The organism is Moraxella sp. CTOTU47616, from assembly GCF_032017465.1.
GTDB lineage: Bacteria > Pseudomonadota > Gammaproteobacteria > Pseudomonadales > Moraxellaceae > Faucicola > Faucicola tetraodonis.
This window is the reverse complement of record NZ_DALZPU010000005.1, coordinates 1-57671: the sequence shown is the minus strand read 5'-3', so window position 1 is coordinate 57671 and position 57671 is coordinate 1. Positions and strand designations below refer to the sequence as shown.

General features: G+C 42.8%; 52 protein-coding genes, 1 other RNA gene and 1 pseudogene. 33 read left to right on the top strand and 21 right to left on the bottom strand.

What is annotated here, in order from left to right:
• Positions 1 to 27 precede the first annotated feature (27 nt).
• From hemB to RTS10_RS07170, 8 genes are all read left to right on the top strand, one after another.
• Entirely contained in the window at positions 28 to 1032 is a 1005-nt protein-coding gene (hemB, locus tag RTS10_RS07205; RefSeq protein WP_312539782.1) for a porphobilinogen synthase, read from the top strand.
• A 422-nt stretch (positions 1033 to 1454) separates the two neighbouring features.
• The gene (locus RTS10_RS07200) at positions 1455 to 1670 is read left to right on the top strand and encodes a hypothetical protein (RefSeq protein ID WP_312539781.1); all 216 of its coding nucleotides are present in this window, start codon (positions 1455 to 1457) and stop codon (positions 1668 to 1670) included.
• 206 nt (positions 1671 to 1876) lie between these two features.
• Positions 1877 to 3916 (top strand): UvrD-helicase domain-containing protein, encoded by a 2040-nt coding sequence (locus RTS10_RS07195; protein WP_312539780.1) that lies wholly within the window; start codon positions 1877 to 1879, stop codon positions 3914 to 3916.
• A 399-nt stretch (positions 3917 to 4315) separates the two neighbouring features.
• Positions 4316 to 4885, top strand: coding sequence for a porin family protein (locus RTS10_RS07190; RefSeq protein ID WP_312539779.1), 570 nt, complete (start codon positions 4316 to 4318; stop codon positions 4883 to 4885).
• 181 nt (positions 4886 to 5066) lie between these two features.
• Positions 5067 to 5531 (top strand): dUTP diphosphatase, encoded by a 465-nt coding sequence (dut, locus tag RTS10_RS07185; RefSeq protein WP_062334233.1) that lies wholly within the window; start codon positions 5067 to 5069, stop codon positions 5529 to 5531.
• A gap of 112 nt (positions 5532 to 5643) precedes the next feature.
• Entirely contained in the window at positions 5644 to 7212 is a 1569-nt protein-coding gene (locus RTS10_RS07180; protein ID WP_312539777.1) for a phosphomannomutase/phosphoglucomutase, read from the top strand.
• 61 nt (positions 7213 to 7273) lie between these two features.
• Positions 7274 to 8170, top strand: coding sequence for an acetylglutamate kinase (gene argB, locus RTS10_RS07175; RefSeq protein ID WP_312539775.1), 897 nt, complete (start codon positions 7274 to 7276; stop codon positions 8168 to 8170).
• Positions 8171 to 8502: 332 nt separating this feature from the next.
• Entirely contained in the window at positions 8503 to 9009 is a 507-nt protein-coding gene (locus RTS10_RS07170) for a BLUF domain-containing protein (RefSeq protein ID WP_312539774.1), read from the top strand.
• Positions 9010 to 9113: 104 nt separating this feature from the next.
• On the opposite strand, the gene RTS10_RS07165 is transcribed toward RTS10_RS07170, so the two are convergent.
• From RTS10_RS07165 to coaD, 5 genes are all read right to left on the bottom strand, one after another.
• Complete coding sequence (locus RTS10_RS07165; RefSeq protein ID WP_312539773.1) at positions 9114 to 9977, bottom strand: S1 family peptidase; 864 nt, start codon at positions 9975 to 9977, stop codon at positions 9114 to 9116.
• A 142-nt stretch (positions 9978 to 10119) separates the two neighbouring features.
• An RNA gene (rnpB, locus tag RTS10_RS07160) (RNase P RNA component class A) lies at positions 10120 to 10474 on the bottom strand.
• Between the two features lie 28 nt (positions 10475 to 10502).
• Positions 10503 to 10916, bottom strand: a complete 414-nt coding sequence (locus tag RTS10_RS07155) for a PaaI family thioesterase (RefSeq protein ID WP_007115445.1) — start codon at positions 10914 to 10916, stop codon at positions 10503 to 10505.
• A gap of 66 nt (positions 10917 to 10982) precedes the next feature.
• The gene (locus RTS10_RS07150) at positions 10983 to 11246 is read right to left on the bottom strand and encodes a YfhL family 4Fe-4S dicluster ferredoxin (RefSeq protein ID WP_096488615.1); all 264 of its coding nucleotides are present in this window, start codon (positions 11244 to 11246) and stop codon (positions 10983 to 10985) included.
• A gap of 43 nt (positions 11247 to 11289) precedes the next feature.
• On the bottom strand, positions 11290 to 11814 hold the full coding sequence (coaD, locus tag RTS10_RS07145) for a pantetheine-phosphate adenylyltransferase (RefSeq protein ID WP_282849149.1): 525 nt from the start codon (positions 11812 to 11814) through the stop codon (positions 11290 to 11292).
• Between the two features lie 435 nt (positions 11815 to 12249).
• Here coaD and smpB point away from each other — a divergent pair, with 435 nt between their 5' ends.
• Together smpB and RTS10_RS07135 are read left to right on the top strand one after the other, a co-directional pair.
• Complete coding sequence (gene smpB, locus RTS10_RS07140; protein WP_007115442.1) at positions 12250 to 12720, top strand: SsrA-binding protein SmpB; 471 nt, start codon at positions 12250 to 12252, stop codon at positions 12718 to 12720.
• A complete protein-coding gene (locus RTS10_RS07135; protein ID WP_312539772.1) occupies positions 12717 to 13508 on the top strand; it encodes a methyltransferase domain-containing protein in 792 nt (263 codons plus the stop codon). Before smpB ends, RTS10_RS07135 begins: the two co-directional genes overlap by 4 nt.
• On the opposite strand, the gene RTS10_RS07130 is transcribed toward RTS10_RS07135, so the two are convergent.
• Entirely contained in the window at positions 13505 to 14707 is a 1203-nt protein-coding gene (locus RTS10_RS07130) for an extracellular solute-binding protein (RefSeq protein WP_312539771.1), read from the bottom strand. The two genes, RTS10_RS07135 and RTS10_RS07130, sit on opposite strands and share 4 nt — an antisense overlap.
• A gap of 167 nt (positions 14708 to 14874) precedes the next feature.
• Positions 14875 to 15555 carry an alpha/beta fold hydrolase gene (locus RTS10_RS07125; protein ID WP_312385622.1) on the bottom strand — a complete coding sequence of 227 codons (681 nt, stop codon included), beginning with the start codon at positions 15553 to 15555 and terminating at the stop codon, positions 14875 to 14877.
• A 248-nt stretch (positions 15556 to 15803) separates the two neighbouring features.
• On the opposite strand from RTS10_RS07125, the gene RTS10_RS07120 reads away from it, so the two are divergent.
• Positions 15804 to 16676, top strand: coding sequence for a rhomboid family intramembrane serine protease (locus RTS10_RS07120; RefSeq protein WP_312522047.1), 873 nt, complete (start codon positions 15804 to 15806; stop codon positions 16674 to 16676).
• A 150-nt stretch (positions 16677 to 16826) separates the two neighbouring features.
• A complete protein-coding gene (locus RTS10_RS07115) occupies positions 16827 to 18365 on the top strand; it encodes a fumarate hydratase (RefSeq protein WP_050324050.1) in 1539 nt (512 codons plus the stop codon).
• A 223-nt stretch (positions 18366 to 18588) separates the two neighbouring features.
• Here RTS10_RS07115 and RTS10_RS07110 read toward each other — a convergent pair whose 3' ends face one another.
• Positions 18589 to 18810 (bottom strand): PspC domain-containing protein, encoded by a 222-nt coding sequence (locus tag RTS10_RS07110; RefSeq protein ID WP_096488610.1) that lies wholly within the window; start codon positions 18808 to 18810, stop codon positions 18589 to 18591.
• A 485-nt stretch (positions 18811 to 19295) separates the two neighbouring features.
• On the opposite strand from RTS10_RS07110, the gene nadR reads away from it, so the two are divergent.
• The 7 genes from nadR (at position 19296) to RTS10_RS07075 (ending at position 26334) form a co-directional block, all read left to right on the top strand.
• Complete coding sequence (gene nadR / locus RTS10_RS07105; protein WP_312539770.1) at positions 19296 to 20369, top strand: multifunctional transcriptional regulator/nicotinamide-nucleotide adenylyltransferase/ribosylnicotinamide kinase NadR; 1074 nt, start codon at positions 19296 to 19298, stop codon at positions 20367 to 20369.
• Between the two features lie 121 nt (positions 20370 to 20490).
• A complete protein-coding gene (gene pnuC / locus RTS10_RS07100; RefSeq protein WP_312539769.1) occupies positions 20491 to 21237 on the top strand; it encodes a nicotinamide riboside transporter PnuC in 747 nt (248 codons plus the stop codon).
• A 151-nt stretch (positions 21238 to 21388) separates the two neighbouring features.
• Positions 21389 to 21844 carry an Mpo1 family 2-hydroxy fatty acid dioxygenase gene (locus RTS10_RS07095; RefSeq protein WP_065252336.1) on the top strand — a complete coding sequence of 152 codons (456 nt, stop codon included), beginning with the start codon at positions 21389 to 21391 and terminating at the stop codon, positions 21842 to 21844.
• Positions 21845 to 21994: 150 nt separating this feature from the next.
• On the top strand, positions 21995 to 23185 hold the full coding sequence (locus RTS10_RS07090; protein WP_312539768.1) for a hypothetical protein: 1191 nt from the start codon (positions 21995 to 21997) through the stop codon (positions 23183 to 23185).
• A gap of 437 nt (positions 23186 to 23622) precedes the next feature.
• The gene (locus RTS10_RS07085) at positions 23623 to 23994 is read left to right on the top strand and encodes an HAD-IIIC family phosphatase (RefSeq protein WP_076774525.1); all 372 of its coding nucleotides are present in this window, start codon (positions 23623 to 23625) and stop codon (positions 23992 to 23994) included.
• Positions 23995 to 24037: 43 nt separating this feature from the next.
• On the top strand, positions 24038 to 25612 hold the full coding sequence (locus RTS10_RS07080) for an aminoglycoside phosphotransferase family protein (protein WP_312539767.1): 1575 nt from the start codon (positions 24038 to 24040) through the stop codon (positions 25610 to 25612).
• Positions 25603 to 26334 carry a glycosyltransferase family 2 protein gene (locus tag RTS10_RS07075; RefSeq protein ID WP_312539766.1) on the top strand — a complete coding sequence of 244 codons (732 nt, stop codon included), beginning with the start codon at positions 25603 to 25605 and terminating at the stop codon, positions 26332 to 26334. Before RTS10_RS07080 ends, RTS10_RS07075 begins: the two co-directional genes overlap by 10 nt.
• A 99-nt stretch (positions 26335 to 26433) precedes the next feature.
• Here RTS10_RS07075 and RTS10_RS07070 read toward each other — a convergent pair whose 3' ends face one another.
• The 6 genes from RTS10_RS07070 to RTS10_RS07045 all read right to left on the bottom strand — a co-directional run bounded on the left by RTS10_RS07070 (position 26434) and on the right by RTS10_RS07045 (position 33117).
• Entirely contained in the window at positions 26434 to 27510 is a 1077-nt protein-coding gene (locus RTS10_RS07070) for a WavE lipopolysaccharide synthesis family protein (RefSeq protein ID WP_312539765.1), read from the bottom strand.
• Between the two features lie 160 nt (positions 27511 to 27670).
• A complete protein-coding gene (locus RTS10_RS07065) occupies positions 27671 to 28630 on the bottom strand; it encodes an HpcH/HpaI aldolase/citrate lyase family protein (RefSeq protein WP_312539764.1) in 960 nt (319 codons plus the stop codon).
• A gap of 78 nt (positions 28631 to 28708) precedes the next feature.
• Positions 28709 to 29863 carry a cysteine protease StiP domain-containing protein gene (locus tag RTS10_RS07060; protein WP_312539763.1) on the bottom strand — a complete coding sequence of 385 codons (1155 nt, stop codon included), beginning with the start codon at positions 29861 to 29863 and terminating at the stop codon, positions 28709 to 28711.
• A gap of 2 nt (positions 29864 to 29865) precedes the next feature.
• Positions 29866 to 30696, bottom strand: a complete 831-nt coding sequence (locus RTS10_RS07055; RefSeq protein WP_312539762.1) for an HAD family hydrolase — start codon at positions 30694 to 30696, stop codon at positions 29866 to 29868.
• Between the two features lie 110 nt (positions 30697 to 30806).
• The gene (locus RTS10_RS07050) at positions 30807 to 32006 is read right to left on the bottom strand and encodes a phosphoribosyltransferase domain-containing protein (protein WP_312539760.1); all 1200 of its coding nucleotides are present in this window, start codon (positions 32004 to 32006) and stop codon (positions 30807 to 30809) included.
• 28 nt (positions 32007 to 32034) lie between these two features.
• On the bottom strand, positions 32035 to 33117 hold the full coding sequence (locus RTS10_RS07045; RefSeq protein ID WP_312539758.1) for an ATP-grasp domain-containing protein: 1083 nt from the start codon (positions 33115 to 33117) through the stop codon (positions 32035 to 32037).
• 452 nt (positions 33118 to 33569) lie between these two features.
• Here RTS10_RS07045 and RTS10_RS07040 point away from each other — a divergent pair, with 452 nt between their 5' ends.
• Complete coding sequence (locus RTS10_RS07040) at positions 33570 to 35621, top strand: OPT family oligopeptide transporter (RefSeq protein ID WP_312539757.1); 2052 nt, start codon at positions 33570 to 33572, stop codon at positions 35619 to 35621.
• 181 nt (positions 35622 to 35802) lie between these two features.
• Here RTS10_RS07040 and RTS10_RS07035 read toward each other — a convergent pair whose 3' ends face one another.
• Positions 35803 to 37317: an aminoacyl-histidine dipeptidase gene (locus tag RTS10_RS07035; protein WP_312539755.1), complete on the bottom strand. Its 1515-nt coding sequence runs from the start codon at positions 37315 to 37317 to the stop codon at positions 35803 to 35805.
• Between the two features lie 276 nt (positions 37318 to 37593).
• Here RTS10_RS07035 and tauA point away from each other — a divergent pair, with 276 nt between their 5' ends.
• The 10 genes from tauA to RTS10_RS06985 all read left to right on the top strand — a co-directional run bounded on the left by tauA (position 37594) and on the right by RTS10_RS06985 (position 50797).
• Positions 37594 to 38625: a taurine ABC transporter substrate-binding protein gene (gene tauA / locus RTS10_RS07030; RefSeq protein ID WP_409418176.1), complete on the top strand. Its 1032-nt coding sequence runs from the start codon at positions 37594 to 37596 to the stop codon at positions 38623 to 38625.
• Positions 38626 to 38654: 29 nt separating this feature from the next.
• On the top strand, positions 38655 to 39434 hold the full coding sequence (locus RTS10_RS07025; RefSeq protein WP_309593674.1) for a taurine ABC transporter ATP-binding protein: 780 nt from the start codon (positions 38655 to 38657) through the stop codon (positions 39432 to 39434).
• A gap of 154 nt (positions 39435 to 39588) precedes the next feature.
• A complete protein-coding gene (locus RTS10_RS07020) occupies positions 39589 to 40392 on the top strand; it encodes an ABC transporter permease subunit (protein ID WP_409418177.1) in 804 nt (267 codons plus the stop codon).
• A gap of 30 nt (positions 40393 to 40422) precedes the next feature.
• Positions 40423 to 41286 carry a taurine dioxygenase gene (gene tauD, locus RTS10_RS07015; protein WP_312539753.1) on the top strand — a complete coding sequence of 288 codons (864 nt, stop codon included), beginning with the start codon at positions 40423 to 40425 and terminating at the stop codon, positions 41284 to 41286.
• Between the two features lie 311 nt (positions 41287 to 41597).
• Positions 41598 to 42965, top strand: a complete 1368-nt coding sequence (locus tag RTS10_RS07010) for a tyrosine-type recombinase/integrase (protein ID WP_312539752.1) — start codon at positions 41598 to 41600, stop codon at positions 42963 to 42965.
• Between the two features lie 183 nt (positions 42966 to 43148).
• Positions 43149 to 43421, top strand: a complete 273-nt coding sequence (locus tag RTS10_RS07005; RefSeq protein ID WP_312539751.1) for a hypothetical protein — start codon at positions 43149 to 43151, stop codon at positions 43419 to 43421.
• Between the two features lie 467 nt (positions 43422 to 43888).
• Entirely contained in the window at positions 43889 to 45187 is a 1299-nt protein-coding gene (locus tag RTS10_RS07000) for an HlyD family secretion protein (RefSeq protein WP_312539750.1), read from the top strand.
• A gap of 20 nt (positions 45188 to 45207) precedes the next feature.
• Positions 45208 to 48051, top strand: coding sequence for a ribosome-associated ATPase/putative transporter RbbA (gene rbbA, locus RTS10_RS06995; RefSeq protein ID WP_312539748.1), 2844 nt, complete (start codon positions 45208 to 45210; stop codon positions 48049 to 48051).
• A gap of 3 nt (positions 48052 to 48054) precedes the next feature.
• The gene (locus tag RTS10_RS06990; RefSeq protein WP_312539746.1) at positions 48055 to 49218 is read left to right on the top strand and encodes an ABC transporter permease; all 1164 of its coding nucleotides are present in this window, start codon (positions 48055 to 48057) and stop codon (positions 49216 to 49218) included.
• A 97-nt stretch (positions 49219 to 49315) separates the two neighbouring features.
• The gene (locus RTS10_RS06985) at positions 49316 to 50797 is read left to right on the top strand and encodes a TolC family protein (protein WP_312539745.1); all 1482 of its coding nucleotides are present in this window, start codon (positions 49316 to 49318) and stop codon (positions 50795 to 50797) included.
• Positions 50798 to 50948: 151 nt separating this feature from the next.
• On the opposite strand, the pseudogene RTS10_RS06980 reads toward RTS10_RS06985, so the two are convergent.
• Together RTS10_RS06980 and RTS10_RS06975 are read right to left on the bottom strand one after the other, a co-directional pair.
• Positions 50949 to 51104: pseudogene (locus RTS10_RS06980) on the bottom strand (transposase-like zinc-binding domain-containing protein); the annotation flags it as partial.
• 268 nt (positions 51105 to 51372) lie between these two features.
• Positions 51373 to 51639, bottom strand: a complete 267-nt coding sequence (locus tag RTS10_RS06975) for an ArsR/SmtB family transcription factor (protein WP_007117092.1) — start codon at positions 51637 to 51639, stop codon at positions 51373 to 51375.
• A gap of 67 nt (positions 51640 to 51706) precedes the next feature.
• On the opposite strand from RTS10_RS06975, the gene RTS10_RS06970 reads away from it, so the two are divergent.
• Both RTS10_RS06970 and arsC read left to right on the top strand, forming a co-directional pair.
• Positions 51707 to 52999: an arsenic transporter gene (locus RTS10_RS06970; RefSeq protein ID WP_239743207.1), complete on the top strand. Its 1293-nt coding sequence runs from the start codon at positions 51707 to 51709 to the stop codon at positions 52997 to 52999.
• A 25-nt stretch (positions 53000 to 53024) separates the two neighbouring features.
• A complete protein-coding gene (gene arsC, locus RTS10_RS06965; RefSeq protein WP_312385592.1) occupies positions 53025 to 53435 on the top strand; it encodes an arsenate reductase (glutaredoxin) in 411 nt (136 codons plus the stop codon).
• Between the two features lie 109 nt (positions 53436 to 53544).
• Here the strand turns inward: arsC and RTS10_RS06960 are convergent, their stop codons facing one another.
• The 4 genes from RTS10_RS06960 to RTS10_RS06945 form a co-directional block, all read right to left on the bottom strand.
• Positions 53545 to 54246, bottom strand: coding sequence for an IS1 family transposase (locus RTS10_RS06960; protein ID WP_312385590.1), 702 nt, complete (start codon positions 54244 to 54246; stop codon positions 53545 to 53547).
• A gap of 516 nt (positions 54247 to 54762) precedes the next feature.
• Entirely contained in the window at positions 54763 to 55182 is a 420-nt protein-coding gene (umuD, locus tag RTS10_RS06955) for a translesion error-prone DNA polymerase V autoproteolytic subunit (RefSeq protein WP_312385589.1), read from the bottom strand.
• 11 nt (positions 55183 to 55193) lie between these two features.
• Positions 55194 to 56453 carry a translesion error-prone DNA polymerase V subunit UmuC gene (umuC, locus tag RTS10_RS06950; protein WP_312385588.1) on the bottom strand — a complete coding sequence of 420 codons (1260 nt, stop codon included), beginning with the start codon at positions 56451 to 56453 and terminating at the stop codon, positions 55194 to 55196.
• A 155-nt stretch (positions 56454 to 56608) separates the two neighbouring features.
• Positions 56609 to 57307, bottom strand: a complete 699-nt coding sequence (locus tag RTS10_RS06945) for a hypothetical protein (protein WP_312385587.1) — start codon at positions 57305 to 57307, stop codon at positions 56609 to 56611.
• 176 nt (positions 57308 to 57483) lie between these two features.
• Between RTS10_RS06945 and RTS10_RS06940 the strand changes: the two genes are divergently transcribed.
• Positions 57484 to 57624 carry a hypothetical protein gene (locus RTS10_RS06940; RefSeq protein ID WP_312385586.1) on the top strand — a complete coding sequence of 47 codons (141 nt, stop codon included), beginning with the start codon at positions 57484 to 57486 and terminating at the stop codon, positions 57622 to 57624.
• Positions 57625 to 57671 lie beyond the last annotated feature (47 nt).

Sequence of the window (57671 nt, the reverse complement as noted above, 5' to 3'; positions counted from 1 at the left end):
AGTGTCACTCGATAATAAGAGGTTTTTATGAGTTATATTTTTAATCGTTCATTCCCCAATACTCGCTTACGTCGCCTACGTTACAACGATAATGTCCGCGCCATGGTGCAAGAAACCAGCATTGAACCCAAGCATCTGATTGCGCCCGTGTTTGTCATTGAGGGTAAACAGCAGCGCCAAGCTGTGGCAAGCATGCCAGGCGTTGAGCGTTTGAGCGTAGACTTGCTAATTGAGTATGCTAAGCAACTACTCAGTCTAGGCGTCACCACCATTGATTTATTCCCTGTCATTAGCCCAAGCCTCAAATCGCTACAGGCTGAACACGCCTATGATGAGAACGGTCTTGCCTGCACTGCTATCAAAGCAATTAAAGACGCCCTACCTGAGATGGTAGTGATGACCGATGTGGCGCTCGACCCCTATACCACCCATGGTCAAGACGGTATTGTCGATGACAATGGCTACGTGCTCAATGACATCACCGTTGACATCCTCGCCAAACAAGCCCTGAGCCACGCCCGTGCAGGCGCAGACATCATCTCACCAAGCGATATGATGGATGGTCGTATTGCCGCGCTACGCCAAGCATTGGATGGAGAAAATTTTATTAATACCGCCATCATGGCGTATTCTGCCAAATACGCGTCTGCGTATTATGGACCGTTTCGTGATGCCGTCGGCAGCGCAGGCAACCTTAAAGGCGGACACAAAAAACAATACCAAATGGATTTTGGTAATCGCGCTGAAGCACTGCATGAAGTCGCCCTCGACATCCAAGAAGGCGCGGACATGGTAATGGTGAAGCCAGGTCAGCCCTACCTTGATTTGGTACGCGAAGTCAAAGACACGTTTGGCGTGCCGACTTATGCGTATCAAGTATCAGGTGAATATGCCATGCACATGGCGGCGATACAAAACGGCTGGTTAAGCAAGGACGTTATTTTAGAATCACTGTTAGGGTTTCGCCGTGCAGGTGCCGACGGCATCTTAACTTATTTTGCAATGACAGCTGCCCAAAAGCTCAATCAATAATATCTTAAAATTTGAGTAAAACTAAAGGTGACACTGGCTTATCAATCCGTGTCGCCTTTTTTGATGTTACATTTATTAACTTAAAAGCATCGAGCGCTATAACGAGCCCTATAAAAAATTACTTAATGTCATAGAGAATAACAAATCTGTTAACTTTAATTATTTTTTTACCCATTTATTTACTAAATAGAAACTTAGTTTATCCCTCAATCTCATGCACAATAAGCTAAAGCAAAAATACACACTCTTATTTACCCCTATTGACTAAGCTTACTAATTTTGGACGAGCCATTTTTAGCGTTTTGCAATAAATAATTGATTACTTTTTGGCATTATATTTTTGAAAAAAATAAGCAGATAATGCGGTTAATAACAAATAAAAGACGAGCGTGGTATCTGCTAGCTGATTAATCGAGGATAAGATGATGAGTAATGAACCAATTGCTAATAGTTCGATTGCTAATAGCCCAATCAAAAACGCCATGATGGCAGTGGCTATGATGTCATTTTTGGCACTCAGCTTTAAACTTTCCGCTGATTTGACAACGGATACTCAGCCAGCGATAAGTCCGACTGATGCGGTTGTCAGTACCTTAAATCAGCCGAGCCAACAGGTGGTATTGTCTACTCATAATTAATATATTGTTATTAGTTCAATCAATAGAAGATGCGATGCCGCATCTTTTTTTATGCCACTCATTGACAACCACTGGCTTAGCTATTTTTGCACGGATTATTTCTCAAAATTTTACCGCCAACTATGTCCTCATCTTTTGCGCTTTAGACTATAATAGTCGATTGTCCATTTTTTACTGAGCAACTTTTATTAACGGTGGAAGCGACTATGAGCCAATTAAACCCTCGCCAACAAGAAGCCATGCAATATGTCTCTGGACCCTTGCTGGTACTGGCAGGTGCAGGTTCGGGTAAGACATCGGTGATTACCCGTAAAATCGCTTATCTGATTGAAGAATGTCAAATGCCAGCCGGGCGTATCACCGCGGTCACCTTTACCAACAAAGCGGCTCGCGAGATGAAAGCCCGTGTGCAAAAATTATTACCGAGTGACAAAACCAAAGGCTTAACTGTCTCGACTTTTCACCAATTTGGCTTGCAGTTTTTACGTTACGAGTTATTGCATACGCCGCTTAAAGGCAATTTTTCCATCATGGATGCCGAAGATAGCAAGCGGCTGTTGATGGATTTGATGGTGCGAGACAACATGAGCGGTGCTGAGAGCCGCGAATTGGTTGGTAAAGCTATCAAAATGATATCCGATTGGAAAAACGATCTCATCCCCCCTGAAAAGGCAGCGGATACGTTGACTGACCCTGAAGATATGCTATTTGCAACGCTGTATCAACTCTACGAGCGTAACCTACGTGCCTACAATGCGGTGGATTTTGATGACTTAATTGTTATGCCGACACGGCTGTTGCAAGAAAATACCCAAGTACGTGACAAATGGCAAAATCGCATACGCTATCTATTAGTAGATGAATATCAAGACACCAATACCGCGCAATATGAATTGATTAAACTGCTCGTTGGCGTGCAGCCGCGTTTTACGGTGGTGGGTGATGATGACCAATCCATCTATGCGTGGCGTGGGGCAAAACCTGAAAACATGGCACTGCTGCAAGAGGATTTTCCCAAATTAAAAGTGGTTAAACTTGAGCAAAACTATCGCTCTACGTCGCGTATTTTGCACGCTGCCAACTCAGTGATTACCAATAATGAGCATTTATTTGAAAAAAAATTATGGTCAGATAAAGGGCATGGCGAGCTGATTCGCATCATTAATTGCCGTAACGATGATGATGAAGCAGAGCGCGTTGCCAAAGAAATCATCACCCACAAACTTCGCAACGCCAATGAATGGCAAGATTATGCGGTACTGTATCGTAGTAACTTTCAGGCGCGTATGTTGGAAGCTCAGCTACGTCAGCTGCAAATTCCTTATAAGTTATCAGGCGGCACGTCGTTCTTTGCCCGTAGTGAAATCAAAGACATCATGAGCTATTTGCGCTTGATTCTAAATCCTGAAGATGACAGTGCCTTTTTACGCATTATCAATACCCCAAAACGTGGGCTTGGACCTGCCAGCCTTGAAAAGCTCGGATTATTTGCCCAAGAACACCAAGTCTCGCTCTTGATGGCAAGTGGTCATAGTGGACTGACGCATGTATTACCCAAAAAAGCCAGTGGCGAGCTTAAAGAATTTGCTGATTTTATTGAGCGTTATACCCAAGAGCTATACCAGCATCCCGACCCTGTGCCGCTGGTCAAGCAAATGATTGATGAAACTGGCTATATCGATTTGGTACGAAGCGAAGCAAAAACCCCGCAGCAAGAAAAAATTCGTATTGATAATATCGAAACCCTATACGCCAGTATCCAAAACTTGATTAACCGCGCCGATGATGACAATGATCGCACCATTGACGCGGTGATTCGTAAGCTTGTATTACTTGATATGCTAGAGCAGCAGCAAGAAGAGGAAAATACCAATAAAGTCAATCTGATGACGCTACACGCCGCTAAAGGGCTTGAGTTTGATTATGTCTATATCATGGGACTTGAAGAAGAGTTATTACCGCATAAAAACTCCATTATTGCTGAATCCATCGAGGAAGAACGACGTTTGATGTACGTGGGGATTACCCGTGCCCGTAAAGAGCTGACCATGACGATGGCTGCACAGCGCCGTGCAGGCGGGCAAATGAAAACCACCACCCCTAGCCGATTTATCGACGAGTTGCCGACAGAACATATCGATGCCCCTGGCATGAAAAAATCAGCGGCAGCGCATCAACCCAAGAAAACCGCAGAGGATTATTTGGCCAATATTCAGGCGTTACTCAAAAGCAAAGCTGCCAAATAATTAATTGATAAAAAAAACGGCATAGCAGAAAAGGCGTAAAAAAAGGGCAAAAAAGGTAACTTTAAGCCCTTTTTTTATTGCAAAACAGCCTGTATGACAAATATTTAATCCAATCACCCAAGTAAATGTAACTAAATATTTCTTAGAAAACAGGTGTTTGATAGGAGATGTAACAAAAAATTTCAAATAGGTAGCTTAGTTACCTTTTTGGCAAATTTCATTTCATAACTTAACGTCCGACCTGTTAAACACAGACAGTAATCTAAATTTATTTTGCTATGATGGCTTTAACAAAACAAGCAGGGCAATATTTGAATTCCACAGATTCAAATTAACTTAACTAATAATTTTACATGGCTTGTTGTGATGATTTTCAAAAAACTTCTAAAGGAGAAGACGATGAAAACTTTAAATAAAACCCTTTTAGCCTTAATTGCAGGTACAGTTGTGACTGCAGGTGCAAACGCTGCCCTTTATCAAACCAATACTGTGGGTTACGCAGGTCAACCCTATGTCGGTGTAAAAGCGGGTCAATTTAATACTGATGCTGACCGTTTTGATGCTGACAACCAAACGGCTTATGGTGTGTATGCAGGTTATAATTTTACCCCTAACTTTGGTGCAGAAGTTGAATATGTAGACTCTTCAAAAGAAGATCTAAAATATCGCGGTACGAAAGTAGGTGAAATTAGCACTAACACGACGGGTTTATATGGTACTTATAAATATCAATTTCCAGCATCGAATGTTTATGCTAAAGGTAAACTAGGTATTGCGCAAACCCAAGTTGATTTTGGTGATGATAAATATGACAAGTCGGGTCTTGCAGGTGGTGTCGGTTTCGGTTATAACCTTTCGCCAAATGCATCTGTAGAAGCTGAATATACGCGTCTGCCTTCAGTTGACGTAACAAACAATGTTTCAGTTGACTCAGACTTAGTCACTGTCGGTGCTCACTATAAATTCTAATTGAATTCATAGATGAACACTTGATATCAATACAAAAGAGTAGCTTATGGCTGCTCTTTTTTTTGGTTTCTTTTTTTGGTCAAAAAAACTTACTTTGGTATTCGCTCAGTATCGTGTCATTTAGGTTTATAATATAGTAGTTTTTTACAATTTTTTATAAATTCAAGATAAGTTGGTAAGCATGAAGCAAGTACAAGTCAAGATTTTAAGCCCTAAAATTGGTAATGATGATAAATTTCCCCTACCTCATCGGGCGACAGACGGCTCGGCGGGTATAGATTTGCGCGCTTGTATCGATGAGCCTATCACCATAAAAGCTGGTGAAAGCCAGTTGATTGGTACAGGACTCGCCATCTACATCCAAGACCCGGATTATGTCGGTTTTATCATGCCGCGCTCAGGGCTGGGACATAAGCATGGCATTGTACTGGGTAATCTGACGGGTGTGATTGATGCGGATTACCAAGGCGAATTAATGGTCTCTATCTGGAACCGTAGTCAAACCGATTATGTGTTACAACCTAGCGAGAAAATGGCGCAGTACTTGGTCGTGCCGATTGCGCGTCCGACTTTTGAGATTGTAGCGGAGTTTTCTGATATCAGTGTACGCGGTGAAGGCGGCTTTGGCTCAACGGGAACCCATTAATTGTTACCGTTTTCTCATTTTTTTTTAACAATTTATAACAGAGTATTTAATTATTTTGCCAAATTTCAATGCTATGATTTTGGTAGTATAAAATCAGTTAGATGTTTTTTTTATGAATACTCTGTTTATTCATCCTTTTTTTCCGCAAAAATCCCTTTTTAAAGCTTACGATATTCGTGGTGATGTCACCTTATTTACTGATGATTTTGTCTGGTCATTGGCAAGGGCGTTTGCCGAGCTTTTTTTATATGCTCACCAAACCGCGGCAACAACGCCAACGTTAGCGGCGCCCAAACCGACGGTTATCATCGGTTATGATGCTCGCCACCAAAGCCAAGAAATTGCCAAATATATCGCCTATGCTTGCCAGCAAGCCGGTTTAGTGGTTCAGTGGTTGGGATTGACAACCACACCGATGATGGCGTTTATGGCTCAGCAATTTTCGGGTAATGGGCTGATGGTCACCGCCAGTCATTCGCAAAAACATATCAATGGCATTAAATGGCTTATCAATCATGAGTCGCCAAGCGGTGATGATGTGCAGCAGCTTTATGAGGCTTTAATTGGCTACAAAGCCATCGTGCCTGATGACAGGCTTATTGATGCCATCAGGCAAACTACTTATTCAACGCCCAAAGATTTTTTTGCAGCTTATATCCAAGCTATCCAGCAGGCTTTTACTCACATCAATCAAGCTAAGCGCACTCAAACTACCTATTTTCATGCCCCACAGCAAATTGTCATCGACTGTATGCATGGTGCGACCAGTGATTTTGCAGAGGCTCTATTTAGCCAGCTTGGCTATTGTTGCATCATGCTAAATGCTTCTCCTGATGGCAATTTCCCCCAAGGTAACCCAGACCCAACGCAGTCCAATCGCTTGACACAATTAGCTCACACAGTCAAAGCTACAGGCTCAGATATTGGCTTGGCTTTTGATGGCGATGGCGATCGGGTGATGGTAATTGATGCACAGGGTCAGATGATTAGCCCTGACAATTTGCTTTACCTACTCTCTCGCATTGCCATTGAAGAATTGCCCAGTACGTATACATCAACTGATAAAAAAGTCATTTTTGATGTCAAATGCTCGCATCACGTACCCAATCTCATCGCTTCGCATGGCGCCGCCCCGATAATGACCAAAACTGGCAGTAGCTTGATGCGAAAGTCGCTACAAAACAAATCAGACAACGCGATTTTTGCAGGTGAGTTATCAGGGCATTTTATTTTTAACGATGGCTATTTTGTGCTACATGACGACGCCATGTACGCGGCTGCCCGCTTGCTCAATTGGCTAAGCCATCAGCCTATCAGCCTTAACGATATCTTAGCGAGTTTGCCCACTTGCATTAGTACGGCGGATATGTACCTACCTATCGCGGATAACCATTATGGTCAAACCGTGATTGCTCGTATCACGGCACTGGGTAAAAAGCCGTTTAAACGGTTAAAATCTTCATTTGCGGTCAAAAATGTCAATACGATTGATGGGTTACGCTTGGATTTTGCGGAGGGATTTGGTATTTTACGCAAGTCAAATACGGGCAGTTTTTTGACCGTGCGTTTTTCTGCCAATGACGTCGCCGAGCTGCGGCATATTCAATCTATTTTTGTTGACTTATGTCGTACGATTGATGAAAACCTTGCCGAACAAGTCGCACAAATTCAGCCTGTATAAACACCGCTTGTAAAATCGCATTTTAAAAAACGTCTCTAGCAAAATTATATAAGGATTTGAAATGGCATTAGATCTTGAGCAAGCCATGCATACCGCTGACGTGTTGACCGAAGCACTACCCTACATCCAGCGTTTTGAAGGTAAAGTGATGGTAGTCAAATACGGCGGCAATGCAATGACTGATCCGATATTAGAGAGTTCTTTTGCCAGAGATATCGTCATGTTAAAAACCGTAGGCATTCATCCTGTGGTCGTCCATGGCGGCGGTCCACAAGTCGATAACTTGCTTAAAGAATTGGGGCGCAGCTCTGACCGCATTGATGGCATGCGAGTGACCGACAAAGCTACCATGGATGTGGTGGAAATGGTACTTGGTGGTAGCGTCAACAAATCTATCGTCAATCTCATCAACAAACACGGTGGCCGTGCTATTGGCTTAACCGGTAAAGATGCCAGTCTCATTCGCGCTAAAAAATTACCCATGAGCAAAACGGATGAACAAGGCAACCAACAACAAATTGATTTGGGATTTGTGGGTGATGTGGTCAGCATCAATCGTGATGTGATTGATTTGATGATTGCCTCTAACTTTATTCCTGTCATCGCACCGCTTGGCGTGGATGATGAAGGCAATACTTACAATATCAATGCCGATGTGGTGGCGGGGAAAGTCGCTGAGTTCATGCTCGCGGAAAAACTGATTTTGCTCACCAACATCAAAGGGGTGCTTGATAAAGAAGGCAATGTTGCCACTGGACTTACCCCTGCCAAAGTTGATGAGATGATTGCCGATGGCACTATCTCTGGCGGTATGATTCCAAAAATCAGCTATGCCCTAGAAGCAGTAAAAAACGGGGTAAAAAGTGCGGTGATTGTCGATGGTCGTGTCCCGCATGCGACATTGCTAGAGGTCTTTACCGATAAAGGCGTTGGCACCCTCATTAGCCGCCATCCTTGAAGTAGCTTTTGCGTCACTTATGTTTTTGGGTTGCTTTTGGTTTAATAAACCGCTGATTCAAGCGGTTTTTTTTCGCTCACGATATTGGTCAAATATTGTGCTTATTAGCAATATTACCTCTCTCAACAATAATCGCCCAGTTGCGCTAATCTTTATACCAACGATAGGATATATTTTAGTATTACAACACAAATGTAGTTGGTATTTTTTCTAATATTGACTATCATGACTATTTTAATTTGCAAATTTATATAATGTTGCAAGCGGCTGTAGTGGATAATAGCAATTATTTGAAGTTGATATTCACGTATCACTTACCAAGGACTATTGGGATGTCGCAAAAATACTTTATGGCTTATTGTAGTGAGATAACGCTAACTGCAGCGTTAAATCAACATACGTTTACCCACATTCTGAACCAGTCGATTAAAAATAATACCCGCTCTGGTATCACTGGTTTTTTGCTGTACGATGCCGGTAAGTTTTTTCAGTATTATGAAGGCGATGAGTTAGCGTGTGCAAACTTACTTCATGCTTTAAAACAAGATAATCGCCACACCCATATCAAAATCATTGGTCAAGGCTATATTTCAAACGCCGTATTTGACAACTGGTTTATGGGTTGTTTTGATTTATCCAAGCATTCCTATCTCTTTAAACACCATGCTTTTATCGAATCATTTGATGTCTATAGTTGGTGTATGCAAGAAGTCGTCAAGCTGATTGATATCATGTCAGAGCAAAGAATCACTTACATCACGCCGCAAAAACCTATCAAATCACTGTTTAGTAAACGCTTTATGCGTATTCGAAATTTCACCCTGCCGTTTCAAGGTTAGTGGCTAATGTCAAATCTACTAAATCGGGAAATTAAGTTAGCTATCACGCTTTATGATACTCATGGGTTTAAAAAGGCACGAGTGTCGACCATAAAAATAAATTTTTATAGATTGCTTTCAAAGTGAGCTGAATTCATTGCATTTTTTAATTGCTGTTCTAATTCAAAAATCCTTTGAGATTTAATTATTAATCCTAAATTATTAGGAATAGTTGACCTAGAAATTGGAACTTGTCTAGTAGGTATACTAACAACCTCAATTTCGCCAGTTACAGAATGCTGAGGTCCTGCATATAAAACTCCTAATAGGTATGCTCTAGTTCCAACAAACAGTTCACCTTTTCTATCTGAAAAGCTACCCTTATTATAAATTAAGACAGGTGAGCCACTTGAACCTGGAAATGCGGCAATATCAGCCATAAACTCCTTTTTACCACAATAATCTTTATTAGGGTGAGTTGCTGTGATACCTCTTCTTAAAATAGGTTTATTATTATACTCATCCCATAATCCATTTGGATAACCTATCATTATTAAATCTTCTAAAGCATCAAATTCTTTCATCTCTTCTAAATTTGGAATAAACTCAGGGGTAAATGGTTTAAAAAATACTTGCTTATTTTTAGAATTTAAAAAATTAAGTATCGGTGCTATTGGAAAACAGCACAAATCCACTTCGTCATCTTTATGTTTAATCCACTTCTTTTCAAAATCTTCAACTTCAAAATAAATTTTTTCAGCATCTATGGGATTACCATTTGAATCTGCGGCAGTAAAAAGAAATTTACCTTTTACACTATCCTCAATTACATGTTTGTTAGTTACTATTACAGGTATAATGCTTTGAGTAGATTCATCATGGCGAAAAGCAAAGAAAAACCCTGTGCCTGTTGAAACGCCTCCAGTTGAGTTAGCTGATTCAATTCTAATTGTAGTATAGAGCATCTGTTCAGAAGTGGTTAAATCCATTTTAAAAATCCATTATTTATGTTTTGTAATTGATGTTATTTATAATTATAAGTAAAAATTATTATTAGTTGGCTGCTAAAATGGATATTAAATACAAATTAAAGCTAATAAAATATAATATTTTCAATAATTTATAACGGATAAATATGGCAAACCGATAAGCCGGGTTCTGTCTAGGACGAACATTCATCTAGGCGTATCGTTACCAATACGCTCAAGCAACCTACCCGTGTCCAACGCGGGCAACGCCATACGGACACCTATTTGGTCTTGCTACGAGTGGAGTTTACCTTGCCATGAACTGTTACCAGTCATGCGGTGGGCTCTTACCCCACCCTTTCACCCTTACCTTATTGCTAAGGCGGTCTACTCTCTGCTGCACTTGTCGTAGGCTTACGCCCCCCAGCCGTTAGCTGGCACTCTGCCCTGTGTAGCCCGGACTTTCCTCCCCTTACCCACTGTAAACAGGGGTAAGCAGCGTTCGTCTGGTCTGCCAAGGCAAGCATTATAACAGGCTTTATCTATTTAGTCACGGTCAGCAGGCAGCGCATAGGTACCTACTGCATGCGCCACAGGTCTGTCATCACCTTCTGAGTAAATCAATACATCGCCTACTGCAAGCGTGCGCCCAACTTTGATAAGCTGGCATTTGGCGATAAGGTTGGCTTGTGCAGAGGGTTTTCGCAGAAAAGACACGTTAAGATTGGTAGTCACTGCCAATGGGACGATACCAATTTCGCCCAAAATAGCCACATATAGCGCAACATCAGCCACTTTCATCATCACAGGCCCTGATACCGTGCCACCCGGTCGTAACTCATCATCACCGATAGGATGGGATACAATGGCTTGACCGTTACCCACCGATTCGATGTGGCAGTTGGCTTGGGGGAAAGATTGCTTCAGAAAAGCACTCAGTTCTGCTTTATTGGCGGGCATAGACATTCCTTATCTACAATAGCTTTGTTAAAAATCGACGTGGTGAAAAATAGCGGTTATAAAAATTTATTGGCTGGTTTTAGTTTGGGTGATGCGCTCAAATTTAAGCATCAACTGCGCTGGCGTCTCCAAATAGTTGGGATCTTTGGGGATACAATCAGGTACGGGACAAAATAGCGAACACTGCGGCTCATCAAAATGACCGACACACTCGGTACACAGCGCAGGGTCAATTTCATAAATCAGCTCGCCCACATAAATTGCATCGTTGGGGCAAAGTGGCTCGCAGACATCGCAGTTGATACATTCATCAGTGATTATTAATGCCATAGCTTTTAAAACGTTTACTAAGAAACGTTTATTTTACCACGACTTACCAACCCTGTTGTTTTTTTCGTTCAAATGCCTCTTCGACACACGGCGGTACAAATTTACTCACATCACCCTCTAATTTGCCAATTTCGCGCACCAGCGTTGAGGAGATAAAAGAATATTGCTGCGATGGGGTCAAAAACACCGCTTCAAAGTTTGGGTCTAGTTCACGATTGAGATTGGCAAGCTGAAATTCATACTCAAAATCTGACATCGCCCGCAATCCACGCAGTACACCTGTGGCTTGTTGATTTTTTGCCAAATCCACCAATAACCCATCAAAGCCAATCACGGATATATTGCTCAAATCTTTATCATGACAGGCTTTTTCTACCAATCCAATCCGTTCCTCTAAAGTAAATAGCGGTTTTTTATGATGACCAATCGCCACCGCGACAATCACCTCATCAAACAGGCGGCAAGCGCGCTTAATCAAATCAAGGTGCCCTTTGGTAATCGGGTCAAATGTACCCGGATAGATAATTTTAGTATAAGGGGTTGCAATTGGCTGGCTGGCTGCTGACATGGCTGTCTCTTTATGATAAATAATGCGCTATTTGGCGCTAACAATATGATTAAAACAAAGATTGCTAGTTTGTTGCTAATCCTAGCAAAATTTGACGCCAATTAACAATTAAATCTCACTATCAATTTGTGTGTAGCGTGTTATCATGACAGCTTTGCAGCATTTTACCCAAAGCTTAATTAAAATTTAGGGTAAAGCGTAATAATGAAAAACCTAGCAATTAAAAACTTAGTAATCCAAAGCCCAATAATCAACAACTTAAACTTAGTAAGCAAAATCTATGAATTGATTTATTGGGATTTATCGCCATATTAAACGGCTTGTCATACTGATTTATGGCAACCCGATTGTTGTAATAAGATTATGGCAATAAGATGATTAACACACGCTGTGCAGCATTGGGTACGTCCGCGATGTTGCAGTAAGGAAACCTAAATGACTAAAAAACCAAAAATGCCTAGCCTGATTGCTAGCAACAAAAAAGCGCGTCACGAATATTTTATTGAAGAAAGCTTTGAAGCGGGGCTTGAGCTACTCGGCTGGGAAGTCAAATCCATCCGTGCGGGTAAAATGCGTATCACCGAAAGCTATGTGATTTTTAGAGATGGTGAAGCCTTTTTGTTTGGCGCGCACATTCAGCCGCTGTTATCGGCATCGACTCACATTGTCGCTGACCCCCTTCGCACCCGTAAGCTGCTACTACACCGCCGCGAAATTGATAAGCTCTTTGGCATGGTTAACCAAAAAGGTCATACTTGTGTAGCGCTCAAAGTGTACTGGAGTCATGGACGCGTCAAATGTGAAATTGCTTTGGCAAAAGGTAAAAAACTGCACGATAAACGTGCCACCTTAAAAGAGCGTGATTATCAACGCGAAAAACAACGCGGATTGAAAAATCTTGTATGATGAACCAAGACCGCAATTTTGATGACATCAGCGCGCATTTTGAAAAAAAAATATACGGCGGCTTAAAAGGTGAAATTCGCCTTGCCGTGCTGCGCCATGATATTTTTGGCTGGGTAAAGTCATGGCAACAGACACACACCCGACCCCTTCGCATGTTGGATGTTGGTGCAGGCTTGGCGCAAATCAGTATCGAGCTTGCCAAAGACGGTCATGATGTCACCATCAATGACATCTCTGCCAATATTCTTGAGATTGCCAAACAAAATGCAGGCGAGGCAGCACAAAATATCACTTGGCATACCTGCCCCTATCAGCAATTGGATGATAAATTAACGGGCAAATACGATTTGATTCTGTGCCATGCGGTGCTTGAGTGGTTGGCTGAGCCCAAACTGATTATGGATTTTTTCGATCGGTGGCTTGTCGATGATGGCGCTGAAAAAGGGGTACTATCGCTGTGTTTTTATAACCCTGCAAGCTTTGTGTATCGTAACTTGGTGATGGGCAATTTTAATCTACTAAATAACAAAGATTTTAAAGCCGATAATGGCAGTTTGACGCCCAATCACCCGGTGGCAAAAGATGAGGTGATTGCTTGGATTGGTGACCATCACTACCAAATCTTGCATACCTCAGGGTTACGGGTGTTTCATGATTACTCACCGCTCAAGCGTGGTGGGCATACCAATCCACAAGCGGTGATTGATATGGAAGTCGCCTATAGCGGACAAGACCCATATAAATGGCTAGGGCGTTATTTGCATTTTTTGGTGAGCAAAGCTAATTAGTAATAACCCGCTTGCTGCATTGAATCTACTGCCAGCGCTTGTCTTTCGCCATAAAATCTCACAGGTATCGGGCTGACTTCGATATCCCCCCAAGACTTGAGTAAGACCGAGGCTTCGGCATTGGGGTCAATTGGAAAGGTGTTACTTAAACTGGCATACAGTGATTGCTGATCTTTGGCAGCCAGCCATTCAATCAGCCCCAGCGCCAACTCGGTATGCTTGGCGGCATGGGGAATGGCAACCCCTGTGATGTTGGTACTGACGCCGCCGTAGCCCTTATTGATCCATTTGATTTTAATCGGGGTATCGGGGTGCGCTTGTAGATAGCGTCCGTAGTGGTTGCTGTTGACCAGACCGATTTGGCATTTGCCGCTTTCTATGGCCTTTAGCACTTCACTGTCATCCAGCAGCACAGGGACACTTATATTGGCAAGCCAGCCTTGCATCACTTCTTGGGTGCGTTTATCGCCCAGATTATTGATGAGATTGACCACCAGTGACTGATTAGGGATATATTTGCCTTGGCTTAGGCACAGTTTTTGTGACCATTTTAGTTTAGACAAATCGGCATAGCTTGAGATGTCATTGGTGTGGAGTACACGACTATCATACACTGCGGTACGCGCGTAGCTCGATAACGCAATCCAATTGCCATCAGGATCACGATAACGCTCTGGGACATGTGCCACTGCTTTTTCGGCATTAAAGGGTTGTAACAGCCCCTCTTCGACTGCAGTGCTAAAAATACCTGCATCTTCAGTCAAGATCACATCCGCAGGGCTATTGGCACCTTCTGCTTTTAACCGTGCCAAAATTGACATTGGCTCATCTTGCACGATATGAATCGGCACATTGATTTGCCTAGCATAGCTAGTTAATAACGGCTCAAGGGCCGCTTTGTCAATGGAGGTGTAAATCGTGAGTTGATTGGGCACTGCTGGAGTTGTACTCGCAATACTTGCATTTGGGGTCGCATTGGTATTACTGGCATCATTGCCATTAGCGCTCGAAGCGGTGGTCGAAGCCGATTGTGACGTTTGGGATGGCGGCGTCGATGACGGACTACAGGCAGTTAAGGTCGCACCCGATATACTGACCGAGGCAATTAACAAGGCGCTGATGGCTGATGATTGCGCATTGACATTGGTACGCACCTTATGACCCATCATACAACCCATCCCATCACTTGCTTTCAACACAGCTTAACCTTCTTCAACAGCTTTGCCTGACCATCGCTAAATGGATTATGGCTAAATACATCATCGCTCAATAGCGCGCCTAAAAAACTTTGGATGATTATAGCATTTTGCCCCAACGTAATTCTTAAAAAAACTTTGAATTGACGGGTTTTTAACCCTATTTTGTCTCAACAATTTTTTGTATGCAAAAAATGCCCTTGTTGCAAAAAGTGATGGATTTGTATCGCTACTTCATCATTTATCAGGAGTCCCGTATGGGACGCATTGATGATGATATGGTCTTTGGCAGCGGCAAGCTGGGTTTCGTGCACAAACACCGTGCCGTCATTGGGCTGCAGATGCGGCTCAAGCTTGGCAAGCTCACGGTTACGGGGTAATACCACTTTGCCAAGCCCCACCGACCGAACCCCCGCAATACTACCTAGCTGTACTCCATCGTTGAGTGCAGGTGCACTGCCATCTAGCCCCTGTAGATACGAGCGACCGATGAATTTGGGGAGGATTTTGAACATGTTATTGGCACTGATGCTACCATTATGCGGCGTTCCAAGTGTCACACAGCGCGTAATCTGCCACTGTGGATAGCGCTGCAAAAAGTCTCGAATGACCAGCCCACCAAGGCTATGCCCGACCAAATAAATAGGCGCATTCGGTTTTTCATGTTTGGTCAGCCAGCGGTGCAAACGGCGGCTATGGTTGGCAAGATTATGCGCGACGCTAAAATACCCAAACCTGTGACACTCATAGCCAAGTTTGGTGAGTTTTTTGGCAAGCGGTCGCATCGCCCAGGCATGCATGTGCAAACCATGAATGAGGATGACAAGCGGTTTGGGTTGGCGTTTTATCATAAAGCCTTTTGTATCTATAATTTTTATCTATGATGCTAAAAATTTGGCGAAAATGCCGCCCACTTAGCTTATCATTTTCTAGATTGAGCAGACGGATTTGCAAAACATTGTTACCATTTCATACTATAATTGGGATTTATGAATTGATGATAATGATTTTATACAGGCTTTTTTCTTTTGAAATTTTGGCTTAAATTGGCTTACACTTAAATTGGTTTACACTTAAATTGGTTTATATAAGGCGCGCTATGGCATTTGAATCCCCAATCCAACAAGCTTTACAACACTACCCTATCACGTTGGCGTTGGTGGTAATTTGTATTGGGGTGTTTGCATTACAGCTAGTGTTTGGCGTCAATCCGACCCATCCCACTAATCAATCGTTAATTGCTTGGGGTGCCAATTTTTTACCCTTTTCACTGGGTGATGCGCCGTGGCGATTGGTGACCAGCCTGTTTTTGCATATTGGTTTTATGCATTTGCTGTTTAATATGTTTGCTTTATATTATTTTGGACAAGTGGCAGAGCGGATGTTTGGCGCTGTCAATTTTTTAGCGTTGTTTTTGTTATCAGGTGTTGGCGGCAATTTGCTCAATAACTTTTTGGGCTTGCATAGCGTGATGACAGGTGAGCCGCCAATCATTAGTGCCGGTGCGTCAGGCGGTATCATGGGCATTGGGATGGCGCTATTGGTAACAGCGCTAACCAAAACATCATTCAATAATTTTGCGTTAAATTTTCGCTCGTTATTGATAGTCATGGTGATTAATTTGGGCTATGGTTTTTTGGTGGGCGGTATTGATAATGCCAGTCATGTGGGCGGTGCAATTATAGGTGGCTTGCTGGGTATGGTATATGTCATGCAGTATCGCGTTATCCGCCAGCAGCAGCTATTCGCCCATCAAACTAGTAGCACACCTTGGCAACCCAATCATTTTGGCGATGCACCAATCTCTGATAGCGCTGCCCCCTTCATCCCGCCTTCTTTAGTTGTATTAAAGGGTAAAATTATCACCGCAAGCTATATAGTGTTGATAGTGGGATTTATGGCGATTTATGGCTGGCTACATATCAGTTTTATGCAGTTACTCAATCTTGCATTGCCAAGTATTATCCATTAACTGTTAATAATTTTTTAATGGGATAAAAATTTTAGCGGTTGACCGTTTAAAACGCTTATTCCTGCGCCCTTTTGCCAATCTTGTTTGCCAATCTAGCAAATGACAATGCTATAATAGCGCCACTATTTAGCCAGTGAAAAGGACTAGCCAATGACCGTCATCAAGAAAGACGACTTTATCAATTCTATCGCCAACGCCTTTCAATACATCAGTTATTATCACCCAAAAGACTTCGTTGATGCTGTATATGGAGCATGGCAAAAAGAAACCAACCAATCTGCCAAAAACGCCATGGGGCAAATCCTCACCAACAGCCGTATGTCAGCGATGGGTCATCGTCCGATTTGCCAAGATACCGGTAGTGCGGTGGTGTTCCTTGATATCGGTATGAACGTGCAATGGGACTTGCAAGGCTCAGCGATGAGCGTTGAAGACATGGTTAATGAAGGGGTACGCCGTGCTTACAACAATCCAGATAACCCACTACGGGCATCCATCCTAGTAGACCCAATTAGTAAACGTCAAAACACCAAAGACAACACGCCAGCGGTGGTGCACATGAGCGTGGTACCGGGTGACAAAGTTGATGTGATTTGTGCCGCAAAAGGTGGCGGTTCAGAAAACAAAGCAAAATTTGCGATGCTAAACCCCTCAGATTCGATTGAAGAATGGGTGTTAAAAACCGTTCCTCAAATGGGGGCCGGTTGGTGCCCACCTGGTATTTTAGGTATCGGTGTCGGCGGCACGCCAGAAAAAGCCATGATGCTTGCCAAGCGCTCGCTCATGGAACACATCGATATCCATGATTTACAAGCCAAAGCCCAAAGCGGTGCCGAGCTTGATAGCGTTGAGCGCTTACGTCTTAATATGTACGACAAAGTGAACGAGCTTGGCGTTGGCGCTCAAGGTCTTGGCGGCTTGACTACGGTACTCGATGTGAAAGTACTAGATTTTCCTACCCATGCCGCAAGTAAAGCCGTTGCCATGATTCCAAACTGTGCGGCGACTCGTCATATTCACTTTACCCTAGACGGTCAAGGTGAAGCGGCCTTGCCTGTCCCTTCCCTATCAGATTGGCCAGAAGTGTCATTTGGCTCCGATGATGTGATTAAAGTCAATGTTAATGACTTAACCAAAGAAACCTTAGGTCAGTTTAACATCGGTGATACCTTACTACTTAGCGGTAAAATCTTAACGGGTCGTGATGCCGCCCATAAACGCATGGTGGATATGCTTGCCAAAGGCGAAGCACTACCCGTGGATTTACAAAATCGCTTTATTTATTATGTCGGTCCTGTTGATGCCGTGGGCGATGAAGTGGTCGGTCCTGCAGGTCCCACCACCTCAACGCGTATGGATAAATTCACCGACACAATCTTGGATCAAGGCTTGATTGGGATGATTGGTAAATCCGAGCGTAGCCCTGCGACCTGTGAAGTCATCGCCAAACATGGGGCAATTTATCTCATTGCAGTGGGCGGTGCCGCTTATCTAGTATCAAAAGCTATCAAAGGCGCTAAAGTACTTGCCTTCCCAGAGCTAGGCATGGAAGCGATTTATGAGTTTGAGGTAGAAGATATGCCTGTGACGGTTGCTGTTGACAACCAAGGTAACAGCATCCACCGTTTTGATAAAGTCGCAGAACGCGCCCAGCAAGTGATTGCCGAGCCTGTACGTTTTGTGCCTTAGTCAATTTTTTCAAGATTTTTAATATAAACAAAAGCCTTAAGTATTTCCTTAAGGCTTTTTTTAGGTTAAAAAAATACCCAGATAATGTATTATCTGGGCAGGAGGAAAAGTGGAGAAGTTTATAGTTATTGTTATAGCTAGTTGTTATTATTCATAATATTTTTAATTTTTTTGGCTATTCTTTTTGCTACCTAACAGTTATACAAAGAAACCTATACACCCATCAAACCGTACGATAGGAATTTTGGGTAGCATTTGGCATGACAATCCATAGCACGATATATATCAAAATACCTGGCACTGCGACACTCGCGGTTGAGATAATGACAAACAACAAACGCACCAATGTTACATTCCAGCCTAAATACTCTGCAATACCCCCCATCACACCTGCAATCATACGATGATTCTGAGAGCGATGAAGTTTTACCAGTTTATTTGCCATTCAATTTTTTACCTGTTAAAAATAGAGAAAACCACTTACGACTTAGTTAAAACCTAACATCTCTAAAATTTAATGCCTTTAAAACTCAATGCTAAAACTTAATGCCATCAGCTAAAATTATTGATTAAAAATGCTATGTTTTGGTTATGATTTATTATAAGCAAATGCAGGGGGTTGTTGGGTGACAAAACGTAGAATGATGTTTCTTTTAGTAACTTTTTCTACCGCATTATTATCATGAGCGATTATAACAAGCGCAGTTTTGCGGCTATATAGTGTGTTTGGTAGCGTTTGTGCACTGATTCTTACAAATTGTGATACTAGCGTTACAAACGATTGTAACTTCGTAGCGGCTAATCGATTATCATAGCGTTACTTTATATCCTTATTCTTTATATCCTTATTAGGGATATCTATCCAAGTAATCAAAAAATCAAGCCGATAAAGAATAGTTTAAAAAACCATGATAAAGTATTGAGGAAAGCATGATGCAAGATGTGGGTATCATTATTGGACATTTTGAGCCGCTGCATTTGGGGCATGTAAGAACGATTTTGCATGCGTCTGGGCAAGTCAAAGATTTATATATTTTTATTACCGCTCACCCTGCGCCAAATCCAAATTTTTCCATTGATTTGAAAGATAAAGCGCGCTGGATGACCATGGCATTTGCTGATTTGCCATTTGTGCATATAGAGATTTTACCTGATTTGGTGACCCCCTCGTATGAAGACAATTATCAAGATTTGAGCGTTGATCAGGTCAATGCGGTATTAGCGGATTTGCAACAACGTTATCCTAAGTTGAGCGCGTCTAGCCATGAGGTAGAGGTAGTAGCCCCTGTGGTGTTTATGGATGAAACCCATCCGTTTGTCGATTATGATTTACATTTACCTGTGGTCACCACGCCACGCCAGCACGGCTTTGATAGCCGCAAGATTCACAATAACCCCGCGCTGTATTGGTCAGCCATTCACCCGCAAGCGCGAGGTGACTACACCAAAACTGTGGCATTGGTGGGTGGTGAAAGCTCAGGTAAAACCACACTACTGCATAAATTAGCCAACTATTATGGTGCAAGCTATGGCTTAGAAATGGGACGCCTATTTGTGCAAACCGATTTGGGCGGTACTGAGCTTGGTATGCAATACGATGATTATCCGCTCATGGCAACTGACCATGAACAAGCGATACGCGCCGCCAAACGCTTTGCCCCTGCCCCAATCACCTTGGTGGATACAGATTTTGTGACCACGCAAGCATTCTGTGAAGAATATGAAGGGCGTACCCACCCGTTTTTGACCGCCTGTATCGATGAATTTCGCTTAGATTATACCCTGATGCTTGCCAATAATACCCCTTGGGTCGCCGATGGGATGCGCTCTCTAGGCAGCGAGTCCCAGCGTGAGCGTTTTGAAAATCGTTTAAAACAAATCTTTGCCCGTCATCATATTGCGCCGCTGTTTATTGATAGTCCTGACTATCATCAGCGATTTTTGGATGCGATTGCGCTTATTGATGCACACGTTTTTCACCACTATCAAGATATCGAGGCATAAAATAATTTTCTAGACATGCTTGCTAGACACGCTTGGTAAATATATTAAAAATTTTTGGTTTTATTTTTTAAAGCTTAATTAAAAAAATGTTGTCATGGTTGTAATGACGGCTGGAGGCGAAATGCGAATTGCAATTTTGGATAAAATTACCGGTGAATGGGCACAAGAATGGACGGTGGTATGGTTCTTTTTTGGGGTGGTGGCACTGGCTACGGTGTTTTGGTTGACCACAGAACATCGAGCATTAGACTGGTTTTATTTGGGGGTGTCTGTTATCGGGCTATTGTGTGTGGTATCGCTGAGTTTTCGCCGCAATATCGCAGGTAATGGCTTTGGCATGTTGGCAACGGCGGGTGAAACCATTGTACAGGGAACCGCGGGTGCGGTGGGTTTGATGCTCGCGCCGCTGTTTAACTTTTTTACCCATTTATATGGCATTTTTTATTGGTCAAAAAACACCGATGGCGATGGCAATATGATTCCCAAATCAGCCAATAAAATTGTGTGGTTGGTAACCGTTGCCTTTATCGCGATTGGCTTGGCATTATTTCCAACTGTCAATAATTGGCTAGCGTCGATGGGTTATGGCGTGGTCGCCAACGATGGCAGTAAATTTTTGGGCGTGATTGATTTTTTTTGGATTAATGTGTTGGCATTTGTGCTATCCATCACAGCGCAAGCCACGATGATTTTACGCTATTCATTCAACTGGTGGTTATGGATTGCGGTGAATTTTGTTTGGCTGATTGTCAACTTGATGTCGCAAAATTATATTTTTGCCATTCAAACCATGGTGTACCAAATTAATGCGTTTGTGGGACTGTATGAGTGGTATCGCAGTGAGCAAAAAGCCAAAGGCTTGGCCTAAGTAGCCACTGATATCAAAACCTATCAGTGTAAATTCGCTGATTTGACAAACGACTAGGGTGTGATACGATTCAGGGGTAACTGATGGGATTCACACCCATTTTTTATCAGCAATTTTTTCATTGTCTTTATTATCTTTAAGGAAGAAGATTATGGCAACCGTGACCCTGCTTCACTCAAAAAAATCCCTACAAAGCTGGCTGGCTGACTACGCTGTGAGCCACCAACATCCTATCAATAAAAAAATTCATTGGCTGTGCGTACCCACCATTTTTGCCAGTATCTTAGGTATGGGCATGTCATGGCAAGCGGCATTTACGTTGGTACTGATTGCTTTGGTAATGCTGTTTTATCTACGTCTGTCTACGCAATTATTTATTGCTATGGGCATGTTTGTGCTGTTTTGCTTAGCAGCGATTGCTATCTTGCCATTTGGGTTTAAGTTTTATTTTGGCGTATTTGTGGTCGCGTGGATTGGGCAATTTGTCGGTCACAAAATTGAAGGTAAAAAACCGTCATTTTTTGAAGACTTACAATTTTTGTTGATTGGTCCTGCCTGGGTCGCGAATTCGTTGAGTGAAAAATTGGCAAAACCTAAAACGTCATAAAAAACTTCATATTCACTAAGAAAACCCAACATATTACAGCGGCTATTTCCTAGATAATTGCAATGGCTTTGACTATCGCTAGGTTTTTTGGCGATGTATGGTCGACCTACTCATTTTGAGTACCATATCACTTGTTAGCTTGCTGTTATTATGATTAAAAAAGTATCCAACCGTTGGCAACGTATTGACGTGCCGCAAACATTACCGACTATTCACGCGGCTTTGGCTTATTGTAAAAGCCAATTAAATAACTTGGGTGATAAAGGCTTTATCCAAATCAAAATTGCCGATGGCGAGTATTATTTAAGCCAAGTTGAAATTGATTTTTTTAGTGATCGGGTAGAGATTATTGGCAATTTGGACAATCCTGATAAGGTGCAGTTACATTTTGATGATGCCCATAACCGCTGTGGCTTTTTGATGCAGCGGGGCAACGGTATTTTTAAAATCGATGGCATGACTATCAATGGTACTAAGGCATTTTTGGGCTATGGACAGTGGCAAGATGAAGGCTATGGTGCCGGTATCATGTGCAATTACAATAGCCAAGTGCTGGTCGGGTCAAAGGTCCGTATCAATAAGTTTTATTATGGGGTTGCCGCCCGCTTTGGCTCAAGTATCCGCTGTGAACCTGGGGTGATTGTACAGTTTGCGGGGGATGTCGGTTTTTTTGCGTATGGGGGCTCGATAGATGCCCAGCAATGCGAGGCTTATCACTGTGCGCATTTGGATGAAGACTTGGGTTTTGGATTCTGCGCGGAATCCAGCGGCTTTGTCAATGCCGATAACAGCGTGTCTGCACACAACCATATCGCAGGGTTTTATGCACTCACCAATGGCTCGATGTGGTGCCATGATACCAGTGCCAGCGAAAACAAACATGGCTTTTTGGCGCTGCACAATGGCATGCTAAGCTGCAATAGCATCAACCGACGTACCAATGCCTTTCGCAATTATGGCTATGGCTATTTTGCCGACAATGGCGGACGTATCTTAGCCAATCGCAGTCTTGGCAATGAAAACGTGGTCGGTGGCTATTTTGCGCGTCATCACGCCAGTATCGATATCACCCACGCCAATGCCAACCACAATCAGGGTCACGGCTATACCGCAATCAATGCCACCTTGCTCGGTAACGGCGCTGAAGCGCGATTTAATCAAGGTAATGGCTTTGTCATAGGGCAATCAGGTTTTTTGGATGGCAGTTTTTTGATGGCGTATGGCAATGCAGGCTATGGCTATCACTTAGATCATTGCCAAGCCTTTATGCCCTATGCCCGTGGCTGGAAAAACGCACTGGGTCGTATGTATAAAGTCCATAGTCACGTCGCTATCAAATAAATTTTCCACGCCTTGCCGCGTTTTGCCTACTGTTCTTCTAGCTTTTGCGCCTTTTAATCTTTTAGCCTGTTAGCTCATCATTAATAAGAGCCAATCTTTCATCAAATCACAGCCTATTTCATTTAGATTCATCAGCCTCTCACAAGCTTTTTTCCACATTTCTCGTGCTATAGCTAACTCTCAAAAATTGTCAACATCGATTGATTAATTTGTTAAAAGCAGTCTAGCCAATATTAGGCATTGTGATTAAGCACTATAATCGATTTTTTCTCGCATTCTTACCTAAAATTACAATAAGTAATGAATAAGTAATATCATTTGGTAGGGATTCGTTTTAAGGTATTGAAGTTAAAATAACAATCAAACACTTGATTTTATTATAAATACAAAAATTTTTAGTTTAAGTCTATCACTGCAATCTTAGGAACATAATAACAATGAAGCGGCTAATCTTTGACCTAGATGACACCCTATGCACCACACAAAACGGCGACTATGCCAATGCCCAACCTATCACCGAAGTTGTCGAAAAACTTAAAGAATACCATCGACAAGGGTTTACCATTATCATCAATACCAGTCGCAATATGCGCACCTATCAAGGCAATATTGGCGCTATTAATAAAAACACCTTGCCAATTATCATCGATTGGCTGGCACGACATGATATCCCGTATGATGAATTATATGTGGGTAAGCCTTGGTGCGGCTTTGAAGGGTTCTATGTGGATGACAAAGCTATTCGACCCGACGAATTGGTCAAGTTAAGCTATGCAGAGATTTGCCTGCTGCTTGATTTAACACCTTAATAAAAAATAAAAATAATAACAACGTTTAAGGTAATTTAACGCCATGATACTCATTAATGCCTCTTCCTATGTCAATGCTGAATTTGAAGCAGAAATTGGGCGCATTCCACCTTGCATGCTGCCCATCGGTAATAAAAAACTATTACAGCTGCAAGTCGATGTGGTACGCCAACACTTTCCCAATGAAAAAATTCTATTGTCACTACCTGAAGCTTATACTTTGACCCTCAATGAAAAAGCAGTGATTGAGTCACTTCCCATTGATGTGGTAACAATCCCTGAAAATTTGGCATTGTCCGAGACGATTTTATATGTGCTTAATCTAGCCATTGATAAATCATACCATCATATTCGTATCATCCAAGGGGATGTATTTTTACCCCAGTTAGTTGATTGCTCAGATTGTATTGGCGTGTCGGATAAAACGCGCCAATACGATTGGCAACAAACCAAAAAAATGAAAGAAAACCCCACCGATTGGATTGGGTATTTTGCCTTTTCCTCACGGCTGGAGTTGATTAAAGCCTTGGCGATTAGTAAGAAAAATTTTGTGCGGGCGATTTATTTGTACCAACAGACGATGCCAATGAAATCGGTCAATATTGAGTCGTATTATGACTGCAGTAATTTTGTCCATTATATTCATGCCCGTGCCAATATGACCACCGAACGCGCCTTTAATTCACTGCAGATTCGTGAAGGCATGGTCACCAAAAGCAGTGATGACAACAACAAAATTGAAGCGGAAATTTATTGGTACACCCATATTCCTGCGCCACTTAGACGTTTTACCCCGCAGTTGATTGATTATCAGCAAGTGGACGGACAGTTTAGTTATAGCTTAGAGTTCTTGCCATTATTACCGCTCAATGAGTTGTATGTGCATGGGTTAAATACTACTGAATTTTGGCAACATATTTTTCAGCTATTAAAAGAATTTTTTAGTATGGCCAATCAGTCCGACGTCCATCGTCATATCGAAACAGGGTTTGCCAAATCGTATGCCGAAGATTTATACCATAAAAAAACCTTAAAGCGCTTGTACGCGTATGCCGATGATGCCGATGTCGATTTGAACAAACCTGTAATATATGATGAAACGATGCTTGGCAGTACGCTAGAGATTGCGCAGGACTGTATCGACAAAGCCTTGGCACTGCCAAACACCGTGAGTGTCATGCATGGCGATTTATGTTTTAGCAACATCATGTATGACATGCGCGGTCGCCGGGTAAAAGTTTTTGACCCACGCGGCACGGATTCTAACGGCAATTTTAGTATTTTTGGCAACGCAAGCTATGATTTAGCAAAGCTCACCCATTCTGTGATTGGTATGTATGATTTTATCATCGCAGGGCGTTATGAAATTATCGATAGTCCTAGTGGTAGCGATATACGATTTGATATTGATAAGCGTTTGGATCAAATCCAGCAAGAATTTTTTGCCGGCACCTGGGTCAATGACATGACCACAGAATCTATCATGCCAGCGGTGGTGTTATTGTTTTTATCCATGCTACCTTTACACGCAGATAGACCCGATCGCCAGCGCGCCATGCTGCTCAATGCGTATCGTTTATACAAAATGTATGTGATGGAGGCAGTGACATGTTCGTAATTCCAATGGCAGGGCTAAGCAGTCGTTTTTTTAAGGCGGGCTTTGAGGTGCCTAAATATCAATTGTCGATTGCCGATACCATTGTGTTTGATTTGGCAATCAAATCGTTTGAGCGCTATTTTAGTACCGATTTATTTTTGCTTATCGTGCGCGATGTATATGATACCCCGCGATTTGTTGCTGAGCGATTAACGCGCTTGGGTGTGCGCAATTTTATGATTCATACCCTTGATGGCGAGACAGCAGGACAAGCTGAAACAGTAGCGCTGGGACTCGGTGATACTAGCATTGATGACGATGAGCCGATTTATATTTTTAACATCGATACCTTTCGCTATGGTTTTGAAAAACCTGACTGGGTAGAATCTGTTGATGGCTATTTAGAAGTATTTGAAGGCGAAGGCGATCATTGGTCATTTATCGCCGTCGATGACGATGACAGGGTGATTAAAACCACCGAAAAACAGCGTATCTCTAATCTTTGCAGTGATGGCTTGTATTATTTTAAATCCAAGCAGCAGTATCTATCGTTGTTTCAACAAGCGATTACCCAACAGTTGACGGTTAACAACGAATATTATATTGCCCCGATGTATAATTTATTAATCGCACAAGGCGGCAGGGTTGGTTATGTCAAAATCACGGAGGACGACATTGATTTTTGTGGTACGCCGGATGAATACCAAGCGCTTAAAGCCCACGGTTTAAAGGCTGATGTTTAAGGGCTCATGGTTAAAGGTTGATGTTTAAAAATTGGCGTTTAATTGTTTAGTTGAAAAAAAGCTTACCATCTGTTGGGTAAGCTTTTTTATTTAGCGGATTTAGGGATAAAGACGGGAGAAAATCTGCTGTTGATCGACTGGGCTGTTTTGATAAAACTCTGCTGCGGCAATACTTTTCATCACCGCTCGTTCATCCGCATGCGCCAAGCGGGTTTCGTCAACTTGGTTGGGATACCAATATTGATAAAACAGCTGATACCAGTCATCATGGCTGATGCAGTTCATCGCCATAAAAGCATCGGTCAATGTCCACGCGTATTTGGGTAACCGCAGCCCGTAGTCTGTCATATCAAGCACAATCACGTCACTCGCCAAAAATGCCTTGTGCGCGTCTAGAATCTGCTCGTTGAGCTCATTGTAATAGCTTGGTGTGGCAGCGTAGCCGATTTGATTGGCATAATGACTGGCAATATGCTGCTCGACAGCCAACCGCGTGCGAAAAGTATTGTCCGCAAATTTGGCATCGACATCTTGTGAGTGCGACTCAAAATAAGTGGCATTGTCACGACTCATCAGCGGTGCCGACCAAAACGCCTGCAGTCGATCAGTCTTGCCAAATTGCGCCCAATCGCTAATATGAAACGCCATATGCTCAAACATGCTGGGGTCAATGGTAAAAAACGACGGCACTACAATCGGCGAATAGTCGGTTCCTTTACTTTTTGAGGATAAATGGGTCTGGGAATGTAACGTTACTTGCTGGGTATAATAGCGATAAAATTGTAGCAGATTGTCATTGAGTAAGTAGCTATCGGTGCGTAGTTTGAGCGCATATTCGGTGCTGACTTGGTTTAGACCCGCTTGCGTGGAGATGATTTGTCGATTGACGTTGTTAGGGGCGTCGTAGCCAAATTTGATATTGGGTAGCCCACCAGGATCTGGGTTTAAAATCAGCTGATCGATACCCAATTTGTCGGCGCTATCAAACTCGGTGGGCAACGCAAGCGTATCCCAAGTCGATAATACAATGGTTGCATGGGGCAAGGCTGCTCGGGTTTTTGCGACGTTAGCTATGAAATCACTGCCGTCATCGCCGCCCTGCCCTAGCTGGTGAACGTTGATACCGCCTTGAAAAATAACCGTCACTGACTGACTGGGGAGAGTGTTTGCTTGCATAGGTTTCCATGATGCTGGTTATCAGTTAAATTGTTATCATAAATTATTGTTATCTGCTAACCCGTTATCATAGCGCAATTTTGTTCAATTATCGGTCAGTGATTTGTTATCTAACTTTGATATAACAAACTGTTAGACATTGGCTGTTAAACCTTAGCTTTTAGACATTGGCACGGAGCATCACACTGGTCGCCCACGCGCGATGCGTTGCTGGCTCAAGCATACTGTTGTCTTGCTTGAATACCGCCTTGGCATCAGTAGCAAGAATCGCGGTGGCTTGACTGCGCTCTATGTCATTGACATAAAAAGCTTGTTTGACTGCAGCAATTTGCTCAGGGTGAATGATGGTTTTTCCCACCAGTCCTAATGCGACATCTTGCCGCAATTCTTCAGCAAACAAGGCAGGTTTATCCAAATATTCAAACACGGGCGCGGTCAAATAAAAACCTTGCGGCACGAAACACGCAATTAACTGATAGATAAGTATGCCGACTGGGGTTTGATAGATCGTCACATCGGACGGGCGACGCAAGCGCAGCGAGGCAAATAAATCATTGCCGCCAATGCGCAGTGCCAAAATCGACTGGCTAAACCCTTCGCTAAACGCTAGCGCCAATTCTTGGTTGTGTATCGGGTTAAAGATGAGTCGAGTCTCAAGGGTCGGCATCAATAGCTGTGTCGATGGCAATGCCTGACAAGCCAATCGCCAATCGGCAAGGCTTTGCATATCGATTTTTGGTAACACAAAGCCATCCACCAAAGCAATCGACTGCCAACTGGCAAGCTCAGTGAGCATCAAGGCGTTTCGCGGTCGGATAAATACCATTGGGCGTGAAATTGGACGCGATTCATCGCCAAAACCATGCGTCTGGGCGTGCTGAGCCCATGTCGCAAGCAGCTGCTTTAAGTTTGCGAGCGCGGCAGGAATTTCACTTTCACTTACCGCATCTTCCAAACAAATCACAATACTATCAATCTCAGCCAATTTTTGCTGGCTAATAATTTGCCAAATATCTTGGCGCGTGGCTGGCATATAAAGCGTCGCACCCAGCTGGTAGGGATTGATAGTCGGCGCAACAGACGCAGGTAAAAAATGATTTACAGGGTGTAATAGTGTCATAAAAAGTACAATGTGCGTAAAAGAGCGATTAGGATAAATGGGCGGTTAACAAGGTCGATGAGCGCAAAGACGCGGTTATCATTGTCTTCTGTCCTTAATTTGGCTTCTGTTCTTAATAATGGTGACAGCTTGGTAAGGTGCAATGCTGGCATCTGCAATTACTTGAATATTTTTTTCCTCACAAAGATGCCGCAGTAATGCCGTATCTTGTCCGTCTGCCCTCTCATTGACCAATACACACTCAGGGTCGCGCCGTAATATCGCGCGGGTCGCCTCGGCAATGGTGGGTTTGATACGGTTACGATTGCTGATCGCAAAGCGCGCCGCCAAGTCCTCTATCACAGACTGGGTGGTAAAAGTCGGCAATAACTTGCCCGTTAGCGGCGTTGGTAAAGGCGTTTGCTGACGCAGCGCATCAATGGTTTGGATAAACTCGCCACTGCGATCCCAAGGCTGTAACTTGTCATAATACACTGCTTGGTGCAGTCCATCACTGGGCTCACGATACAGGGTGCGCGATATCAGCCCAGAGACAGTGCTATTGAGCAAACTTGCCGGCATCAGCCAATCATCCTCACTTGCCGATAGCCAAGCCACCCCGGCAGGATCTGCCAACGTCACCAGTGGAATCACCCCGTCGCCTTGGTGAAACAGTTGCGCTTGTTGCCGCTTATCAGTGATTTGGGCTAAACTTCGTTGCAACTCACCATAGATAGCCCCTTTACCCGTCCAACCATCGACAAACACAATCGGGCTATGGGGATGCTGCTGCAAAATATATTGCAAGGCAACAGGGTCAAGCCCGCGGTCACGGATGATACTCACCCCGTAATGCTGACTGGCTAACGCATAGCTGGCAGATGCATCACTAAACGCTTTTTGTAGCAAGACCCCAATCGGCAATCCTGCCCGCACGAGACTGACCAATATCAGCGGCTGCGAGGCACTCACGCGAGCATGAAATAGCTGATGTAAGCTAAAGGCAAGGCTTGTGACATCATTTGCCATGCGCTGTTTGCCTGCCGCCAATGCTTGATTGTACAAGGCTTCATGCATGGCACTGGGCGGTTTTTCAAGCGTGAGCATATCTGAATAATGGCTCTGACCTGATTGAATTAACGCTTCTTTTTGCGTTGGGCTGATATCATTGACGCTATCAGCACTGACGATATCGAGCAGCAAGGTAACCTCAGCAGGTAAATAACTACCCGAAAAATTCGCCTGAATTGTCATGATTATAAATACCCTTGACTGATAGCATCATGCAGTTGCCCGCGATTGGGCGTGCCATACCAGTCCAATAATTGTAAAAACGGCAAATCCGCCAAGCTATCACCAAAACCAAAACAAGGGCGGTTTTTATCCAAATGATAATCTAGCAAAAAACGCATCGCGTGATGCTTGTTGACAACGTGCGGCAAGATTGCCAAGTTATTGGCATTGACATGGATATAAAACTCATCGCCCAAATCAGCCGCCTCATTTAGCACAGTCGGCAGCTGTGTCGCAAACTGCAGCAAAGCATCGTGGTCTTTATGCCGATGTTTGATGGCGACATATACCATCAAATCCGTCGCGTTATTGTCTACTATAAAGTGTTCATAATGTGGGGTAATGCGCAGTGCTTCAAACCCTGCCAATCGCGCCATAAGCTGGATAAGTTTGGGTTGTAGCGCCACCAATTGCCCTGCCATTAGCCGCTGCCAACGCGTACAAATCTGCCCCGATGGCGCTACAATCACCGCACCATGGGTCAAAACTTGCCAACTATCAAACGGCAATTTGACGCGCATAATCTCAGTGGTATCTCTTGCGGTGACAGGGATAAGCTCCGTTGATTGGGATAACCAATTAAAAAAATGGCGCTGCTTTGGGGTCAAAAAGCTCAATGGCGCATTCTGCTTATCGACGGTCGCCGCCACTAACCCATCCATTGGCAATTGCCAAGCTGCAATTTTTCGCTGGGTTTGAAACAAGGTATCATCCAAATCCATCAAAGCATAAGGCTTGACTAGCGCGACTTTTGATTCAAAAAAACGGGCTTCGGGTTTAAAAAAATCGGTCATTCACACTCACTTTTATCAAACTTAACTTTTATCGATTTTGTGGTTGATTAGCTTTCGGACTTCAGGTATCGGACTTCGGTTGTCAGGTTTAGAATGTCAGATTTCGGGTATCAGATTTCGGAGCTAGGTGAAATTACCATGACATTATCAAAGCGCTGCCAAATCTCATCCACGCTATCTTGGGGGGTTTCCACGCACAACAGCACCCAATCCCACGCCTCAGGCGTCACGTTGTAAACAAAATTGGTCATGCCCAAGCCATAATGGTCAAAGAACTTGATGACGCTAGTCACGGCGCTATCAGCATGGATGGCGATAGGTGACCGCGTTAAGGCAGAAAATTTGACATCCGCTTGATACTGCGCCAAGCGTTCGGCAAGCAACAACGGCAACCAAACAAACTCATTACTGCCCAGCACCAAGATTTTTTGATGGGCGAATGACGCTAGGGTCAATTGTCTTTGGCTCAGCGTATGATGCAAACCTTGCAGCAAAAAATCCAATCCCGATGTACTATCGCGTGTCGGTTGTCTACCCCAATCGCCGGTAGGCAGCAGTGGCTGACTGCCTGCCTCTGTGGTTGACACATTTGGCATGGTAACCGCGGGCGCATTCACCTTATCTGTCCACGTCCAATCTCCTGCCAGCAGATGATGGCGAAAAAAGGCGATGTCATTAAAAATATTACTATCCGTTTCCCCCAGTTTTTTGCCCAGTTTTTTGCCCAGTGACCAATCAACCAGCGTCGCCAAATGCACTTGCTCAAGCTTACTCATTCCTGCTTGACGCAGGGCGTTGACCACATTTTGACAGGTATTACCTGTGGAGGCTTCGTCATCGACCATAATCAAGGTTTTGGCGTTTTCAACGTTCGCTTGTAGCGTGCTGTCATCACTTTGGTAAATCAAATGCACACTGGCATGACTATGATCTTCGCTAAACGTGGTGAAAAGCTCTCCTGCCTGTGCATGCCGCGTCGAGTTGAGCAAAATAGCCTGCGGATAACGCGCCTGCAGCACTTGATGCACCCCTGCCGACAGTCCGACTGCGGTCTCAGCCATGCCAATTACCACAATTGGCTCGGGCAAATCATCGGGTATGAGAGTTGCCAACTGGGTGAAGGCTTGTCGCATCTTATCGGGGGATACCGGAATATGTCGCCCCAATACTTTGGATACAAACAAAAACGCGCGTTTTGGGTTGATACGCTCAGCAAAACCCAACAAATCATCAAGCTGATAATCAGCGCTGGTTTGATAGCGCAAAGTAAGCTCACCACGCGATAACGAAATGGTTTTTTGCTCGGTCATGGCGTCTGTTGTCCTGTTATTTTATCCGTTAGCCGATTTTGACACTGGTCATCAGCGGGCGCACGATGCAAGGGGTGATGGTATCACGTACCGCTGCCAACTGCGGTTTGGCAATACAGCCTGACCAATAGGCAAAAGCTAATTGGGTTAAATTCATCGTGCCGTTGTCAAAGGCGTGATCGGTATAACCAATACCACCTGACGCGCGGCTATTGATTTCCAGTACCTTGTGCATGCCATTTTCATCAGCTTTGGTTTGGATGCTCACAATACCATCGGCTTTTAGGGCTGCCACCAGACGCTTGACAAGTGCCATCACTGCCTCGTCATAGCCCACATGCTGCTCACTGCCTTCTTTATAGCGCGTCACTGCGGCTAACACTTCCCCTGTCTCACATACCACATCAATCGAATATTCTTTGCCTGCTAAATATGGCATCAGCAGCATGGCAATGGGTTTGTCAGTTACCATTTGGCTATGGTTATAGGCGTGCAAAAATTGCGCAAGATGGATTTTTTTATCCTCAGTAAAGTATAAATGCTCAAAACTATCCCACGCATCGACCGCTGCGGTATCGAGTCGCCAAAACCCTTGCGCAAATATGCCTTTAACGGGTTTTACACATAACGGCTGCTCACCATGCAAGGCTAGCAGTGACATTAATTCATCTGTATTAGCAAACTGCCAGCCACTTGCCACAGGGATGTCATGTTGCTGGCAAAAAGCTGTAAAAGCGGCTTTATCGTCCATTAATTCAAGCGTGGCTGTGTCAGTTGCGCCTGTCAATAACCGAATACCGGCTGCTTTGAAGTCTTGACGTCTGGCTTCGTAATCTTGGCTATTGCGCCCTGTGAGCACCACTTTACTATTGTGCTTTTTGGCCTGTGCAAGTACAAACCCAACCCGCTCACTTGGCTCGGATGGCTCTTGGTACGCTATATCGGCACAGTTTAAGATTTCTGGTCGTGGTTGTCGATGGGACGCCACGATGGTCATGGGTAAGTTATATTGGCATTTCATGGCTTGCATGGCAAGTAGCATCTCACGCTGGCTTGACTGCCCTTCTGCCAACCAAATTGAAAACGGGGTATTACTGGGGTTTAAAATCATTCAATTTCCATTAGCAAATCTTCATACAACTGTAATCGATTGTCATTGAGATATAACATGCTGAGTGTGTAGCAAGAATTATATAGCAGGTGGTGCAAAATTTTAATCTATCTTGCTAAATAAATCGTGGCTTCCACTGCAGGATATGCTTGACTACTTATCTTTGCTTAACTTTTCTTTGTTTAGTAGGTAAGACTTATTATTTTACCAATCACCTAGGTATCTTATATCTATATGCATGAGGTGCAACTATTATTGGCGTGCTTTGCCAAACAATATTTGCCAAACAACGTTTGCTACACAATGATAGCCATATTGAGACCGGTAGTGTTTCAATGTTTCGAGGGTGAGGGTGCTAGATAAAAGTTATTGTTTTAGCCATAAAACGCAGTATAATCCATAAGATTTTTTTTACTCACCAACAACTTTTGCTTTTACATGGAGATTTGCCCATGCAAGTTCAGCCTATCGGTGATATGTATGCCAATCACAAAGAATTGACGCTAAGGGGCATTATTCTTGGGGCATTAATCACTGTCATCTTTACCGCGTCCAATGTATATCTTGGACTTAAAGTCGGTTTAACGTTTGCCTCGTCCATTCCGGCGGCGGTGATATCAATGGCAGTTTTAAAATTTGCCAAAGATAGCAATATTCTTGAAAATAATATTGTACAAACCCAAGCTTCTGCAGCAGGTACTTTATCGTCCATTATCTTTGTGTTGCCAGCGTTATTAATGCTCGGTTATTGGACAGGGTTTCCGTTTTGGCAAACCACTATTTTATGTATCGCTGGCGGCATCTTGGGGGTGATTTTTACTATTCCGCTTCGCTATGCGATGGTCGTTAACAGTGATTTGCCCTACCCTGAAGGCGTTGCCGCTGCTGAAATTTTGCGGGCAGGCGAACAGGACACCGCAGATGATACCCCCGCTCAGTCAGATGCCTCAACAGGCGCCAAGGATATTGTGATTGGTGGCGCGTTGTCAGGCATTGTAGCGTTTTTGACGGGTGGACTCAGGGTATTGGCAGATTCGGCAGGCTACTGGTTTAAAGCAGGCTCGGCGATTACCCAATTACCCATGGGGTTTTCCTTGGCGCTACTTGGGGCAGGTTACCTAGTTGGCGTAGCAGGCGGTATTGCTATTTTGCTGGGTATCCTTATTGCTTGGGGTGCAGCGGTACCGATGTTGACGAGCATGACGCCTCAGCCCAGTGACATGGAAATGTCGGCATTTGCCATGAAAATTTGGAAGGAAAATGTTCGATTTATCGGTGCAGGTACCATTGGTGTTGCCGCGATTTGGACGCTACTCACGCTAATGAAGCCAATGATTGAGGGATTAAAAATTTCCATGCAGGCGCTCAAAGGTGGCAATTCATCAAACCTCAGTCGTATGGATCAGGATTTATCGCCCAAAGCCATGATCGGTTGGACGGTGGTAATGACGTTGTTATTGGCAGTTAGTTTCTATCAGTTTGTGGCGGATGCAAGCTTGCCAGCGGGTTTGGCATGGCTCCTAGTATTGGTTTGTACTGCGGTCACCTTTATCATTGGTTTCTTGGTAGCGGCAGCGTGTGGTTATATGGCGGGTTTGGTTGGATCGTCGTCTAGCCCAATTTCAGGTATTGGTATTATCTCGATTGTGGTGATTTCGCTCATTTTATTGCTGGTTGGCAATGCTTATCCGCAATTGTTAACCACGGGCGATGGCAAATTTGTCACCGCGTTGGCGCTATTCTGTGGTTCGGCGGTATTATGTGTGGCGACGATTTCAAATGATAATTTGCAAGACTTAAAAACGGGTTACTTGGTAAAAGCCACACCTTGGCGTCAGCAAGTTGCGTTAATGATTGGTGTGGTGGTAGGTGCATTGGTAATCTCCCCTATCTTAGAACTATTATACAAAGCTTATGGCTTTACTGGGGCATTGCCTCGCCCTGATATGGATGCCTCACAAGCCTTGGGCGCACCGCAAGCAACCTTGATGACCACGATTGCCAAAGGGATTTTTGCGCATAATTTGAACTGGGACTTTATCCTTATCGGTGTGCTGATTGGTGCGGTACTGATTGTCGCTGATACCTTATTACGCAAAACTTCAGCGGGTAAATACAGCTTGCCAGTATTGGCAGTGGGTATGGGTATTTATTTGCCACCTACCATTAATATGCCGATTTTTATAGGCTCGGTGTTGGCATGGTGGATTAAAAACCGTATCACCAAAAACAGTGCGGCGGCGCAACGAGAGCGCAACTTAAAGCTTGCAGAGCGTAAAGGTACGTTATTTGCTGCAGGGTTAATTGTGGGCGAAAGCTTGATTGGCGTTATTATGGCGTTTATTATTGCCGCGTCAGTCACGACGGGCGGCTCAGATGCACCGCTGGCGCTTAAACTTGCCAATTGGGACAACATTGCTCAATGGCTAGGATTATTGGCATTTATATTGGCTATCGTGATACTAGCAAGACGCGTGTTGAGCAGTGCCAAAACATCGGCATAACAAGCATTAAAACCCAATATCTCTATACATCCTTGAAAATCAGTAAACCCTTGAAAATCAGTTTTTTCAAGGGTTTTTTATGTATCGCGGTGTAAGAAAATAGGCGCAACACCATAGATTTAAAACCTTAGCAACGACATTTTTTCACAACTGTGATAGCAGCATGAGCAATCATTAGCAATTACAAAACTTTTAATAAGTCTAATAACACCTGCCAAGTTTTTGCCACGCTGGCGATTTCTACGCGTTCTTTGGGTGAGTGCGCCGCACGGATATTTGGACCAAAAGAAATCATGTCCATGTTTGGCGCTTTACCCTTAAATATGCCGCATTCAAGACCGGCATGAATCACCTGCAGTTTTGGCTCGCCTGCAAAATGGCTCGCCATCACAGATTTTGCCACTGCCAATAGCTTAGAATCTGGGTCAGGTTGCCAGCCTGGATAATCATCGCTTAACTCTAGCGCTGCCCCTGCCAAATCTGCTAAAGCTTGTAGCCGCTGGGCAATGTCATCTTTTGGGGTTTCACCCAAAGATCGCATCAGACAACGTATCTCAAGGGTGGCGGTGTGATTATTGTCGTGAGTTTGTTCAAGCTTTACCACACCCGTGCTAATTGATGTATCTACCACGCCGGCAAAACTATCGCTCATCCGTATTACGCCATTGGGTAGGCTACGCAGCAAGTTAAGCACACGCTGACTGTCGGCTATACTAAGAGCGGACAGGTTGCTAGATGCAGGTGACAGCGCGTCCGTGGCTACTAGTTTTTCAACAGTGACGGTGAGGTTGGGTTCCGTGATTTTATATTCAGCTTGTAGCGTTTGCAAGATAGTGGGAAGCAACTGGCTGATACGCTCAAAATCACCCAACACCGCCGCAGAGGCTTCGCGCGTAATCACATTTCGCAGTACCCCACCTGTCCAGTGTTGTAGATAAAAAGGCGATGAGCCAAAAAGGCTTGCCAGCACGCGCGCCAGTAATAAGTTAGCATTGGCTAAGCCTTTATGAATATCAATGCCAGAGTGCCCACCTTGTAAACCGCTCACCTTAATCACCATCGGCGTGACATCCTCGGTTACGGTAATAAGCGGACAAGTTAACTGAAATGTGGCATCACGCCCGCCAGCACAGCCAATAAACAGTTCACCTTCATCTTCTGAGTCAAGGTTAATCATCGCAGGTGCGGTCAGCCACTCTGGGTGAATGGCTTGGACGCCGCCCATGCCGATTTCTTCTTCACAAGTCAAAATCAACTCAAGTGGTGGATGGACAATATCATCACTAAACGCCACCGCCAATGCCATAGCAAGCCCAATACCATTATCTGCCCCAAGCGTCGTATCGCTTGCCCAGACCCAATCGTCTTTAATAACAGGCTTGATAGGGTCAGTGATAAAATCATGGTTGGTGGTTTCCCCTTTTTGTGCCACCATGTCAAAATGCGCTTGGATAGCCACCGCAGGATGGTTTGCCATATTGCTATCAAGCTGTACGCTTGCTGGCTTATAGATAAAAATATTGCCTTTTTCATCTTTTTTGACCGTTAACCCGTATTGCTGTCCGCGGGTTTGTACTGCTTGAACAATAAAGTCACCCAAGGCGTGTTCATGAAAAGTAGGATGTGGAATAGCACAAATTTGATCAAACCATTGCCAAACAGCAGTGGGTGACAGTTGAGAGAGATTGGTTGTCATGATATTGCCCGATTTTTAGTGTATTAACTATCAAAGGCAATATTGTAGCGAATTTTACATACGAATGGTCAGCTTATTTCTGGTTAGCTTAGTTATAGCGCGATTGGCAAATGCACAGTAATATTCCATTTTAAAAAATGGAATATTGTTAATATTATTTTACAGAATATACAGGTTTTTACATAATAATTCACATATAGAATATCTATGATGAATTAAGGGGTAAAAATGACTAAGCAAAATAAATTATTCGCGGCAGGATTGACCGCAGGAATTATGGCGATTGGCGCGGGCTATGTTTATTCTCAATCGAATTCTCAATCATCAACACAATCGCAAAATCAAGCAACGCCCAACAGCGCATCCGCAGCAGGCAACACATCAACCGCGGATAGCAAGCAAGCCGTTACCATTGCTTATCAAACGGGGGTTGACCCAGCCAAACTTGCTCAAGCCGACAAAACCTATGAACAAACCACGCAGCGTGATATCAATTGGCGAAAGTTTGATACCGGTGCAGACGTCGTTGCTGCCATCAGTGCCGGCAGCATTGATATTGGCAATATCGGCTCAAGTCCACTGGCAGCCGCTGCCACCAAAGGCGTACCGCTTCAAGTTTTTTTGGTGACCAGTGAAATCGGTGAAGCAGAAAGCTTGGTCGTCAGAAATGCTAGTAATATCAAAACACCGCAAGATTTAATCGGTAAAAAAATTGCCGTGCCCTATGTTTCTACCACCCATTACAGCTTACTTGCCGCGCTGAAGCATTGGAACATTGACCCAAACAAAGTCACCATTATTAACCTTCGTCCACCGGAAATCAATGCGGCTTGGGAGCGAGGAGATATTGATGCCACGTATGTTTGGGAGCCTGTTTTAAGTAAAGTCAAAGCCACTGGGCATGTTTTGACGACTTCAAAAGAAGTGGCTAGCTGGGGTAGTCCGACCTATGACTTATGGGTGGCACGTAAAGATTTTGCCCAAAAAAATCCTGACTTCTTAAAACAGTTCGTCAAAATCAGCACCGATGCCACCGGTAAATATAGCCAAGACCCTAAAGCATTCATTGGTAATGCTAGCAACGTGCAAAAAATTGCGCAAATTACCGGTTCAACACCGAGCGATATCAGCACCCTACTGGCAGGCAATCGTTATCTACCCGTCAGTGAACAGCAGACTTTGCTACAAAAACCATTTGCTGACAACATCCGCAAAACGGCTGAATTTCTTAAGTCACAAGGCAAGGTGGATACTGTATTAGCTGATTATTCAGATTTTGTCACCAATCAATATTTGGATAGCAAGTAATAGCAAGGCTTAATAAGGAATGAGATAGCATGAGCGGATTAGTGATTGAAAATTTAAGCGTACAGTATCCAACTACCCAGTCCAATAGCCATCCCACCTTGGCACTTGATAAGGTGAACTTATCATTGGCAGCGCAAAGTTTTTGTGTGGTGCTGGGGGCATCAGGCTGCGGTAAAAGCACTTTGCTCAACAGCATTGCAGGCTTTATTCCTGTGACCCAAGGCGCGTTAAGCCTAGACGGTCAAGCCATTACCAAACCCAGTGTAGATAGAGCGGTGGTATTTCAAAACCATGCGTTATTCCCTTGGCTCAATGTCGCTGACAACGTCAGTTTTGCCGGCAAATTAGCAGGGGTCGATGCCAAAACGCAAGCCAAACAAACCGAGCAAATTTTGCAATGGGTAGGACTAGAAAACGCTGCCGAAAAATCGATTTGGGAATTATCAGGCGGGATGCAACAACGTGTGGGCATTGCCCGCGTATTGGCATCAAAAGCCAAAATGTTATTACTAGATGAGCCGTTTGCCGCCCTCGATGCTTTTATGCGCGAATCCATGCAAGAACTACTGCTCAATATTTGGCAACAAAGCAAACGACAAATATTGTTGATTTCGCATGATATTGAAGAAGCGTTATTTTTGGCAACCGACTTGGTGGTGATGGGTCAAGGAAAAATTCTGCACCATTACCAGCCGACTTTTAGCCAACGCTTTGCCCAAGGACAAAGCACGCGCGCCATAAAATCAGACCGTGAGTTTATTGAATGGCGAGAACAGTTATTTCAGCAAATTGTGGCGGGTCGTATTTGACAGCTGCTAAAACTGCGCCAATTCATCATAATAATTTAACAGGAATTAGGTCATGACGAGCCAAACAATTTCTAAGATTGATACCGCAACTCACCCCGCTGATAAACCAATCGACCATCAGTCAGCGCCAACCGCAGCCGTTATTGAGACTACCATGACAACACGCCCCACCCCTGCCTCATCTTTTGTATCCCAACATCATGGGGTAGTCTGGGGGTTTATCAGTGTGGTTACTGCATTGGCGATTTGGTGGGCGGTGACTGCGACAGGACTGGTGCCAAGTTTATTTTTGCCAAATCCTACCAGTGTGTGGCAACAGTTTGTCAAAGTCTCCACCGAAGGCTATATGTCGGCAACCTTGATACAGCATACCTTTGCTAGCCTAGGACGGGTATTTATTGCCTTGGTTTTGGCAGTGGTGGTGGGTGTGCCTATCGCTATTTGGATGGGAACCAATCGCACAGTTCAGGCTATTTTTGACCCGTTGCTCGAGTTTTATCGCCCAATTCCCCCGCTCGCTTATTTGCCATTATTGGTGATTTGGTTAGGGATTGGTGAGCTGACCAAAATCACGCTTATCTTTTTATCGATTTTAGCCCCGATTATTATCTCAACATTGCAGGGTATTTTGACCGTTAATAAAAGCCGCCAATTTGCCGCGCTATCGCTCGGTGCAACCCCATCGCAATTACTTTGGCATGTGACATTGCCATCGGCTTTACCGCATATCCTAACAGGGATTCGTATTGGGCTGGGTGTAGGTTGGTCGACTTTGGTGGCAGCTGAATTGGTGGCTGCAACTAAAGGGTTAGGCTTTATGATTCAGTCAGCCGCGCAGTTTCTATCGACGGATATTGTCGTTCTAGGGATTATAATTATTGCGGTGATTGCGTTTATTTTAGAAATTTTATTAAGAAAATTACAAGCCAATCTTGCCCCTTGGTACGGCAAATATTAAAACAGCTATAACAAGTGATAACTGAACAATTTGGAGATCATCATGACCACGTTAACAATCGAAAAAATCACCCCAAATATTGGCGCGGTGGTGACAGGTGTCGACTTTAGCCAACCTTTGGTAGAGACTCAACAACACGAAATTGAGCAAGCATTATTGACGCATCAAGTCTTATTCTTTCGTAAACAGGCAATTACCCCAAAACAACAAGCGGATTTTGCGCGTCAATTTGGCTCACTGCATATTCACCCGATTTTCCCCCAAGCCGATAACCAGCCAGAGATTGTACTGCTTGATAATCATAAAACCGATTTGCGAGACAATGCCATTTGGCATACTGATGTGACTTTTAGCGAAACGCCACCGCTTGGCAGTATTTTGGCAGCCAAACAAGTTCCAAGCTTTGGTGGTGATACGCTATGGTCAAGCAGCTATGCGGCGTACGATAATTTATCACCTGCGTTTCGCGCTTTTTTGGCAGGGTTGACGGCAACGCACAATATTATTCAATCCTTCCCGCAAGAGCGATTTGGCAATACCCCCGAGGGCTTTGCTCAGTGGCAACAAGCGCAAATTGACAATCCGCCTGTGGTGCATCCTGTCATTCGCACTCACCCTGTCACCGGTAAAAAATTGATTTTTGTCAATGAAGGCTTTACCACAAAGATAAATGAATTGTCCGACTCAGAAAGTAAAGCGGTACTCAACTTTTTATTCCAACATATTAGCAAACCTGAGTTTACGGTAAGATGGCACTGGCAAAATGATGACATTGCGTTTTGGGATAATCGCGCCACTCAGCACTATGCGACCCATGATTATGGCGATACGGTACATCGTGTCATGCACCGTGCGACTATCAATGGGGATAAACCGTTTTATCATTCAATCTAATGGTTGCTCAATTAATAGATTCAACAAACTTTTTATCAAGGATAAAACAATCAATGATAATGAGGTAAACTAAAGGGCAGATGATACTGATTTTATCAATAAAATTAATGTTTTAGATTAAGGATGAAATCAAGGAAATGGTGCGCTCGGCGGGTGTCGAATGATTATTTCATATGAAATCGCATTGTCTCTCAATCCCTTTATTATCAACGTTTTGCTATTTATTGTTATCTCATACTGTGTTTTAATATCCATATAAATTCTGCATTTCAAGTACCCCAACAAGTACCCCAAATTTGAAAGCTTTATGTATGGACTCAAGAAAACCTATTACCACCGATCGCAGTATTGCTACTCATAAACCTGACGACAAAGAATATTTTGTTCCTGTCAAAAATCATCCACGTCTATCATTACGAGTACGTCCGAATGATACGAAGTCGTGGGTGTATCGCTACTACTCACCCAAAACCAATAAACAAGGCAAAATCTCATTTGGCTCTTATCCTAGTATTTCACTTGCTCGTGCTTGTGATTTATGGCGTGAAAATGAAGAATTACTTAGTAAAGGCATTGATCCTAAGGATAATCGAGAAACGGTTAAGCAAGCGTTATTGCGAAGCAATGATAACACATTCGGTCATTTTGCTGACGAGTACTTTGAAACGCTCAAATCAACGCTTAAGCCTAACACCTTACAACGTAAACTAAACTGCCTAAAACTACTTAAAGACAGCTTTGCTGAAACACCTATTGATGGAATAACGCCGCCGCAAATGCTTTCAATGTTGATTGATGTGCAAAACCAGTTCGTTAAGGCAGACGGTAAACCTACAGAAAAGGCTGAACGCTGTGCCAGCATCGCTAGCGATATTTTTAAGTATGCTAGCGCTCGTGGTTTTTGTAGTACAGACCCTGCCAATATGGTAAAAAGCCAATTGATTAAGCCCGTATACGGTCACCGTCCTGCAATTATTCAGCCCGATAAATTTGCCAAACTGCTACAAGACATTGAATCCTTGGCAACTAAAGTTGATGGTAATACCATTAGTTCACTTAGGCTATTATCTATGCTGTTTGTGCGTAATGGTGATTTACGTCGTATGCGTTGGGCAGATTTAGACTTTAAAGAAGCTAAATGGCGATTTCAACCACTTAAAGGTGAAAGCAAAGAACATATGGTGCGAGATATGGTCGTACCTCTACCCCGTCAAGCCATTGAAATTTTACAACACCAGTATAAAATCAATGGTCATAGTGAGTTTGTTTTTTATAGCCCTTCGGCTAAAAAGAACGGCATAATCTCAGACAATACCGCCAATAAACATCTTAAAGAATTAGGCTATCAAAATGTCCATTGTGTGCATGGATTTCGTGCAAGTGCTAAAACCATGCTCCAAGAACAATTAAAGTACCCAGCAGTGATTGTTGAAATGGGATTGGGTCATATCACCAAAGACCAAAACGGCACAGCTTACGGACGTTTTGAATTCCTTGATGAGAGAACTGAAATGATGCAAACATGGGCAGATTATCTTGATGGTTTACGCAACGATGAAGATGTGAGCCGTTTTAAAAATCGCACTTCATTGAACCCAAGTAAAGGGATGCCTGAAGAAATTATGAAACAATTAATTAAACAATTAGGAAAAGATAAAATATTAGAATTAATAAAATAAAATTTAATTTTATCTAAAATATACATTATTTAAGAAAAACCTTTTTTGAGAAAATCATGCACAATAAGCTATCTGTTAATATCAACGACTTGCTTTTACAACGTACGATTGAAAGCGAGCATATTGAATAAAAAACTGACTGGAATCCAGAGAGCGTGATCCACACGCTGTGTGCCTTTCCCAATGAATTTTACAACCTTGGTAGTGGCTAGCTATATTGTCATCGGTGTGTCAGAAGAGAATGGAAGACCTGTATTACCGCCTCTGGGCTTGTCGCCAGAGAGAATTGATAAGATTTTAAAAGAATTGGTGCAACTCGAGAAAAACACCATTACGCCAACCTACAACACGCTTACCGCCACTTATGCCATTGAAGGTAAAACAATTTCGGTGCTATGGCGATTGCAGGGGAACATTGTATTGTCTCCTTTTCCCCCATTTGGGTTGTTTAGGTGAGGGTGACAACTATTCTGACAGTGGGGGCACTCAGCTAGTCTTAGATGCCCTAAATCAAGCCTTAGACGCTCAAAGTTTTATTAGAAAGCCATATTTTTTGGAATATTGGAAGAAAATTCTCCTTAACGTTCGTTCACAAATTTTTTTCTGTATTGTTACTCTTATATGAATTTTAGTGCTAAGATTTATTTTAGAAACAGTTTTTAGTTTTTATTTCTTGCATTACAAGTAATGATATAAATTAGAATTTACGTACTATCTTAAACAAAAAATCATAATAGCCCTATCTTCTTGTGAGTTTTTTATCAATAACTCTATTAAGGGAATATATTGTGCGTGAACAAATAAAGATTTGGAAAGCTTTATTTTTTCTATAATAAATGTTGATAACTGTTCTATTAGATACTTAAAAAGGATTTTTACAAAGTACTATTAAATAGTTGTCAGCTATTTTTTAAGACTAAAACATGAAAAAATCTTATTATATTCTGATCGCCTTGATATTGGCTGTGGCAGTCGCTTTTGCTGTGTATATGAACTACAAACGTACCGCTGATACGACCCCAGAAGGCTTTGCCTCTTCCAATGGACGTCTACAACTACAAAATATCGATGTGGCTAGCCTACGCGCAGGACGTGTCAGCCAAGTGCTTGTGCATGAAGGTGACTTGGTCGAAAAAGGCACGCCACTGGTGACCTTATCTTCTGAAGAACTTGATACTCAACTGCAAGGTGCCGAAGCTGCGAAATCACAAGCCGAAGCTGCGAAATCACAAGCCGAAGGCCGTAAATCGCAAGCGCAAGCTGCCAAAGCTCGTGCTGAAGGCGCGGTCACTCGTGCCATGGGTACCGAAAAACGTGCTGAAGGCGGCTATGCTCGTACCCAAGGCGGTGTCAACCAAGCCGATGCGGTGATTGCTGCTAAAAAAGCCCAATTACAAATCGCGCTAGACAATCTAAACAACACAAAAGCATTGCGGAAAGATAACTTAGTTTCTATCGCTGAATTACAACAACGTGAGCAGGCCTACCAAGCTGCCAAAGCCGAAGTTCTTGCTGCTCAAGCCGCCAAAGCACAAGCAGCGGCAGGTGGCACAGAAGCACAAGCAGGTATTGCTGAAGCCCAATCGGGTATTGCCGAGGCCAAAGCAGCCGTTGCCGAAGCCCAAGCAGGAATTAACCAAGCCCAAGCAGGGATCGAGCAAGCCCAAGCAGGGATCAACCAAGCCCAATCTCAAATCAATCGTGTCAAATCGATTCAATCAGATATGTATGTGCGTGCCCCACAAGCAGGGCGGGTTGAATATCGCATTGTCGAAGTGGGTAATGTGATTGCCCCTGGTAGCAAAGTTGTAACCTTAGTTGATCCAAACGATGTCTATCTTGAAATCTTTTTGCCAACTGACAGCAGTAATCAAGTTCAAATTGGTAGCCCTGCCCGTATCGTGTTAGACGGTATCAAAGCCGTACTCCCTGCCAAAGTTAGCTTTGTGGCTAACCAATCACAATTCACGCCAAAATCCGTCGAAACCAAAAACGAACGTGAAAAGATGATGTACCGTGTCAAATTAAGTCTTGATCCACAAGTGGCAAGCCGTTACCAAACCTTGCTCAAAGGCGGTATGACAGCCCAAGGTTATGTGCAACTTGATCCAAGTAAAGCATGGAGCAAGGACCTAGAAGTCAAAATGCCATCGATTGTACCAATCGCCCCAAGCCGACCTGTACATCCACAAATCGCATCCACCGTAACGGTAGGGCAATAACCGACAAAGGATGCGTCAGCATGACTTTCGATAACACTCAATCCAAAGACAATAGTGATGACTTTGCTGTGGTAGTGAGCAATGTCTCGCATCGCTATGGTAAGGTCATCCAAGCCATCAAAAACGTCAGTATAGCTATTCCCAAATCTGCTACCATCGGTCTGGTCGGGCCTGATGGTGTCGGCAAATCGACCTTGCTAAGCCTAATTGCTGGGATGAAAAAAATCCAAACCGGCACAGTTCAAGTGCTGAACAAGGATATGCACAATAAAAAAGCTCGAGAGTTTTTACTCAATAAAGTCGCCTTTATGCCGCAAGGCTTGGGACACAACCTTTACCCTACCCTATCGGTTTTTGAAAATATCGACTTTCATGCTCGGCTATTTAGCATTGACAAAGCTTCTCGCCAAGCTCGCATTGAGCGATTATTGGCAGCGACCGACTTGCTTAAGTTCAAAGACCGTCCGGCTGGCAAACTCTCTGGTGGTATGAAACAAAAACTCAGCCTGTGCTGTGCCTTGGTGCACGACCCAGATTTGCTAATTTTGGATGAACCGACAACAGGGGTTGACCCCCTCTCGCGTCAGCAGTTCTGGCGATTGGTCGATTCGCTCCGAGCCGAGAACCCAAGCATGACCGTGCTTGTTTCGACAGCGTATATCGATGAAGCCGCCCAGTTTGAGTACATCATCGCGATGAACGATGGCGAAGTGCTAATTAATGATAAAACCACCAATGTGGTGAAAAAATATGCCCAAAACTATTATGATGCTGAAGGTCGGCTCAACCTTGAAGAAGCCTATAATGTGCTATTGCCAGAAAATAAACGCGGCGACAGTAACTTTACAGTACCCCCGTTTGTACCCGACCCTAGCCTACCACCCGCCATTAAAGCCGAAGGCTTAACCAAACGCTTTGGTGACTTTGTGGCAGTGAACCATGTGAGTTTTAGTATCGCTCAAGGTGAGATTTTTGGCTTTTTAGGGTCAAATGGTTGCGGTAAATCCACTACCATGAAAATGTTGACAGGCTTACTTGATGTGACTGAAGGTACAGCCAAATTGCTTGGCGAACCTGTTACCGCAGGTAGCATCGAAAACCGCCTAAAAGTCGGCTATATGTCACAAGCTTTCTCTCTTTACGAAGAACTGACTGTACGTGGTAACTTAAAACTCCATGCCAAACTATACCGTATTCCAGAAAGTGAACAGAAAAACTATATCGACCAAAGCCTTGCCACCTTTGATTTGACCAAAGAAGCCGACAAACTGCCGGCAGATTTACCACTGGGTATTCGCCAACGCCTGCAATTAGCAGCTGCATGCTTGCACCAACCTAAAGTGTTGATTTTAGATGAGCCGACGTCAGGGGTTGACCCCGCTGCAAGGGATATGTTTTGGAAAAAATTGGTCGAATTATCTCGTGAACAACGGATTACCATTTTTGTCTCCACCCATTTTATGAGTGAAGCGTTGCGTTGTGATCGTATTTCGCTAATGCATCAAGGCAACTTGCTAGCGGTGGGCAAACCACGAGAGTTACAAGCCAACAAACACGCCAAAACGTTGGAAGAAGCCTTTATCGAGTATTTACTCGAAACATCCAATGACAACAAAGTCGAGCAAAAACCCCCTAGAGCTAATAATCAAGCAAATGGCGAACAGATCAAATCAACCACACCGCAAACACAATCGGCTAAAGAGACCGGTAAAAAAGCCACCCACCGTAAAGGCTTATGGGCTTGGTTGTCACTCATGCTTGCTTTTGCCAATCGGGAAAGCAAAGAATTACGCCGAGATAAAATTCGACTATCATTTGCTTTGATTGGCCCTGTGATCATCATGATGACGGTAGCGTATGCTGTGTCGTTTGACATTAATCATTTGAACATGGCAGTTATCGACCACGACCAAAGTACTGAAAGCCGTGAACTTATCCAATATTTTGATGGTTCGCCTTATTTTTCGGGCGTAAAAAAGCTTGACTCTATCGAAGAAGTCCAAACGCAGCTTAAAAGCGGTCAATCTAAACTGGTGTTAGAAATCCCTGACCATTTTGCTTCAGATATGAAGCACTTAGACAGACCTGAGATTAATTTTTATATTGACGGTAGTGCGCCCTTTATTGCAGACAATATCAAAGGCTTTGTCACAGGTATTTTACTCAACTATGCCCAAGACAAAATCCGTCAAACAGGCTTACCCCTTGATACCCGCCCTGTGATGGTGATAGACCCGCGTTTTTTATATAACCAAGGCTTTGCCAGTATTTATGCCATCATCCCTGGCACGATTATGCTTGGCTTGATTTTGATTCCTGCGATGATGACTGCTTTAGGGGTAGTACGAGAAAAAGAACTCGGCTCAATTAGCAATCTTTATACCTCTCCTGCCTCAACCACCCAGTTTTTAATAGGAAAGCAAATACCCTATATTTTGACCGCATTGGGCAGTTATTTTAGCTTAGTTTGGATTGCAATCGTCATTATTGGTGTACCGGTCAAAGGCTCGTTTATGGGACTAACTATTGGGGCATTTTTGTTGGTGTGTACTGCAACAGGCTTTGGATTATGGATTTCTTCAATGATGAAAACCCAAGTTTCTGCTGTGTTTGCTACGGCGGTGGCTGCCATGATTCCTGCATTGAACTTCTCAGGATTTTTATACCCACTGTCATCGATCACAGGCAGTAGCCATTGGGTAGGTCAAGCTTTCCCTGCGGCATACTTCCAACAAATCAGCTTAGGTGCATTTACCAAAGGGTTAGAAATTGACAGTTTTGTGCATAACTATGTGATTATTTTAGGCTTTGGGGTTGCCTATGTAACCTTGGCAAGTCTGTGTTTGCAAAAACAGGAGAAATAAGCCATGTATCATCAAGTTAGCAGGCCACCATCCCCATGGGGACAATGGGTTAAAAACGTCATCACCTTAACCAACAAGGAGTTTCAAACCCTATTTAGCGATAAAATGGTAATTATCATCATTGCTTTTTTGTTCACCGTGTCGATTTATACCATTTCGACAGGGATCACTACCGAAGTGCATAACGCCACTGTGGCAGTGGTTGACCACGACCAATCGCAAATGAGCAATTATATGGTATCGACCCTACAACCACCAAACTTTCAAAAACCCGTGTATATACCAGATACTGAAAAACTCAGTGATGGCTTTGATAAAGGCGACTATATTTTCTCGCTTGAATTTCCAGAAAATTTTGAGAAAGACGTGCGGGATAATAAACATCCAACGGTGCAACTTTCTGCTGATGCCACTGCCGTGTCGCAAGCAGGGGTGGGTATGGTTTATATCCAAGAGATTTTTAATAAAGAAAGCTATAACTATCTTAAAAAAACCAGCCCGTTAGATCAACTACCGGTAAAGGTGCAAACCAGCGTGTGGTTTAATCCGAATACTATCAGCCATTGGTTTTTCTCGGCAACCAACATTGTGGGCTTCATTTTTTTACTTGCCATGATGCTAGTGGGCGCAGCGATTATCCGTGAAAAAGAACGAGGAACGATTGAGCATTTACTGGTCATGCCTGTTTCCGCCAACCAAATAGCCTTGTCAAAAATCATCAGTAACGGCGTGGTGATAGCGATGGCTGCGTTTTTATCCTTGATGTTTGTGGTGCAAGGGTGGCTTGGTGTCCAGATTAATGGCTCAATTGCCTTGTATATGCTGGGTACATTTGTATTTTTATTCTCGGCGTCGGCAATGGGTATTATGTTTTCTACCCTTGCGCCGACTTTGCCACAATTTGGACTATTGTCGTTGCCGGTGTATGTGATTTTACGACTAATATCAGGCGGCGATGCCCCCTTTGAGAGTATGCCTACCTGGGTGCAAAGTATTTCGCAATTCTCCCCTGTGACCCAATATGCCTTATTTAGCCATGCGGTGCTATTTCGTGACGCCAATTTGCCTATCGTGGGACATTATTTGCTCGAGATGACCGTGTCAGGTCTGATTTTTATGTTTTTTGCCCTAAAACGCTTTCGCAGTATGCTTGATAAACAAGGGTAAAGATAATTTTGGCAAAATTACGGTATATTGGGTGTATGTGTTATACCCTTATCAATCGAGATGTTAACCAAATCCAAAGTTAAAAATAGTGATAAAAATGACCGGTAAAACTATGAAGCAATCTACTTTATCTCATTTAATTTTAGCAGGTATATTAACCACTGCTTTTACCGCCAGTTTAACTGGCTGTCAAAATACGCCTGTCAAATCGCAATCCCAAGTTGTTATGCCACAAAAATTTAATTATGTATTGCCGGTTGGTGAGCAAAGCAATATCAGCACATGGTGGCAAAATTTCCATGACCCTGTACTTACTAGCCTAATCGAGCATGCCCTACAAACGGCACCGGATATACGAGAAGCTAAGGCTCGGATTGATGAAGCAAGTGCAGTTGCTAATCTTGCCAATGCCAATAAAGGTATTATGGTAGGTGCCGGTGGCAGCATCACAGGCGTGAATAGTGATGTCGATAACCCTTTACCCTCTAAGGTCCGCAAACCTCTAGGTATGCTTGGTAGTGATTGGGGCGATTCTAGCCTTGATGTTGATGGACATGCTTATCATTTGGGCATATTAGCTAGTTGGGAACCTGATTTTTTTGGCAAAAAACAAAGCGATGCCGATGCCGCAGGCTACGCCTATCTTGCGACCCAAGAAAAAATCCACGGTGCTCATATGCTAGTCGCTGCCAAAATCGCCCAAGCGTATTTTCAAGCACGCAGTAAAGAACAAGAAGCGTTAATTCTCAAGCAAACCCAATCTTCGCTAAGCGAGTTACGCCGTTACGCCAAAGCGCGTTTTGATTTAGGACAAGCGACTCGCTATGACATTGATGATATCGATATTAAATTGCAAGGTATCAAAGCCAAACAAGACAATCTCTCTGCAGAACGTCAAGCCAATATCCGCCAAATCGCAGTATTAAGTGGTAAGACATCACAAGACTTTGACTTGCCACCTAGCCCTGTCAATGTCTTAAAACACTTGCCCCCTGCCCCACAAGGCTATTATCCTAGCGATTTACTGACCCGTCGCCCCGATATTCGCGCCAAACAGGCGCAAGTTAATGCACTAGCCGCTTTGCATGGTAGCGCGGTTGCCGACCAATACCCTAGATTTGGGATTAATTTTGGGGTATTGAATGGCGGTTTGTCCATTAGTAATAATGACTTAGATAGTACTGGGATAACCGCAGGGCTGATTAATGCCAATGTCTCGGTGCCATTGTTTACCAATGGCCGTATTAAACATAACATCGAAGCAGCCGATGCCCGAGTACAGGCGGTAATGGCGGACTATGATAAAACCTTGCTCACTGCATTGGCAGAAGTGGATAACAGCTCACAGCTTAATATCGCTTTGATTCGTCAACATCGTAACCTACAAAATGCCGTCAAAGATGCCGAACTGCAGGCAGACCATGCCAAAAAGTTATTTAATTATGGACGACTAACCTTTGATGATATGCCAAAGGCTCGAATCACCGCCCAAGAATATGAGCAAAATTTGCTACAAAATGAATTGGGTCAAGCCCTTAATTTGATTGCCTTATATAACAGCTTGGGTGGTGGGTGGTAATTGATTCACTTGATTATAGGCTGATTGTTTAACTTCGCTACATGATCAGCCTGCCAATTTGAAAGTATATTTTGTTTAGAATGTCCAATACACAACTTATAAATGCATTTTTAGGCTTAGCCGGATTTTTCAAACAATACGTTGCTTTATCGCTTTTACAGCCTTGGTAACTTAGCTCCGTTTCATGAATGAATTGTCGATGACAGTCTTTGCATTGGTAGTTCTGCTTGCCATAGATTTTCCAGCCGTTTTTCTTTATACTAAAGCCAAGACAGCTTGGGCATCTGATTGTAATTTGTGTCTTCATAACCTCAAATTATCATCTTTTTCTCAAGCTGTCTTTTTTATTTACACCTCAGCATACTTTTCAGACCAGTACCACAATGAGGGCTGTGGTTTGAAAAGTATGCTCACTAGAACCAGCGGTAGTTTTCAAAAAACTGGGGTCAGACGATGATGCAGTTGTCTCTCCATTTCCCTGGTCGATTAGATGCGGTAATGAGCCTCTAATTTAATTTATCCTGACACAGAATTTTGAACGCCCTCAAACGATCTCTATGAATCATACATTTAATTTAATTTAATTCCAATGCACCAATTACCGCTTTACCCCAACTTGGTAACTCTTGACTAATCGAATACCAAATCCAAGTGCCTTTACGCTCACTTTCTAAAATACCGATTTGCTTTAATTGGTTTAAATGCCGTGAGATAGTTGGCTGGGGTTGGTCTAACTCGCTAATGATGTCACACACGCATAACGCTTGCTTCTGATTAAGTAGTTGCACAATTTTTAATCTGGTGGGGTCGCTTAACGCCTTGAGAAAGTCTGTTTTATTCATATATTTACATATCCAAATATATAGATTATAGTATAGCTCAATTTTAACAGGTTTCTATAGGCAGTCAATGATTACCGCATTACTCATTTTTCTAGTGACTTTGATATTTGTAATATGGCAACCTAAAGGCTTGGGCATCGGTTGGACTGCCAGTATCGGGGCTGGGATAGCTTTGCTATTAGGGGTAATAACGGTTGCCGATATTCCTGTAGTGTGGAATATTGTTTGGAACGCTACCTTTGCCTTTATTGCTATTATTATTATTAGTCTGTTACTTGATGAAGCAGGCTTTTTCCGCTATATCGCCTTGCACGTCGCAAGATTAGCAAAAGGTAGCGGTAATCGGTTGTTTGCGTTTATTGTGCTACTTGGGGCGGTGGTATCGGCATTGTTTGCCAATGATGGTGTGGCTTTGATATTAACACCCATTGTGATTGCGATTTTAACCACGTTACGCTTTTCCCCTGCGACTACCCTTGCTTTTATTATGACAGCAGGGTTTATCGCTGATACCGCCAGTATTCCGCTCGTGGTGTCTAATTTGGTAAATATTGTGTCGGCTGACTTTTTTAAAATCCCTTTTACCGATTATGCCAAAGTGATGATACCAGTAAACGTAGTAGCGGTTGTCACCTCATTATTGGTATTGTATGGGTTTTATCATAAAGACATTCCTACGGTTTATGCGTTGGATTTAATCGAAAACTCACAATCGGCTATCGTGGATAAAAATACCTTTATCATGGGTTGGGTGGTATTGGCGTTACTGTTGTTGGGTTTTTTCGTACTTGAGCCTATAGGTGTACCCATTAGCTTCATTGCAGGGGTTGGAGCGTTGGTGTTGCTTGTGGTAGCGAAAATGGGTAAAAAAATAACGGTGTTGCCGATTGTCAAAAATGCCCCATGGCAAGTGGTGATATTTTCATTGGGTATGTATTTGGTGGTGTATGGTTTAAAAAATGCAGGGCTGACCGATTATTTAGCTCATGAGTTAAGCCAACTCGCTAATCATGGCATGATGACAGCTACAGTAGGAACAGGGTTATTATCGGCAGGGCTTTCATCTGTCATGAATAATATGCCAACGGTGCTAATTCAAGCTTTAGCGATTGATGAGGCGATTATCCATGACCCCATGATAAAGCAGGCCATGATTTATGCCAATGTAATAGGCTGTGATTTAGGCACGAAAATTACCCCGATTGGCTCACTCGCTACCTTATTATGGTTGCACGTTTTAGCCAGTAAAAATATTACGGTGAGTTGGGGCTATTATATTAAAGTCGGTATTATTTTAACCTTGCCTGTATTGGTGGCTACATTGGTTGCATTGGCAATTTGGTTGCCAATAATTCAATAATTTTAAAACTTAAAAAGGAACAAGTATGCAAAATATCACAATTTACCACAACCCTAACTGTGGCACATCACGCAACACGCTTGCTCTTATCAAACATCAAGGAATTGAGCCTTCTGTTATTCAGTATTTGGATAACCCACCTGATGAAACAACCCTGCGTGATTTAATTACCAAAATGGGTATTACCCCAAGACAATTACTGCGTGTAAATGTGCCGCCTTACGCTGAACGTAAACTAGATAACCTTAGTTTGACTGATGATGACCTTATTCAAGCTATGTTAGCTGACCCACTTCTAATCAATCGTCCAATCGTTGTGAGTGATAAAGGCGTTAAGCTGTGCCGTCCTTCCGAAGTTGTACTAGATTTGATTGATACGCCCTTAACCAAAACCTTTATCAAAGAAGATGGGGAAAAGATTGAGCCGAAAATTTAGTCAAAACACCTGTTTTTATTGAACTTGTAAGCCGTTACTGGGAATCCCGAGTAACGGCTTTCTCATTTCAGCAATAAACTATCGGGCTGTGGTATAAAAAGAATGCTCACTATACCCAGCCATAATTGACATAGTGGAACAGTAAATCAAACGCTTTAAAATGATTTGCTAGCTTTTTCGAAAAACAGCTTGTCTTTCGAAAGACTCGCCTAAGCCTTTGCCTAAAACGATTGTTGTTCCCTTCAATATCAACCGTATGGTATTTACCCACCTTTTTAAAGTCAAAATCAAAGGCGGTTAAAAAACTATCCCAGTTATCACAGCAGATATAGCCAAAGTCAATGCCTAACGCATCAAGCTTGGCTCTTAGCTCTCTAGCCGTCTTTAGATTACGTTTGCCCCATACGAAGGCAACAATCTCACTGGTATCTGAGTCGTATGCATAGACTAGCCATACCTTGTTCTTCTTATGCCCTACATACGTCCAAAACTCATCCACTTGCAGTTTTAGATAATAGCGTTGTTTGGGTTTTATATCATGGTTTGAATTGACTAAAACGCTTAATATTTTGTACTTGCTAACTTTCTCAATGATAACAATGTCAGCAACAATACAGCCTCGAACTAGCATTAAGCGTATCTTGGCATTGATTTCGCTTTTGCATCCTTGGTAGCTTAAATCCATCTCATGGATGAATTGCCGATGGCAGTCTTTGCATCGATAATTCTGTTTACCATAGATTTTCCAGCCATTTTTCTTTATACTTAAACCCAGACAGCTTGGGCATCTGATTGTAATTTGTGTCTTCATAACCTCAAATTATCATCTTTTTCTCAAGCTGTCTTTTTTATTTACACCTCAGCATACTTTTCAGACCAGTACCGATTATTTTAGTTAAATAAGTGAATATAATTTAAGTAGGGCAATTTTAAGCTGAGTATCTTTTCATTAGACTAATATTTGAAACAAAATCTTAACTTATAATTACATTTTTTAACATTAAATTTCATGGTTAATTGTTAAACTAAAAAAAGGTGGACTAATGATAGAAATCTAGTGAACATAGATTCGTATCAAATAAAAAGTTATTAAAGCTTGGACTGCAAGTATCTAACTTCTTATTTTTTATTACGAATAGCTTCTTTATTTCTGAGCCCACCTCCTCTTAAAAGCCGTATGAAAATTACGGCTTTTTTTATTGTTTGATTTTTATAGAAACGATTTGAATAATAAAACTTAATCCAATTAAGTGCATAGCAGATTTATTCAGCTATTAAATTGAGTAAAACCCCTCAAATTTATTATTTAAGTCAATTTGCCATGATATTACAACTTCCTCACCACACTCACCACCACCCCAAATAGCTCCAGATTATCCTTGATAAGGATATCAGGATAATCCGGGTTATGTGAGCGTAGAATAATATTGTCACCTAAGATAAGCTGTTTTGCCATAAAGCCATCATCCACTAAGGCTATCACAATGTCTTTATGCTTAGCCGTTATCGCTCTATCCACCACCAAAATATCATGCGGATAAATCCCAATATCTTTTAAGCTATAGCCTGCCACCTCAACAAGGTAAGTTGAACTTGGATGATTAACCAACAACTCATTTAAATCAATACGGTCTTGCACATAGTCACTGGCAGGACTTGGAAATCCAGCTCGTACCACATCGTTAAATAACGGAAAATACTGTTTTTCAAGTAGTTCGTCTAATAAGCCAATAATTGCCACTGTCATGAATTGCCGCCTTAATGTACTTTTGGGAGTTGTTTAACATTGGTGGTATAACAAGGAGACAACATATCACGGCTCATCTGCCATGTTTTGGTAGTGCCTTCACTGGCAAATTTTAAGGTATGTGCGCCAAACTGAAGATTGATCGTATCTAACGCTTGCATTAGCCTGTGGCTCTTCTCAATATCATAAGCCGCCCTATTTTCGAACAAATCGTCTTGGTAGGGTTTATGGCTATAAAAATCAGTGAGCATTACCCCTGCTTTGGCATATCGGTAGCCATCCAGCCAGAGTTTATCGACAAGTAGAGTTGCCATTTTAATAAATAGACGGCTGTCATCAGATGGGTGTATCAGTTCACTTGATAAGCTAACACTACGTTGTTTTCCATTGTGATTAAATTGACCTGTACGAATAAAAACCGTAATACGTTTGGCTAGGCTTTGCTGATTGCGTAGTTTTTCACAGGCTCGGGTGGTATAAAGTACCACTGCTTCGATAATTTGGGTTTTATCTGTTATACGCTGACCAAAGCTACGGCTACAAACGATTTCTTTTTTGGGCTCAGTAGCATCCAAGCCATAACAACGAATGCCGTTAAGTTCTAAGGCGGTACGTTCAGTTAACACACTGGTTTGTTTTGCTAACGGTTTGATGAGATAGTTGGCTAAATCTAAGGCAGTTTTTATGCCTAAAATATTTAAGCGTTTGGTGAGTTGGCGTCCAACACCCCAAATGTCAGCGATATCGGTTTGGGCAAGCAGCTGTGTACGGTAATCATGGTTGTCAATTACACAGATACCGCCTTGTTGTTTGGCATAGTGATTTGCTAGTTTCGCTAAGGTTTTGGTAGGTGCAATGCCGACACCCACAGGTACGCCTACATTTTTATAGACCGTTTGCTTCACCTGGTTGGCATAGGCATCAAGTCCTATTAATGCGGTGGTATAGCCTGTTAAGTCTAACCAAGCTTCATCAATGCTATAAATCTCACAGTCAGGTGATAAGCTTTCTAAGGTGGTCATCACGCGGTTAGAGATATCTTGGTACAGTGTGTAGTTACTGCTAAAAACCACACAGCCACTCTTCTCAAGTAAGTCTTTGCACTGAAAATACGGTATGCCCATTTTGACAATCTTTTTAGCCAAGGCACAGCGTGCAATGACACAGCCATCGTTGTTGGATAATACAACGACTGGTATATTTCGTAGGTCAGGACGAAATAGTTTTTCGCAGGACGCATAAAAGCTATTGCAGTCAACAAGGGCATACATGTTTCATCAGCCTAAAGTTATGGTATTGATAAATACTTAATGGACTGACTTTAAGTGTAGTGAATTGGTGCGTTTTTTTTCAAGGGTGAAAAAAATGTAAGCGACGATTTACGTCGCTTACATTTTGATTTTGATACGATACTTCGTTTACTTTCTTATGCTTCTATCTCATTAGTTACTTGATAACAAATACTATCTAGGAAAGCCATGCGATAAGGATATATTTGGCTTTCAACATTAGCATTTTGATACCAATTAGATTCCTTAATTTGCTGTAAAACTTCCCAATATTGGTTCGGCTTTGCTTTTATAGGCATTTCATACAAGTAATTTAAATTGTAATTATTTAACCCATTTAATCCAACAAACACATCAGGACGTTTCAAAGTTAAAAAACGATAGTAGCTTGACATCATATTAGGATGTTTGCTTGATGAAATTTCATTAAATTTTTTGATATAATTAACAAAATCTCTTTTTGTTACTTCACCTTCTAATGGAATTAAATCTAGCGCGTCAGAAATAATGATTGCTTGCACTTGCTTGGGCTTAGTGGGATTAAAATAACCCTTCATTTTACCTACAGCAGTTAAAGCACCGAACCATGCGAAGAAAGGAAATTCTGGTTCACTCAACTTACAAACGCCTGCAATAACTCGTTGGTCACCAATGGGCATAGTTTTGAGAGACTTATATTGTTTAAATTTTTCTTGTGCGAAATCTAATAGCTCTTTTCTTTCTCCCATACATTGTTCAGGTTGTTCGTCTTGACGATCTAAGAATTCTTGTCTTGTAAACTCTTCAAACTCATTCCAATTTAATGCATAAGCTGAGTTAATATGGCGTGTTTTCATAGGGGGTTACCTTTAAATAATCTAACTTACAACAATGTTTATTTATATTCGCTAAAGTAATAATATCTTAATTATCGGACATTATTAGTCCGATGATTTAATACAGTGAAAATATCTCTTATTTTTGTCATTCTATATATTTTATTCATATTGAAGCCAAATTAATCGGGAAATGCATGTCATTATCTAATAAAGAAACGCCTTTGTTAAAACAAATACTAACACTTTATAAGGCTTTGCCCAAAGGGCAAAACCACGCTATAACTATTACTCAATTATTAGCTAAAGCAGAAGTAAAATTGGCTTATGAAATGTAAGCATCCGACCATCCCATCTACCACCATTCTAAAAAATACGAGATAGT

Coding starts and splice junctions, on each gene's coding strand:
- hemB (WP_312539782.1), top strand. CDS start 28: ATGAGTTATATTTTTAATCGTTCATTCCCCAATACTCGCTTACGTCGC.
- RTS10_RS07200 (WP_312539781.1), top strand. CDS start 1,455: ATGATGAGTAATGAACCAATTGCTAATAGTTCGATTGCTAATAGCCCA.
- RTS10_RS07195 (WP_312539780.1), top strand. CDS start 1,877: ATGAGCCAATTAAACCCTCGCCAACAAGAAGCCATGCAATATGTCTCT.
- RTS10_RS07190 (WP_312539779.1), top strand. CDS start 4,316: ATGAAAACTTTAAATAAAACCCTTTTAGCCTTAATTGCAGGTACAGTT.
- dut (WP_062334233.1), top strand. CDS start 5,067: ATGAAGCAAGTACAAGTCAAGATTTTAAGCCCTAAAATTGGTAATGAT.
- RTS10_RS07180 (WP_312539777.1), top strand. CDS start 5,644: ATGAATACTCTGTTTATTCATCCTTTTTTTCCGCAAAAATCCCTTTTT.
- argB (WP_312539775.1), top strand. CDS start 7,274: ATGGCATTAGATCTTGAGCAAGCCATGCATACCGCTGACGTGTTGACC.
- RTS10_RS07170 (WP_312539774.1), top strand. CDS start 8,503: ATGTCGCAAAAATACTTTATGGCTTATTGTAGTGAGATAACGCTAACT.
- RTS10_RS07165 (WP_312539773.1), bottom strand. CDS start 9,977: ATGGATTTAACCACTTCTGAACAGATGCTCTATACTACAATTAGAATT.
- RTS10_RS07155 (WP_007115445.1), bottom strand. CDS start 10,916: ATGCCCGCCAATAAAGCAGAACTGAGTGCTTTTCTGAAGCAATCTTTC.
- RTS10_RS07150 (WP_096488615.1), bottom strand. CDS start 11,246: ATGGCATTAATAATCACTGATGAATGTATCAACTGCGATGTCTGCGAG.
- coaD (WP_282849149.1), bottom strand. CDS start 11,814: ATGTCAGCAGCCAGCCAGCCAATTGCAACCCCTTATACTAAAATTATC.
- smpB (WP_007115442.1), top strand. CDS start 12,250: ATGACTAAAAAACCAAAAATGCCTAGCCTGATTGCTAGCAACAAAAAA.
- RTS10_RS07135 (WP_312539772.1), top strand. CDS start 12,717: ATGATGAACCAAGACCGCAATTTTGATGACATCAGCGCGCATTTTGAA.
- RTS10_RS07125 (WP_312385622.1), bottom strand. CDS start 15,555: ATGATAAAACGCCAACCCAAACCGCTTGTCATCCTCATTCATGGTTTG.
- RTS10_RS07120 (WP_312522047.1), top strand. CDS start 15,804: ATGGCATTTGAATCCCCAATCCAACAAGCTTTACAACACTACCCTATC.
- RTS10_RS07115 (WP_050324050.1), top strand. CDS start 16,827: ATGACCGTCATCAAGAAAGACGACTTTATCAATTCTATCGCCAACGCC.
- RTS10_RS07110 (WP_096488610.1), bottom strand. CDS start 18,810: ATGGCAAATAAACTGGTAAAACTTCATCGCTCTCAGAATCATCGTATG.
- nadR (WP_312539770.1), top strand. CDS start 19,296: ATGATGCAAGATGTGGGTATCATTATTGGACATTTTGAGCCGCTGCAT.
- pnuC (WP_312539769.1), top strand. CDS start 20,491: ATGCGAATTGCAATTTTGGATAAAATTACCGGTGAATGGGCACAAGAA.
- RTS10_RS07095 (WP_065252336.1), top strand. CDS start 21,389: ATGGCAACCGTGACCCTGCTTCACTCAAAAAAATCCCTACAAAGCTGG.
- RTS10_RS07090 (WP_312539768.1), top strand. CDS start 21,995: ATGATTAAAAAAGTATCCAACCGTTGGCAACGTATTGACGTGCCGCAA.
- RTS10_RS07085 (WP_076774525.1), top strand. CDS start 23,623: ATGAAGCGGCTAATCTTTGACCTAGATGACACCCTATGCACCACACAA.
- RTS10_RS07080 (WP_312539767.1), top strand. CDS start 24,038: ATGATACTCATTAATGCCTCTTCCTATGTCAATGCTGAATTTGAAGCA.
- RTS10_RS07075 (WP_312539766.1), top strand. CDS start 25,603: ATGTTCGTAATTCCAATGGCAGGGCTAAGCAGTCGTTTTTTTAAGGCG.
- RTS10_RS07070 (WP_312539765.1), bottom strand. CDS start 27,510: ATGCAAGCAAACACTCTCCCCAGTCAGTCAGTGACGGTTATTTTTCAA.
- RTS10_RS07065 (WP_312539764.1), bottom strand. CDS start 28,630: ATGACACTATTACACCCTGTAAATCATTTTTTACCTGCGTCTGTTGCG.
- RTS10_RS07060 (WP_312539763.1), bottom strand. CDS start 29,863: ATGACAATTCAGGCGAATTTTTCGGGTAGTTATTTACCTGCTGAGGTT.
- RTS10_RS07055 (WP_312539762.1), bottom strand. CDS start 30,696: ATGACCGATTTTTTTAAACCCGAAGCCCGTTTTTTTGAATCAAAAGTC.
- RTS10_RS07050 (WP_312539760.1), bottom strand. CDS start 32,006: ATGACCGAGCAAAAAACCATTTCGTTATCGCGTGGTGAGCTTACTTTG.
- RTS10_RS07045 (WP_312539758.1), bottom strand. CDS start 33,117: ATGATTTTAAACCCCAGTAATACCCCGTTTTCAATTTGGTTGGCAGAA.
- RTS10_RS07040 (WP_312539757.1), top strand. CDS start 33,570: ATGCAAGTTCAGCCTATCGGTGATATGTATGCCAATCACAAAGAATTG.
- RTS10_RS07035 (WP_312539755.1), bottom strand. CDS start 37,317: ATGACAACCAATCTCTCTCAACTGTCACCCACTGCTGTTTGGCAATGG.
- tauA (WP_409418176.1), top strand. CDS start 37,594: ATGGCGATTGGCGCGGGCTATGTTTATTCTCAATCGAATTCTCAATCA.
- RTS10_RS07025 (WP_309593674.1), top strand. CDS start 38,655: ATGAGCGGATTAGTGATTGAAAATTTAAGCGTACAGTATCCAACTACC.
- RTS10_RS07020 (WP_409418177.1), top strand. CDS start 39,589: ATGACAACACGCCCCACCCCTGCCTCATCTTTTGTATCCCAACATCAT.
- RTS10_RS07010 (WP_312539752.1), top strand. CDS start 41,598: ATGGACTCAAGAAAACCTATTACCACCGATCGCAGTATTGCTACTCAT.
- RTS10_RS07005 (WP_312539751.1), top strand. CDS start 43,149: ATGAATTTTACAACCTTGGTAGTGGCTAGCTATATTGTCATCGGTGTG.
- RTS10_RS07000 (WP_312539750.1), top strand. CDS start 43,889: ATGAAAAAATCTTATTATATTCTGATCGCCTTGATATTGGCTGTGGCA.
- rbbA (WP_312539748.1), top strand. CDS start 45,208: ATGACTTTCGATAACACTCAATCCAAAGACAATAGTGATGACTTTGCT.
- RTS10_RS06990 (WP_312539746.1), top strand. CDS start 48,055: ATGTATCATCAAGTTAGCAGGCCACCATCCCCATGGGGACAATGGGTT.
- RTS10_RS06985 (WP_312539745.1), top strand. CDS start 49,316: ATGACCGGTAAAACTATGAAGCAATCTACTTTATCTCATTTAATTTTA.
- RTS10_RS06975 (WP_007117092.1), bottom strand. CDS start 51,639: ATGAATAAAACAGACTTTCTCAAGGCGTTAAGCGACCCCACCAGATTA.
- RTS10_RS06970 (WP_239743207.1), top strand. CDS start 51,707: ATGATTACCGCATTACTCATTTTTCTAGTGACTTTGATATTTGTAATA.
- arsC (WP_312385592.1), top strand. CDS start 53,025: ATGCAAAATATCACAATTTACCACAACCCTAACTGTGGCACATCACGC.
- RTS10_RS06960 (WP_312385590.1), bottom strand. CDS start 54,246: ATGAAGACACAAATTACAATCAGATGCCCAAGCTGTCTGGGTTTAAGT.
- umuD (WP_312385589.1), bottom strand. CDS start 55,182: ATGACAGTGGCAATTATTGGCTTATTAGACGAACTACTTGAAAAACAG.
- umuC (WP_312385588.1), bottom strand. CDS start 56,453: ATGTATGCCCTTGTTGACTGCAATAGCTTTTATGCGTCCTGCGAAAAA.
- RTS10_RS06945 (WP_312385587.1), bottom strand. CDS start 57,307: ATGAAAACACGCCATATTAACTCAGCTTATGCATTAAATTGGAATGAG.
- RTS10_RS06940 (WP_312385586.1), top strand. CDS start 57,484: ATGTCATTATCTAATAAAGAAACGCCTTTGTTAAAACAAATACTAACA.